Genomic DNA, 56810 nt, shown 5'->3' with positions numbered 1-56810 from the left:
GCGACTTTCAGATCGTGCTCGCGGGTTCGCACGTGGTCTGCGCGATGACCGGCAAGATCATCCCCGTCGACGAACTGCGTTACTGGAGCGTCGCCCGGCAGGAGCCCTATGTCGACGCGGAAGCCTCGCTCGAGGCGGAAAAGCGCGCAGGCGCGCTGCCCAACCAGCGCCGCTAATCAAGCCCGGACACCAACAACGGCACTCCGGCGCCACGACCCACAGGGCGCCGTTACTTAGCCGCGCCTTCGCGCAGCTTGCGGGCACGCGCCGCGGCAAGCGCCGTCTCGATGATCCTTTTCGGCGCCATCGGGTCGTCGAAGCGCACATCGATCTCGATCACCCTGCTCGCTGCGGCGAGTTCGGCGGCGCGGCCGTGGCCGGGCTCCAGGCGCACCAGATCCTTGGCAGTGGTAACGAGCTGGCAGCCGAGCGCTGCAGCCTGGTCGAGCAGATCGGCGATTTCGTCCTCGGAGAAATGGTGGTGGTCGGGAAAACTGCGGGTTTCCTCGATGACGGCGCCCGTCTCCCGAACGGTGCGGTAAAACTTCTCCGGATCGGCAATGCCCGCCCAGGCAAGCACCTTGACGCCATTTAGCGATCCGTCGTCGTGCCTTATGACGTCGGCTTCGTAGATCTGCTTGCCGGCGCGGGCGGCGCGACGGATCAGGGCGTCGGCCTCGGTGCCGTCACCGATCTTGAGCAGGGCCGTGGCGTGGCGGAGCTGGTTCGACAGTGGCGCCCGCACCGGGCCCGCCGGCACCAGATAGCCGTTGCCGATGCCGCGGCGGGAATCGATCACCAACAGCGCGAAGTCGAAGGCCAGCCTCGCGCTCTGGAAACCGTCGTCCATGATGATGATGTCGACGCCTTCCTTCACCAGCCGACGAGCCCCATCGACGCGGCGGCGGCAGACGACGGTCAAGGCCTCCTTCGCCAGAAGCAACGGTTCGTCGCCGACGTCGCGGGCGCGATGATGTTCCAGATCGACGACGGTCGTCACGTCGAGCGAGCCGCCATAACCGCGGCTGAGGAATCCGGGCTTCAGCCCCTTTTCGCGGATGACGCGCGCAAGCGCGATGGAGGTCGGCGTCTTGCCGGCGCCGCCGACGGTGAAATTGCCGATGCAGATGACCGGGACCGGCACCGAGGCGCGCTGCGCGCGATCCATGCGCATGCCGGCAATCCGTCCGTAAACCCATGAGAACGGCCACAACGCGCGCGCACGCCAATCCGCCTTGGTCCACCAGAATGGCGGCGCTTCCGATACCATCTTTGTTCCGTGGCCTCCCGGCCGCTCAGGTCCTTCCGTTTCCGGGAGGGACGGTTTGTTCGCCGGTCGAAACCGGCGGATTGCGACAAAAAACGTCAGAACGGGAAAAAACGCAAGCTATGGAGACCGATACGGCCACGGCAGGGGCGCTGAACCGGGCCGATCACGATGCACAACTGAAGGCAATCGCGGCAAGCCGCTGCCGCAACTCGATCTAGAGGACAGCTTCGAGTTCGGTGATGTCCGAGAGGCAATGGTCGGAAGCCGCCGCAAGCGACTGGCGCGAGCCGGTGCCCGTCAAGACGGCGACCGTCATGCCGACGCCGGCGCTGCGGCCCATGTGCATGTCGTGATTGTTGTCACCGACGACAACGACCTGCTGCGGCTCAAGGCCGGTCGCGGCACAAAAACCGAGCACCATGCCCGGCTCCGGCTTGACGCCGTAGCCGCTGTCATAGCCCGCCACATAGTGCAGGTAATCCTCGAAGCCGAAGCGCTTTGCCGTTTCGCGGATCGAACGCTCGTTGTCGCTCGAGGCGACACCGAGGCGGTAGCCCTTGGCGTGCAGCCCGGCGAAGAAAGCGCCGAGATCGGTCACCGGCACGGCATATTCAGCCGAGCGCGCAAACAGGCCGTCAAGCAGGGTCGTCAGTTCGGCAATCGTGAAGGGCGCGCCCGCGCCGACGAAGCCGGTCGCGATCTCGACCGTGTTGCCTGCGGCAAGCAGGCTGTCGGGCAGCACGTGGCCGGTTTCGGCGTCCATGCCGCCGGCTGCAAGCAGCGTGCGGGCCAGGGCCTCATCACCCTTTGCCGCGATCCGCGCCAGTTCGTAGTTCACCGGCACCCAGCTCTTTGCGTAGTCGAGCAGGGTTCCATCCTTGTCGAACAGGATGCCGGCTATGGCTTTGGCTGCGGTCATGACGAGGCTTCGTCTCCTGCTGGATCAGTTGTCGGTCGGCGGGTTGAGACGCGCCTTGACGACGAGCGGATTGATATAGGGCTCAAGTCCCTTCATCGTCGCCGACAGGGCACCGCGCATCTCTTGCACGGTTTCGAGGCCGGCATCGATCATCGAGCGACGCATGTCGTCGTTGGCGAGCAGATAGTTGACGCCCTTGGCCAGCATCTCGACGTCGCGCACGATCTTGGCGCTGCCGTTCTTGGCCAGCGTCTGATAGGTCTCGCGAAAGTTCTGGACGTTGCCGCCGGAAAGGATGGCGCAGCCGAGCATCGCCGGCTCCAGCGGGTTCTGACCACCCTCGGCAAACAGCGACCGGCCGACGAAAGCGACCTCGGTCAGGCGAAGATAGAGGCCCATTTCGCCGATCGTGTCGCCGAGGAAGATATCGACGTCGGGCGTCAGCGGATCGCGGCGCGTGCGCCGGGCGACCTTCAGCCCTTTGGCCGTCAGCGCCGCCTCGATGGCGTCGCTGCGATCGGGATGACGCGGAACGATGATCGTCAGAAGGCCGGTTCGCTCCTTGAGCGCACGGTGCACGACACCGGCGGCCGCCTCCTCGCCGTCGAAGGTCGAGATCGCCGCCCAGGTCTTGCGGGCGCCGATCTGCTGGCGATACTCCTTCAGCGCCTGCGGATCGTGTGGCGGCGCGTCGGTGTCGACCTTGAGATTGCCCGACACCATGACCGGCAGCGCACCGAGCGTGCGGAAGCGCTCCGCATCGACATCGGACTGGGCAATGACGAGCGCGAGATTCTCGAACAGCGCATCGGCGAGCGCCGGCCGACGCTTCCAGCGCGCGAACGTCCGGTCGGACATGCGCCCATTGACCAGAACCTGCGGGATATGGCGGCGGCCGAGTTCCAGGATGGTCATCGGCCAGATCTCGGATTCGGCGATGATCGCCAGATCCGGCTCCCAGTAGTTGAGAAAACGGCTGACGGCCGGCTTGAAATCGAGCGGGACATACTGGTGGATCACCGTCGACCCCAGGCGCTCGGCCACGACACGCGCAGAGGTCATCGTCCCGGTCGTCAGCACGACGTGGATGCCGCGCCGCCTGATTTCCTTGATCATCGGGATGACGGCGTTGGTTTCGCCGACGCTTGCCGCGTGGAACCAGACGAGAGGGCCTTGCGGCCGCGGCTCGCTGGCATGGCCGTAGCGCTCACGGCGGCGCGTCGGATCCTCCTTGCCCTTCGCCGCGCGAATGGCAAGGTAGGACCAGACGAGGGGATAGATGGCCGAGCCGATCCAGCGGTAGCTGGACAGCGCCAGGCGCGCGCGAAAGCTGCTCATGACAGGCCACCTTCCCCGGCCGTTCCGGCCCGGAGAGACTTAAGGGCGACTGGCATGCGGGTAAACACCGCGCATCCCGACCTCATCGGCATCAGCCGTTTTCCGGGTCGAGCAGACGGTGCATGTGGACGATGAAGTAACGCATGTGAGCGTTGTCGACGGTCATCTGCGCCTTGGATTTCCAAGCAGTCAGGGCGCTTTCGTAGTCCGGGTAGATGCCGACGATATCGAGCTTGTCCAGGTCGCGGAAATGTACGTCAGTCAGCGTGGTGAGTTCGCCGCCGAAGACGAGGTGCAGACGTTGTTTTTTCTCGGTGTCGTGAGCCATCGGACTTCCATTTATTCTTGTTGGGTGTGGGCGTTGATTTGAGGCATTCAGCCTCAAAGGTCAATGGGGCTCCATGGACCGCGATGCGGCGATCAGGCCCGGCAAGAGCGGCTTTGCCGCCGCGCAGAGAACCCCGTGAACGACAGTGGATCGATTGTATGAGAGCGGCTGCGCATCGAGATCGGCCAGCGCGCCGCCGGCGCTCGCTAGAATGAGATCTGCTGCAGCCAGGTCCCAGTCGTGGGAGTTCTTCTTCACCAGCGTTCCGTCGATCCGCCCGTCGGCAACCATGGCCAGCCGATAGGCAAGCGACGGCACATGCGGGATACGGGTAACGGCGCTGCGATAGGGCGCCGGAAGCTTGCCGATCGTGTCCTCGGCAGCCGCCAGATGCAGTGTTTCCCCGGGTTTTGCCTCGCGCACCGAGATTTGGGCGCCGTTTTTCAGCGCACTGCCGCCTGCGACCGCCTCGAAGAGTTCATCGAGCGCCGGGGCATAGAGCACGCCGGCAACGGGCTGGCCGCGATGAACGACGGCGACGCTGACGCACCAGAGTTCCTTGCCGGCGATGAAAGCCCGCGTGCCGTCGATCGGATCGACGACGAAGACCGTTTCGCGCGACAGCCGGCTCAGATCGTCGTCCGTCTCCTCCGACAGCCAGCCGTAATCGGGCCGGGCCGCAAGCAAGCGCGTCTTCAGCACATCGTTTGCGGCAAGATCCGCCTCGCTTACCGGCGAGCGGCCTTCGTTCTTCCAGCGGACGTCGGGCGCCTTGCGGAAATAGCCGAGCGCGGTTTCGCCGGCGACAACCGCCGCGGCACGGATCACGTCGAGATCCGGCTTCCAGTCCGCGCCCGGTGGTGCTGTGTCAGACATTCAAAACCCCGTCAGCCCGCCTCTCCCTTGTCCGGAAGGCGGGATCGGCGCGGGCTTCCCGCGCCTGCTTTTCCAGCGGCCTTGTCAGAGGCCGGCGAGCGTCATGCCCTCGATGGCGAGCGTCGGCGCCGCGACGCCGAACTTGCGGTCGATGTCGTCTGCCGGCGTCAGCGCCATGAACATGTCTTTGAGATTGGACGCGATCGTGACTTCAGAGACGGCAAAGGTCAGCTCGCCGTTCTCGATCCAGAAGCCGGAGGCGCCGCGGCTGTATTCGCCGGTCACCATATTGACGCCCTGGCCGATCAGTTCGGTGACGTAGAAGCCGGTGCCAACCCCGCGGATGAGATCGTCCCGCGAGATCGATCCCGGCTCGAGCGCCAGATTGGTCGAGGACGGATTGACGGTCGGACCGCCGCGCACGCCGCGGCCGTTGGTCTGAAGCCCGAGTTCGAGCGCTGCCGATGTGGACAGGAACCAGTGGTTCAGCACACCATCTTCGACCATCGCCAGTTTCTCGCCGCTGACCCCTTCGCCGTCAAAGGGACGCGAAGAGGAGCCACGCACGATCAGCGGGTCGTCGGTCACGGAAAGACCCGACTTCAGGATCTGCTTGCCCATCATGTCGCGCAGGAAACTCGTCTTGCGGGCGACAGCCGCGCCATTGATTGCGCCGGCCAGATGGCCGACGAAGCCGCGGGCTATGCGTGGATCGAAGACGACGGTGACATTCTTGGCGGTCGGCACCTGGCGCGGATTGATGCGGGCGACCGCGCGCTCGCCGGCCAGGCGGCCGATTTCGTCGGCGTCGCGCAGGTCGGCAAAGAAGAGGCGGCTATCATAATCGTAGTCGCGCTCCATCTTGGTGCCCTCGCCGGCAATCGCGCTGACGGAGCGGCCAAAGCGGGTGGCCATGTAGGAGCCGGAAAAGCCATGCGAGGTGACAAGTACCAGCCCGCCCATGCCGGCCGATGCCCCAGCGCCGCTGGAATTGGTAACGCCCGAGACCGCGAGTGCCGCCTCTTCGGCGGCAAGCGCTGCCTCGGTCAGGGTTTCAGTGGAAACCGCCGTGGCGTCGAAAAGGTCGAGGTCCGGATAGGACTTCGCCAGCCGGTCGGCGTCCGCCAGCGCGGCGAAGGGATCCTCCGGCGAAGCCTTGGCCATGGCAACCGCGCGCTCCGCGAGCAGCTTCAGGTCAAAACCCGGATTGGCCGAAACGCTGGCGACACGCCGTCCGACAAAAACACGGAGCGAAAAGTCGTCGCTTTCGGAGGCTTCCGTCGCTTCAACCTTGCCGAGGCGGACGGAGACGGAGCGGGAGCGCCCGCGCACCACCACCGCGTCCGCCGCATCGGCGCCGGCCTTGCGGGCGAGGTCCACGAGTTCGGATGCGCGTTTTTCGAGGTCGGCAGAATCGATCGTGTCTGACATGGTGTGGCCTTTCATTCCTGCCCCATTTATTGTGCGGCGAAGCAGGCATCAAGGGCATCGACCCGATTCCCGCTCAAACACCGCAAATGAAGCGCTCTCGAAAGCTCCGCTTGGGGGCCGGGTTCAGCAACAGTGAAAGCCTGAGGCATGGCAACGACACCGATCATCTATTCCCAGGCCCTGATGCTGCTCGGTGGCGCAGTGATCGCCGCTCCCATCTTCAAGCGGCTCGGGCTCGGCACGATCCTCGGCTACCTTTCGGCCGGCGTGCTGATCGGACCTGTCGCCCAAAGCATCACCGAAGGCGAGCAGATCCTGCACGTCTCGGAACTCGGCGTCGTCTTTCTGCTCTTCATCATCGGGCTCGAACTCAAGCCTTCGCGCCTCTGGCAGATGCGACGCGACATCTTCGGCCTCGGCACGGCGCAGGTGCTGCTGACAGGCATCCTGCTTTCCTACGCCATCTATGCCCTCGGCCTCCTCGATCATGGCGGCAGCATCATCGCCGGCTTCGGACTGTCCCTCTCGTCGACGGCATTCGCCATGCAGATCCTCGACGAGGGCAACGACCGCAATACGCGCTACGGGCAACGCGCCTTTTCGATCCTGCTGCTGCAGGATCTCGCGATCGTGCCGCTTCTGGCGCTGATCCCGCTGCTGGCGGCACAGGCGCCCGAGGACACCACGCCGCCGCTCGAGGATTTCGCCATCGCCACCACTGCGATCGTCGTGCTCTTCGCTGCCGGGCGCTACCTTGTGAATCCGCTGTTCCAGCTCATCGCTCGCACCGGCGCACGCGATGTCATGATCGCCGCCGCACTGCTTGTGGTAATGGGGGCGGCGACCATGATGCAGCTCGCCGGATTGTCGATGGCCATGGGTGCCTTCCTTGCAGGCGTGTTACTGGCCGAGTCCTCATACCGCCATGAACTCGAGGCGGATATCGAGCCGTTTCGCGGTATCCTGCAGGCTCTGTTCTTCATGGCGGTCGGCCTGTCGCTAGAGCTCGGCGTCATCGTCGAGCGCTACCAGCTGATCATCATCGCCGTGCCGCTGCTGATGGCACTGAAGAGCCTGGTTCTCTATTGGCTCTGCCGCTTCACCGGATCACATCACAATGACGCCGTGCGCATCAGCCTGCTCTTGCCGCAGGGCGGCGAGTTCGGCTTCGTGCTGTTCACGGCGGCGGCAAGCGCCGGCGTCTTCTCGGACGGCAACGCCTCGCTGCTGGTCGCAATCGTGACCCTGTCGATGGCGCTGACGCCCCTTGCCTCAATGCTAGCGCCGAAATTGATGCGCGAGCAGGACGAGATGGACGAAGAGATCGAAGAAGACTTCGATGGCGCCAATGCCGATGTGCTGATGATCGGCTTCTCCCGCTTCGGCCAGATCGCCGCCCAGATCCTGCTTGCCGGCGGTCGCGATGTGACGATCATCGATCATTCCGCCGCGCGCGTGCGCCAGGCCGCGACCTTCGGCTTCCGGATCTATTTCGGCGACGGCAACCGCCTCGACGTGCTGCGCGCCGCCGGCATCGAACGGGCCAAGATCGTCGCCGTCTGCACCCAGAAGAAGGAAACGACCGACCACATCATCGATCTCGTGCAATCCGAATATCCGAATGCACGCATCTACGCCCGCTCCTACGATCGTCTGCACACGCTGGAACTGCGCGCCAAGGGTGTCGACTACGAGCTGCGCGAGACCTTCGAGTCCGGCCTGCTCTTCGGCCGCAAGACGCTGGAGGCACTTGGGGTCGGCGACGACGAGGCGATCGCGATCATGGACGACATCCGCAAGCGCGACGAGGCGCGCCTCGTGCTACAGGAGGCCGAGGGCATCACCGCCGGCCGCGACATGCTGCACTCGCGGCCTGTGCGCCCGGAGCCGCTGGTCAAGCCGAAGCGCGAGGTCGATCATTCGCAAGAGACCGGCGAACGGATCCTCCCGGGCCTTCCCGCGGACGAGCGCGAAAGCGCCTAATCGCTCACGCTGCGACGGCACGCTCCGTCATTGCCAAGGTTCAGGCGCCAAGCTTCAAACACCCAGGTTCAGGTAAGCCTTGGCGCTGTCATCCGCTCTTCGAGTGCGCGCTTCAGTTCGTCCTTGATCGCAGCCGTTGCGTTCAGCACGTCCTGGGCGCGCAGGAAATCCATCACGCGGTAGCGGCCGACATCGGGACGCAACAGGATGTCCGGCGCCCCCTCCTTCAGCTTCATGGCGATGATCGACTGCATCATCAGCTGGCTCGCGCCGAACAGGCTGTCGATCCGGCTCGGGATCGCCTTGCCGTCGCCATCCGGCCCGCCGACGACATCGACCGCAATGACGATATCGGCAAGGCCGCGCAGGTGATCGAAGGGAATGGGATTGTAGATGCCGCCGTCGATCATGACCCGCCCGTCGATCCGGACCGGCGTGAAGATCGCCGGCAGCGCCGCAGACGCAGCCAGGGCCTTGCGGAGGTCGCCCTTCTCGCAGATCTTCTCCGTCTGACCGTAATAGTCGGTGGCGACTACTTTCAGCGGGATTTCGAGGTCGGAGAATTTTTGCGGGATGGCCTCGGGCAGGAAGGCCTTGAGCACCCGCTCGACATTGAACTGGCCGAAACGGAAGCCGCTCGCCATCGCTTCGGAAAGACTCGATGGCCGCAATTGCCACAGGCGGTTAACCACTTCGCGCCGGTGGCCGACGGTCGAGAGTGTATGGGCCCGGATCTCTTCGCCGCGCAAACCCGCCGCCATGCCGGCGCCCATGATCGCACCGATCGACGAGCCCGCGATCGCGACCGGCCGAATGCCGAGTTCATCCAGTGCCTCGATGACATGGATATGCGCAAGACCGCGGGCGCCGCCACCGCCAAGCGCCAGCGCGACGGTGGGCCGCGCCGGGGCCCCTGCCGATCCATGCGTCATCGAAAGATCCTGCTTCATCGGCATGCCTCCGCGCTGGGCGGGTTGAGAAAATGGCGTCGTCCGGCTGAGCCTATCCCGGCAACTCAACCGAAATTACGGCATCAGGCTCCGCGAAACCGATAGAAATGCATGCGCGTGTCGCCGAACACCCTGACGTCGAGGTTTTCGAAGACGGCGACCGGCGCCGGCTGGACATCTGCCCGCTCTTCGAGGATCACCAGGGCGCCGGGCACCAGCCAGTTGCCGATGGCAGCCGACTCCAAGGCCTTTTCGCCCAGCCCCTTGGCGTAGGGCGGATCGGCGAAGACGAGATGAAACGGCTCCATCGTACCGACGCCGCCAAGGCTGGTGGCGTCGCGCCGGAAGACCTTGGCCCGGCCCTGCAGGCCGAGCGTCTCGACGTTGGTCTGGATCAGGCCCCTGCCCTCGACGCCCTGCTCGACAAAGAGCGCATGCCGGCATCCGCGCGACAGCGCCTCGAAGCCGACGGCGCCGGTGCCCGCGAAAAGGTCGAGCACACGCGTGCCGTCGAGCGCGTTCGGATAGGAATGGCTCAGAATGTTGAACAGGCTTTCGCGCGTCCGGTCCGTGGTCGGCCGGATATCGTTGGACTTGGGGGTCGCCAGGCTGCGACCCCGAAACTCTCCGCCGACGATCCGCACGACCGCTTAGTTTCCTCTGCCGCGCGGCTTGCCGCCGCCAGCCGGGCGCCCGCCGCCGGAGCGACCAGGACCGCCGGGGCGTCCACCGCCGGGCTTGCCGCCACCAGGCTTACCGCCGCGCGGACCGCCGGAGCGTTCACCGAAGGATTTTCCGCCCGAGGGCTTGCCGCCGAACGACTTGCCGCGAGGCTTGTCGCCAAACGGACGGTCGCCACCTTCGCGACGCGGCGGACGGTCACCGTCAGCGCGTGGAGCCCGCGGCTTGTCGAACCGGCGATCACCGCCGTCGCTGCGAGCCGGACGGTCACTGAACGAACGCTCACCGCCTTCGCGACGCTGCGGACGATCACCGTCGGCGCGTGGCGCCCTCGGCTTGTCGGAATAGCTGCGCGGTCCGCCTTCAGAACGGGGACGGTCGCCGCCGTCACGGCGCGCAGGACGGTCACCGTGATCGCGCGACCTGCGGTCACCCGCGTCGCCCGACTTGCGTCGGCCAAAGCCGCCATCGCGGCCCTCGTCCTTGCCGCGACGGGCAGGCTCGCTGGCGCTGATCCATTCGCCCTCGTCGTCGCGACGCTTGACCGGCGCGGCAGACGCTGGACGATCGGCGCGGTCGAAGTCTCTGTGCGGGCCACCCTTGCGGTCCGGGTCGAACTTGCCGGTCGTCTTCGTCGCCAGACCATCCTTGTTGCGGCCGTAGCGCTTGGACTTCGGCGCGCTTTCCGGACGCTCGCGACGGGCGGACTTCTCGGTGGCATCGCCATCAACGGACTTCGGCTTCTTTTCGGCGAGCGGGCGGGCGCCCGGCGCCATCCAGACATTGGCCGTGCGGGCGCGCTGAGCCGGCGCGCGCTTCGGCCGATCCTCGAACTTGGCGTCGCGGTCTTCGCGCGGGCCACCCTTGCCGCGGGCACCATCCTTGCCACGACCACCACCGTCGCGGCGGTCGTCACGACGGGTGTCCAGACGAGAAAGGGCACGCTCGCGCTTGTCCTCCGGCTTTTCCCAGCGGTTGTTGCGCTCCGGCCTGCGCGTGTCGGCGGCGTCGTCTTCAGCCTCACCGGCAACGGTCGCCGCCTGATCATTGTAAAGCGGCGCGTCGAAGTTCGCCTTGGCGTCCTCGATCAGGCGCGGTCCCAATTGGTCGCGCAGCGTGCGTCCGCGAATTTCCTGGACGTGTCCCTCCGGCAGTTCGCCGAGCTGGAACGGGCCGTAGGAGATGCGGATCAGGCGGTTGACGTCGAGGCCGAGCGCGCCGAGCACGTTCTTGATTTCGCGGTTCTTGCCTTCGCGAAGCCCCATCGTGATCCAGACGTTCGAGCCCTGGACGCGGTCGAGCGTCGCTTCGATGGCGCCGTACAGCACGCCGTCGACGGCGATGCCGTCCTTCAGCTTGTCGAGCGCTTCCTGATCGATCTCGCCATGGGCGCGCACGCGGTAACGGCGCAGCCAGCCGGTCGACGGCAGTTCGAGCACGCGGGCAAGGCCGCCGTCATTGGTGAGGAGCAGCAGGCCCTCGGTGTTGATGTCGAGGCGGCCGATCGACAGAACCCGCGGCAGCTCGTCCGGCAGGTTCTCGAATACGGTCGGACGGCCCTCCGGGTCGGCATTGGTGGTCACCAGACCGGCCGGCTTGTGATAGAGCCAGAGGCGCGTGCGCTCGATACCGCGGATCGGCTGGCCATCGACCTCGATCGCATCGGCGAGCGTCGCGTTGACCACGGGCGTGTCGAGGATGACACCGTTGAGCCTGATGCGGCCTTCCATGATCATGCGCTCGACGTCGCGACGCGAGGCAACGCCGGCGCGCGCCAGGATCTTCGAGATACGCTGCGGCTCGTCGGCGGCCGCTGCAGCCGCTGCCGGGCGCTCCCGGGCCGGACGCGAAGCGCCGGCCTTGGGATCAGACGTCTTTGCGTCGAAGCTCCTGCCGGGGCCCTTGGCACCGAAAGACTTCGGGCCGGAAGCCTTGGCTCCTGCAGCCTTTTTCGGCGCAGCGCCCTTCTTGTCGGCGAAATGCGGTTTCTTGTCCCGGCCAGCGGACTTGCCGCCAGGCCGCGTGGGCTTGTCTTTGGATGTCATTTGTGTTGCCTGCCTTTTGCGGCTGTCCTATCAGGTCGCGGCCCGTGGGTTAAGAGAAATTATTGTTTGAGCGATGGCTGAGACGACACGCTTCATGGATGCGGCCCTTGAAGAGGCCCGCAAGGCTGCCGAACGCGGCGAAGTGCCGATCGGCGCCGTGGTGGTTTTCGACGGCCGTATCATCTCGCGCGCCGGCAATCGCACCCGCGAGCTCAACGACGTGACCGCCCATGCGGAGATCGTCGCCATCCGCGAGGCTGCCGCCGTCCTCGAGGACGAAAGGCTGACCGGCGCCGATCTCTACGTCACGCTCGAACCCTGCACCATGTGCGCGGCGGCGATTTCATTCGCGCGCATCCGTCGCCTCTATTACGGCGCCGACGACCCGAAGGGCGGCGCGGTCGACAGCGGTGTGCGCTTCTTCGGCTCGCCCACCTGCCACCATGCGCCCGATGTCTATTCGGGCCTCGCCGAGCGGGAAGCCGCCGATATCCTCAGGGATTTCTTTGCCGGCAAGCGGTGAGCCCCCTTAACGTCTTCAGTCGGCGGCGAAGCTTTCGAGCGCGACACCCGAAAGGCGGTAGCGCGTCCACTCGGACATCGCCTCTGCGCCGACCGATTCGTAGACGCGGATCGCCGGTTCGTTCCAGTCGAGCACACTCCATTCGAAGCGGCCGCAGCCCTCCTCGACGGCAATCTTTGCCAGATGCTTCAAGAGCATCTTGCCGGCGCCCGAGCCGCGGCAATCCGGCGTGACGTAAAGATCCTCGAGGTAAAGACCCTTGCGCGCCTGCCAGGTGGAATAGTTGTAGAACCACATGGCAAAACCAGCCGGCTTGCCATCCTTCTCGCAGATCACCGCGCGGGTGATCGCACCGGGACCGAAGAGCGAGGCCTGCAGCATCTCGACCGTCGCCTCGACGGCGTCGGGCTCCTTCTCGTAGATGGCAAGTTCGGTGATGAAGCGCAGAATGGTTTCGGCGTCTTCCGGGCGGGCGTCGCGAATGCTGATGGTCATGGCTCAGGCGCTTCTCAAGCAGTTCCAGCAGCCAAGCAAACGCGCTTTCGACCGGAACTGCATAGATCCAAGGGAGAGAGGCATTTCGCCGTTCAAGGGAACGGCGAAAACGGGTTTAGAAGGGCCAATACCACTTGGAGCCGGTATTCTTGATCTGCGCCTCCTTCTTGCGGCGGCGCTCCTTGTCCTTCTCCGGCTCGCCGAGATCGGTCTCGGTACCCTCGGGCAGGCGGCGGTAATCGAGCGGCGGATCGCTCAGGAAGCGGCGCTTGTCGGAATAGGCGCCCATCTCGATCTTGCGCCCTTCACGATAGGCCTCCTGCTGCTCCTTTGCAGAGAGCCGGCGACCGTTGGCGCTTGCCTTGGCAAGCGGCGAGACATAGTTCGGGTTGTTCTTGTTGGCGTCGGCCTCTTCACGCAGGCGGTTGCGCACCTCTTCCGGAGACTCGACCCATTCCGGGTTCCCCTCGCGGCTGGCGAGCGACTTCTGCGGCTCGACGAGCGAGGCCTGCTGGGCCGACGGCGGCAGGACGAGACCCGGACGCGGCTGGTACTTGACCGGATCCCGCTTCGGCGGGCCGAAGCTTGCGACGCTGCCGAGGTCGTCCATGAGCTGTTCGCCGGCGGTCTTGTCCGTGCCGTAGGTCGGGCCGCCGATGCAGCCCGTAAGCACCAGGCCGCTCGTCAAAATGGCGGCCACGCTGGCAAACACTCGCAACTCTCGCGTCATTTCCATGAGATTCCTTCCAGCCGGCCACCAGTCAGCGCGGCCACTCAAGCGCCCATGGCGGAGAAATCCGCCAAATTTCGGGCAGGTTTTACCGGATGAACGCAAGGAGTGCAATTCATCCGGTAACAATGCGTTAAGCCTTGAAACCAAGCTCGCGCAAGGCAGCGGCATCCCGGGCGGACACGTCCGGGTAGAGTGCGTCAGAACCGACATCGGTCGTGATCCGCCAGGAGCGAGCGCATTTCTGGCCTTCGGCAAGCTTCGGCACGACGCTGACCTTGGCCACGTCAGCCAGCCGGAACGCGTCGGCCGGACCTTCGGTGGTCTCGACAGTGATCCCCGAGGTGATGCAGATCTCGGCGAAGTCCTGGCCTTCCAGCGCCTTCAACAGCTCCGGATCGGCGACGTGGACGACCGGTGCGGCTTCCAGCGACGAGCCGATGCGCTTGTCCTTGCGTTCGATCTCGAGCGCGCCGGTGACGACGGTGCGGACCGCACGGATCTTCTCCCACTTGGCTTCGAGCGCATCGTTCTTCCATTCCGCCGGGATCGCCGGGAACTGTTCGAGGTGCACCGAGACCGCATCGGGCTTGCGCGACAGCCAGGCCTCTTCGGTCGTAAACGGCAGCATCGGCGCCAGCCACAGCACGAGGCAATCGAAGAGCTTGCGGATAACGGCGAGTGCCGCACGGCGGCGCAGGCTCGACGGCGCGTCGCAGTAGAGCGCATCCTTGCGAACGTCGAAATAGAAGGCCGAGAGCTCGACGTTCGAGAAATCGATCAGCGAACGGGCGATCTTCTTGAAGTCGAAGGCGTCGTAGCCTTCGCGCACGACCTGGTCGAGTTCGGCCAGGCGATGCAGCATCAGCTTTTCGAGTTCCGGCATCTCGGCATAGGCAATTTCCTCGCCGTTGTCGTGGGCGAGCGTGCCGAGCATCCAGCGGATCGTGTTGCGCAGCTTGCGATAGGCGTCGATGTTTGTCTGGATGATCGTCTTGCCGAGGCGCTGATCTTCCCAATAATCCGTCGTCATCACCCACAGGCGCAGGATGTCGGCGCCGGCATCCTTCATCACCTCTTGCGGGGTGACGGTGTTGCCCTTCGACTTCGACATCTTCTCGCCCTTCTCATCCATGGTGAAACCATGGGTGACAACGGCGTTGTAGGGTGCGCGGCCGCGCGTGGCGCAGGCCTCGAGCAGCGAGGAATGGAACCAGCCGCGATGCTGGTCCGAACCTTCGAGATAGACGTCGGCCGGCCACTTCAGGTCCGGACGGTCTTCGAGCGTGAAGGTATGGGTCGAACCGCTGTCGAACCACACGTCGAGGATGTCCATGACCTGATGCCACTTGGCATGATCGTGGTCGTTGCCGAGGAAGCGATCCTTGGCGCCTTCGGTGAACCAGGCATCGGCACCTTCCTGTTCGAAAGCGTCGAGGATGCGAGCGTTGACGGCCTCGTCGATCAGGATCTCGCCCTGATCGTCGGCAAAGATCGCGATCGGAACGCCCCAGGCACGCTGGCGCGAGAGCACCCAGTCCGGACGGCCTTCGATCATCGCACGCAGGCGGTTCTGGCCGGCGCCCGGAACGAAGCGGGTGTCGTCGATGGCAGACAGCGCGCGCGATCGCAGGGTCGTGCCATCACCGAAGGCCTTGTCCATGTAGACGAACCATTGCGGCGTGTTGCGGAAGATCACCGGCTTCTTCGAGCGCCAGGAATGCGGATAGGAATGCTTGAGGCGACCGCGAGCGAAGAGCGCGTGACGGGCGATCAGCGCCTTGATGACGCGATCGTTGGCGTCGCCCTTCTTGCCCTTGTCGTCGATGACGCGGCCGGCGCCACCTTCGGCGTCCGGGCCGAAACCATGGGCGTCAGCGGTGAAGTATCCGGCGTCGTCGACCGTGAACGGGATCGCCGAGGAGATGCCGCGGGCTTCGAGCGCGCGGGCATTGTCCATCCAGGCATCAAAGTCCTCGCGGCCGTGGCTCGGGGCCGTGTGCACGAAGCCGGTGCCGGCATCGTCGGTCACGTGGTCGCCGTCGAGCAGCGGCACCTTGAAGGCGTAGCCGCCGCCCAGACCGTGCAGCGGATGGGCGCAGGTCACGGACGACAGTTCATCGGCCTCGAGGTCGCGAACGAAGTTGAAGGTGAGCTTCGCCTTGGCGGCAGACTCATCGGCCAGGCGCTTGGCAAAGATCAGCTTCTCGCCCGGCTGGGGGCCGAAATCGTTCTCGGCGGTCGCCACTTCGTAGAGGCCATAGGCATAACGCGACGAGTAGGCGATGGCGCGGTTGCCGGGGATGGTCCAAGGCGTGGTCGTCCAGATCACGACGAAGGTGCCGGCAAGGCTGTCGGGACCTTCGGTGACCGGGAACTTCACCCAGATCATGTCGCTTTCGACATCGGCGTATTCGACTTCGGCTTCGGCAAGTGCCGTGCGCTCGACGACCGACCACATGACAGGCTTCGAGCCCCGATAGAGCTGGCCGAGCTTGGCGATCTTCATCAGCTCACCGGCGATGCGCGCTTCGGCGTGGAAGTTCATCGTCGTGTAGGGATTGTCGAAGTCGCCCTCGATGCCGAGACGTTTGAACTCCTCGGCCTGGACCTGGATCCAGCCGGCGGCGAAATCGCGGCATTCCCGACGGAATTCGTTGACCGGAACCTCGTCCTTGTTCTGGCCCTTCTCGCGGTACTTCTCCTCGATCTTCCACTCGATCGGCAGACCGTGGCAGTCCCAGCCGGGCACGTAGTTGGCGTCGAAACCGCGCATCTGGAACGAGCGGTTGATGACGTCCTTGAGGATCTTGTTCAGCGCGTGGCCGATGTGGATGTTGCCGTTGGCATAGGGCGGGCCGTCGTGCAGCACGAACTTGTCGCGGCCGGCAGCCGATGCGCGCAGCTTCTTGTAGAGGCCCATCTTCTGCCAGCGGGCCACCGTTTCCGGCTCCTTCTGCGGCAGGCCCGCGCGCATCGGAAATTCCGTCTGCGGCAGATAGAGGGTCGAGGAGTAGTCGATCTTTTCAGCGGTGTCGGTCATGGTTTTTGCAATCGCTTCTTCGCGCGAACGGCCGCGCATACGAAATGGGCTCGGTATCGAGAGATGACTGGGGCGTCGGAAACGCCGAAATCCCGGACCTTCCGGCTGATCACAGCACGCGGAAGGCCGGGCCAATAATTCGCTGATCGATGATCAATCGACGGTGCCGGGTCATGGTGGCCGGTTGTTTAAGGCGTTTTCGGCCTTTTGAAAAGGTCCGCCGCCGCGCGAAGACCGAAATCTTTTATCGGGCGAAGTTGAGCTTGCGGTCGATGTCACCGAGTGGCGTGACGCCGGAAAGCAGCGCGCGGGCCTCGGCCTCGTCCTGCCGGATCTGCGCCACCAGCGGATCGAGGCCATCGAATTTCAATTCGTCGCGCAGGTGACCGAAGAAAGTCACGGCGCAGACTTCGCCATAGAGATCGCCGGAGAAGTCGAAGACGAAGGTCTCGAGCAGCGGTTCGCCGTCGCTGTCGACCGTCGGCCGGCGCCCGAAACTGGCGACCCCGTCGTAAAGCGAGCCGTCGGGACGACGGAAGCGCACGGCGTAGATGCCGGGTCGGAGTTCCACCTCGGGTGCAAGCCGCATGTTGGCGGTGGGGAAACCGAGTTCGCGACCGAGCTTCTTGCCGCCGATCACCTCGGCTTCGACGAGATAACGGTAGCCGAGCATGCCCGCGGCCTGGGCGACATCGCCTTCGCCGAGCAGCGCGCGGACATAGCTCGACGAGATGACGGATGCATTTTCATCACGGAAGGCATCGACCAGCGTCACACCAAACCCGTTGTCGCCGCCTGCCGCCATCAGAAAGGCAGGCCCGCCTTCGCGGCCCTTGCCGAAATGAAAGTCGAAACCGGTCACCACATGCGAGGCATGCAGCCATTCAAGCAGGATGCGGTGGATGAAATCCGAGGCGGAAAGCTGAGAGAAGGTACGGTCGAAGGGATATTCGATGACGGCGCCGAAGCCCATGCCTTCGAGGATGCGGGCCTTCAGCGGCGCCGGCGTCAGCCGGAAGACTGGAGTGTCCGGGCGAAAAACGGTTCGCGGATGCGGCTCGAAGGTGAGCACGAGCGCCGGCACGCCGCGCGACTTGGCCTCCTCCAGCGCCCGGTTAAGGACCGACTGGTGGCCGCGGTGAACGCCATCGAAATTGCCGATGGCGACGACACCGCCGCGCAAGTGCTCCGGAAGCGGATCACGGGTCTCGTTGCGATGAAAAACCGTCATCTCCGTCTTCCCGTCAGGCGAGCCGTGGCATCCAGTATTTCGGCGAGGCGCCCTCCTTCTTGAGGAAGGCGGCAAGCTTCGCCTCGTCGGTCCGGCTTTCGTTCATGTATTCCTGGGCGTGGATACCGGCGCTGATATAGAGCAGATCCAGGCCCGCGTCCTGCGCGCCCTTGACGTCAGTCGGCATGCCGTCGCCGACGGCGATGACACGGGTCAGGTCAATCGCTCCGCGTGCGGCCTTCGCCTCGCCCAGGGCGGCGCGATAGATCGCGATATAGGGTTTGCCGGCGATGCGCGCCTCGCCACCCAGCTCTTCGTAAAGCTTGGCAATCGCACCGGCGCAGGGGATCAGCCGGTGACCACGCTCGACGACGAGGTCCGGGTTGGCGCAGATGAACGGGATCTTGCGCTTGGCAAGGCCCGTCAGGGTCGCGCGGTAATGCTCGGGCGTTTCGGTCTCGTCGTCATAGAAGCCGGCGCAGACGACCGTCTCGGCATCTTCCGAGGAAACGATCTGCGTCCCCAGCCCCTCGAGCAGGGGCAGGTCGCGCTCGGCGCCGATGAAGAAGATCTTCTTGTCGGCGGCAGCGATCAGCGCCCGGGTCACGTCGCCCGAAGTGACGATCCGGTCATAGGCTTCGTCGGGCACGCCGAGACTGCGGATCTGCACCTTCACCATCGGGCTCGGGCGCGGCGAATTGGTGATGAGCACGACGGTCAGTCCGGCGGCGCGCGCCTCGGCCAATGCTTCACAGGCGGAGGCGAAAGCCTGCACGCCGTTGTGAAGCACGCCCCAGACGTCACATAAAACGACATCGTAGCGCTTGGCGATTTCGCGAAAACTGTTGATCCTTGCGGCCATCCTGGCTTCCTGCAAACACGGTTTCCGGCTTGCATGGCAAGGAAGGCAGGAGATTACAAGTCTCGTCTCCCGAAAAAGGCGCACCCTCCCAAGGATTCCGGCGGTCTCGAGAACCAGGAAAAATGCACTGCAGGTGCGGCCCGCCGCGCAGAAGCACATTGTCGTGGTTATCAACCGTCAAAATCCCGCCCATGCCACTCATCGACGCGATCGCCCACATTTCGCCAAGAATGGGGCTAGGCTGCCTGTGCCCGCGCCTGCCGCGCCCGTCCAGGGCACCTGCCGTCAGCAAAAAATCTAGGCGCCGATCCTTGACTCACCCCATACCCAAGCTTATCTCGGCATCGCTAGCACTCGATAAATGAGAGTGCTAACACCCATCCATCGGGTCGATCAGCGATCCGTAATGTCATTTGATCGAGGGATTAGACTAATGGCAAGCACCAACTTCCGCCCGCTGCACGACCGCGTCGTCGTTCGCCGCGTTGAGTCTGAAGAGAAGACCAAGGGCGGCATCATCATTCCGGACACCGCCAAGGAAAAGCCGCAGGAAGGCGAAATCGTCGCCGTCGGTTCGGGCGCCCGTGACGAAAGCGGCAAGGTCGTTGCCCTCGACGTCAAGGCTGGCGACCGCGTTCTGTTCGGCAAGTGGTCGGGCACCGAAGTCAAGATCAACGGCGAAGACCTTCTGATCATGAAGGAAGCCGACATCATGGGCATCATCGGCTGATCAGCCGGCGTCCACCCCTTTTTATGACAACCAATGGGCAATGAGCCCGGGAGTTTTCTCTAATGGCTGCAAAAGAAATCAAGTTCGGCCGCACCGCGCGCGAAAAGATGCTGCGTGGCGTCGACATCCTCGCTGACGCCGTAAAGGTCACGCTCGGCCCGAAGGGTCGTAACGTCATCATCGACAAGTCCTTCGGCGCTCCGCGCATCACCAAGGACGGCGTATCGGTCGCCAAGGAAATCGAACTCGAAGACAAGTTCGAAAACATGGGCGCCCAGATGGTCCGCGAAGTTGCTTCGAAGACCAACGACATCGCCGGCGACGGCACCACGACTGCAACCGTTCTTGCCCAGGCGATCGTTCGCGAAGGCGCAAAGGCTGTTGCTGCCGGCATGAACCCGATGGACCTGAAGCGTGGTATCGACCTCGCTGTCACCGAAGTCGTCAAGGATCTCCAGGCCAAGGCCAAGAAGATCAACACTTCGGAAGAAGTTGCACAGGTCGGCACGATCTCGGCCAACGGCGAGCGTCAGATCGGCCTCGACATCGCTGAAGCGATGCAGAAGGTCGGCAACGAAGGCGTCATCACGGTTGAAGAAGCCAAGACCGCCGAAACGGAACTCGAAGTCGTCGAAGGCATGCAGTTCGACCGCGGCTACCTGTCGCCCTACTTCGTCACCAACCCGGAAAAGATGGTCGCTGACCTCGACGACGTCTTCGTTCTCCTTCACGAGAAGAAGCTCTCGAACCTCCAGGCCATGCTCCCGGTTCTCGAAGCTGTCGTTCAGACCGGCAAGCCGCTCCTCATCATCGCTGAAGACGTCGAAGGCGAAGCTCTTGCAACGCTCGTCGTCAACAAGCTGCGTGGCGGCCTGAAGATCGCTGCCGTCAAGGCTCCGGGCTTCGGCGATCGCCGCAAGGCCATGCTCGAAGACATCGCCATCCTGACGGGCGGCACCGTGATCTCCGAAGACCTCGGCATCAAGCTCGAAAACGTGACGCTCGACATGCTCGGCCGTGCGAAGAAGGTTTCGATCTCCAAGGAAAACACGACGATCGTCGACGGCGCCGGCCAGAAGGCCGACATCGAAGGCCGCGTTGCCCAGATCAAGGCCCAGATCGAAGACACCACCTCCGACTACGACCGCGAAAAGCTGCAGGAACGTCTTGCCAAGCTCGCTGGCGGCGTTGCCGTGATCCGCGTTGGCGGCTCGACGGAAGTCGAAGTGAAGGAAAAGAAGGACCGCATCGACGACGCTCTCAACGCGACGCGCGCTGCTGTTCAGGAAGGCATCGTACCGGGCGGCGGCGTTGCCCTGCTGCGTTCTTCCGTCAAGATCACCGTCAAGGGTGCAAACGACGACCAGGAAGCCGGCATCAACATCGTTCGTCGCGCTCTGCAGGCTCCGGCCCGCCAGATCGCTGAGAACGCTGGTGACGAAGCCTCCATCGTTGTCGGCAAGATCCTCGACAAGGACCAGGACAACTTCGGCTACAACGCCCAGACCGGCGAATACGGCGACATGATCTCGATGGGCATCATCGACCCGGTCAAGGTCGTTCGCACCGCCCTTCAGGACGCTGCTTCGGTTGCCGGCCTCCTCGTCACGACGGAAGCCATGATCGCCGAACTGCCGAAGAAGGACGCCCCGGCTGGCATGCCTGGCGGCATGGGCGGCATGGGCGGCATGGACATGATGTGATAATGGCGACAGCCTTATCGCAGCATCGTCCATAAAGCTTCGCCCATGCACTTAAAGTGGTTCAGCGCGTCAAGCGCGCTGAACGGGCGGCATGGACATGATGTGATAATGGCGAAAGCCTTATTGCAAGGATCCATCCGGATCGGAAAGGCGGCCTTCGGGTCGCCTTTCTTGTTTTTTATCAATGCCACTCATCGCCGGAGAGCATCTGCCGAACAGTCGGCAGGAAAAAACCCATCGGTTGTAGTCAGGCTTCAAAAAACCGTTGAAGTCGAAAAAAAACGAACTATAACAGCGCCCCAAGTGAGCGAAGATTGAGGGGAGACTGGGCGGCACACTTAAGGCAGACAGGCAATCGCCGGGGCTTTTTCGTATTCGCTGCCCATCCGGTAATTCTTCGAGACTATACCTAAAGAATAAAAGCATTTAATCGCAAATTAAGCCGACACTCTCCTTCGAAATAAGTTCGCCGGCGAGATCCACTACTATCTATAGACCTTTCTACTTGAGAAAACACCCACATCACGTGGCGTGCGCTCTCGTATTGGTCATGTCGGACGCAGTTTGCACATTGGGACGCGTTTCCCTGGAGCGCCAAAGGCAGCTCCGGGAACTCTGCTGGGGTAGACCGTGTTTAAGATCACCAGAGCAAATTCCGCTCCCCTCGGCTCTTCGGGACATCTGCATCCGGGCCTACCGCATCATGAATTCATGGAGCAGTTTTGCGTCTCGGAGGGGTGGTCCGGCGACCTGTCGACGGGCCTGTTCCGGCTCGGCGAGAAGGCGGCCGCGATCCATGGCCTGCGTGACGGCGAGTGCGGCCTTCTGAACTTCGTTCGCTGCTACGATCCGGCCGATCGCAATCACGTGCTCGAACTGTTCGAACAGGCGGCAACGAGCTGCTCGTCTTTCTGCTTTTCGACGACGATCGCGCTGGAGGAGTCCGGCCAGAAGCAGCCGCTGTTCTGCATCGGAGAATCCTCCGGCCTCGAACAGCGCTATTCCGGCATGATCACCGGCATCTTTTTCTTTCCACGCTTTCTCGTGGAAGTCGCGGGTCGCGCACTGCTGCGCCAGTAAGCCCGCCCCTGCCCGCGCACGGGCCCGAGTGTAGAGAACCCTCGATCACATATGGCCGCCGCAATCGCCCCATGGGCGATTGCGGTGAAGGTGTGCGGCAGAGACGCGGACGTACGGCTCAGGCTGCCGCCGCGTCGTCCTTGTCCGTGAAGAGCACCGTGATCGGCGCCGGGCGACCAAGCAGATAGCCCTGCGCCTCGTCGCAGCCCTCGGCTTGCAGGATATCGAGCTGCTTCTGCGTTTCGACGCCTTCGGCAAGGACAGGCACGGACAGGCTCTGGCCGAGCGCAAGAATGGCGCGCACGATCGCCTTGGCCTGCGGACTGCCTTCCACTTCCCACATGAAGCTCCGGTCGAGCTTGATCTTGTCGAAGGGGAAGGAGCGCAGCGTCTCGAGCGACGAATAGCCGGTCCCGAAGTCGTCGATCGCGATGGTGACGCCCAGTTCCTTGATCTGGCGCAGCGTCAGCAGCGCCCGCTCCTTGTCGTCGATGATCGTCGATTCCGTGATTTCGAGCTCCAGCCGGTTCGGGTCGAGACCCGTGTCGGCAAGCACGTCCTGAACCAGGCTGACGATGTCGCCGTTGGCAAGCTGGACCGGCGAAAGGTTGACGGCAATCTTATGACTGCTCTCCCAGCCCGCCGCCTCGCGGCAGGCCTCGCGCAGCACCCATTCGCCGATCGGCAGGATCGCGCCGCATTCCTCGGCAAGCGGGATGAATTCGCTCGGAGGCACCATGCCGCGTTCCGGATGGCTCCAGCGCAGGAGCACCTCGTAGCCGATGACGGCGCCGCTCATCACAGACTTCTGCACCTGGTAGTGCAAGGCAAGCTGCTTCTTCTCGACCGCGTCCCAGAGATCGTTGGCAAGCGCGCGCCGCTGGCGGGCAGCTTCATCCATCGACACCTCGTAGAAGCAGACGGTCTGGTTGAGGGCGGCCTTCGCCCGGTACATCGCAAGGTCGGCATTGTTGATCAGCGTGTCGGCCGTCTCGGCATCCTGCGGATAGATCGCGACACCCATGCTGCCGCCGGACTTGAGCTCGAAATCGCCAAAGCGCATTTCCTCATGCAGGCTCTTTTCGATCCGGCGCAGGAAGTCGTTAAGCTCGGAGAGTTCCTCGAAGCGCTTGACCGCCGCGAACTCGTCGCCGCCGAAGCGTGCCACGAACTCGCCTTCCTGCAGGAGGCCCTTCATGCGCTGGGCGATCGTCACCAGCACGAAGTCTCCGGCGGCGTGACCGTGCAGATCGTTGACTTCCTTGAACTTGTTGAGGTCGATGCCGATGACGGCGACCTTGCGGTTGAACCAGGCGGCCGCGTCCAGCTCCTCTTCGAGATAGCTGCTGAACTGCAGCCGGTTCGGCAGCCCCGTGAGGCTGTCGTGGCGGGCAAGGAAGGTAATCTGCTCCTCGGTGTCGAGCCGCTCGGTGATGTCCTCATAGGTGCTAACCCAGCCGCCATCGGGCAGCGTGCGATGCTTGGTCAGGATCGAGCGGCCGTTGACGAGCTTTTCGACGATATCGCCGCCGCCATTGCCGACCATTTCGATCCGGTGCTTCTGGTAGAGCTCCTCGGCCTTGGTCCGGGCCATCTCCGGATCTGTGTAGATGCGGGCAAAGACGATGTCGAGGATTTCGCGGAAGGTCAGCCCCTTGCCGGCGAGTGTCTCGGAGAAACCGAAGATCTCTCGGCAGCGACGGTTGGAGAGCAACAGCCGGTCGCTGCTGTCGAACAGGCAGATGCCCTGCGACATGTTCTCGAGCGCGACATCGAGATTGTTGCTGACTTCGGCGATACGGTCGGCGTCAAGCTTCGCCTTGGTGATGTCCTTGACGATCTTGATGAAGCCGGCGTGCTTGCCGTCGTCGTCCATGAAGGGGTCGAGCACCACGTGAGCCCAGAACCGGGATCCGTCCTTGCGATAGCGCCAGCCTTCGTTCTCGTACTTACCATCGGCCAGTGCGACCTCGAGCGCCCGCTGCGGTACGCCGTCGCGCTGATCCTCCTGCGAGTAGAAGCAGGCGAAATTCTGGCCGACGATTTCCTCGCCCTTATAGCCCTTGTTGGCCTCGGCGCCGGCGTTCCAGCTGGCGACGCGGCCGTCGGTGTCGAGCATATAGATCGCGTAGTCCTTCACGCTGCGCACGAAGCGGGCGAATTCCCGTTCGGCAGCAGCGGCGGAAAGCTCGGCATGATGGGCGAAGCCGGCGGCGATCAGCACCATCGACAGCAGGAAGAAGGCGGTGCCGGCGATGACGAAGGCAAGCAGATGCGGCTGGATCATGCCCGCATGGGTCGGCGTCAGCAGATCGGCCTCGATCGTGACCGCGCCCATGGCGGTGAAATGCAACGCGACGATCCCGAGCGTCATCAGCAGGGTGGCAAGGATCTTCGCCTTCAGCGGCTTGCCGACACTGGCGATCGTGCGCAGAGCGGCGATGTCAAACAGCGAGCCGACGACCACGGAGGCGACGACCAGTGCCGCATTCCAGCGGATGCTGCCCGGCACGTCGAGCGCCGCCATGCCAAGAAAATGCATGCAGGCGACGCCGCCGCCGAGAACGAAGCCGCCAGCAACCCAGCCGAGGCGGTCCTGAACATGGGTCGCGATCAATAGGGCCGTCGTGGTGAGGATGATGGCAACGGCCAGCGACAGGCCGGTGAGATCCATCTGGTAACCGAGGACGACGCCGGGATCATAGGCGAGCATGGCGATGAAGTGGGTCGCCCAGATGCCGAAGCCGCTGGCGATGCCGGCGGCCGTCGCCCAGATCGCTTTCGCCTTGCCCGAGGAGCCGCGGGCGCGCTGCAGCAGCGTTACTGCTCCGTAACTCGCGAGAAAGCACACAAGTGCGGCCAAAACGACCAGTCTGGGATTATGCTCTACCACCAGGCATGTAAGAACCTTGAACATCGCCAATCGCCTAAATCAAATTCTGTCGGGAAACGAGACCTCTCGCCTCCACTTAAGCTGCCTGTGTTGGCGTCAGGTGATTTAAGGAAGTGATAAATCGAGGCTCTGCCGGGCAATTGCCCAGCAAGACAATAGTTTCGTCGTTAACGAATTTTGAAACCACGCCGCCTTCAAGTTGCAGCCTGCCAAAAAGCGCCGCCTGGCGTGGTTCGCCGCCTATGCTTGCGACAGCAGCGCCTTGAGGTCGGATTGGGGATCGGCGATGACGGCCCGGTCAGGATTGATGCCGCTCTCCAGCAGCTTCTTGCCGGTCACATAGGCCTTGGCGTCGTTGATCGCATCGACGGCCACCAGGCGCCCCTGCCGGAAATACCAGACCGACACGCTGCCTTCGCGCTGGCCGAGCCTGACGATGGTTTCGTCGTGGCCGAGCCCGAAGCCGGCGATCTGCAGCTTGACGTCGTACTGGTCCGACCAGAACCAGGGCTTGGGATCGTAAGGGGCATCACTGCCGGCAAGGATAGCCGCGACCGCTTCGGCCTGATCGACGGCATTCTGCACCGACTCCAGCCGGATGCGCAGATCCTCGAAGGGAAGAACGGCGCAATCACCCATCGCGAAGATCGCCGGATCGGAGGTGCGGCCATGCGCGTCGACGACGATGCCGTTTGCGGTTTCGAGCCCGGCGTCGTGGGCCAGGCGATCATTGGCGGTCACGCCGATGCCGACGATGACGACATCGACCGGCAGGGTCGAGCCGTCGGAAAGCTCTGCCGCCGTGACACGGCCGTCGTCTCCGACGAGACGATTGAGGCCAGTGCCTTCGCGGATATCGACGCCGCGGCCACGGTGAATTTCCCGTACAAGGCCCGACGTCGCCGAGGAGGCAACGCGTTGCAGGATGCGGTCGGCCATTTCGATGACCGTGACGTCCAGGCCGCAGGTGCGCGCGACGGCTGCCGCTTCAAGACCGATGTAACCACCGCCGATGACGAGCGCGCGACGGCCGGGCTTCATCTCCTCGGCAAGGCGGTCGGCATCCCTGAAGTCGCGAACGACGAAGACACCCTCGAGATCGCCGCCGACCGAGGCCGGCAGCCGGCGCGGCGTGGCGCCGGTCGCAAAGGCCAGCACTTCATAGTCGAGCGATGTGCCATCGCTGAGCGTCACGTGTTTGCCGGCCCGGTCGAGCCCGATCACGGTCGTTTCGAGGCGCACGTCGACAGCGTGCTCGCCGTACCAGGCTTCCGGCCGGTAGAGCAGGCGGTCGAGGCTCATCTCGCGCAGGAGATACTTTTTGGAGAGCGGCGGGCGCTGATAGGGCAGGCTTGCTTCGGAGGCGACGATGGTGATCGGCCGCTCGTCCTTGAGCGCACGGAGCTTCGCAACCAGAGCAAAGGCGGCCTGACCGCCACCGACAACAACAAGCCTTCCGGACACGCTTCCCACCTGCCTTTATTCATCTGTACAACAAGGCCTAGCCTTCCGCCCGAGCTTCGTCAACTCTGGCACAGGCCACGCCGTTTGCTATTCCTTGCGCGGCACGTCCATGCCCTTTTGAGCCGCCGGGCGCGACAGGCCGCGCTCGACCCAAGCCATCACCTTGGGGAAGCTCTTGTAATCCAGGACCTCGGCACCGCCATAGAATCTGCGCGCGCCTTCGACCCAGGGATAGGTGGCGATGTCGGCGATCGTGTAATCGTCGCCCATCAGCCATTGCCGCCCTTCAAGGCGGGTTTCAAGCACGCCGAGCAGCCGCTTGGCTTCGTCACGGTAGCGCTCGACGGGGTAGGAATTGTTGGCGACCTTGTCGGCGGCGAACTTGAAGAAGTGACCGAACTGGCCGAACATCGGACCGACGCCGCCCATCTGGAACATAACCCAGGCGATCGTTTCGTAGCGGCCGGCCGCGTCGGCAGGCAGCAGCTTGCCGGTCTTTTCAGCGAGATAGATGAGGATCGCGCCGGACTCGAACAGCCCGATTGGCTTTCCATCCGGGCCGTTGGGATCGATGATCGCCGGGATGCGGCCGTTGGGGTTGAGCGAGACGAACTCCGGCGACTTCTGGTCATTGGTATCGAAGGCGATGCGGTGCGGTTCGTAGGGCAGGCCCAGCTCTTCGAGCGCGATCGAAACCTTCACGCCGTTCGGCGTCGGCAGCGAATAGAGCTGGATGATATCAGGGTTTTTCGCCGGCCAGCGCTTGGTGATCGGAAAGGCGGACAGATCGGCCATGAAGGTCTCCTGGAACGGAACAGCGGGAAGCGGCAGAGACGCCGCACGCACACTTACATAGGAGCGGAGGGCGCGCCTTTTGAGGGCCCTACTTTATTTTTGTAACCGGCGGGATCGTCAAGACCGCGCCTGCTCCGTTCGCAGCGTCAAAGGACGCTACGAACGGCCGCGATAATCCGTGCCACGACCGGATCGCCGTCGTGAGCCGCCTTGCGCGCCCGAACCAGGCAAGCTTCGGAACGCAGGATCACGCCATCGGTGAGTATCTTCAGGTGGTTTGCCTTCAACGTCGAACCGGTCGAGGTGATGTCGACGATGATGTCGGCGGAACCAGAGGCCGGCGCGCCTTCGGTCGCCCCGAGGCTTTCGACGATGCGGTAAAGCTGGATGCCGTGGCTGCCCGAGAAATGGTTCTGCGTCAGCCGCCAGTACTTGGTGGCGATCGCCAGACGGCGACCATGGCGGGCACGGAAATCGGCGGCAACGTCGCCAAGGTCGGCCATGGTGTCGACGTCGTACCAGACCTCAGGCACCGCGACGACGACGTCGGCATGACCGAAGCCGAGACGGGCGCAGAACTCGACGCGCGCATCGGCGTTGGCAAGCCCCTCGCGCACCAGGTCTTCGCCGGTTACGCCGAAATCGATTGAGCCGTTGCCGAGCTCGCGCGAGATTTCCGACGCCGAAAGAAACGCAATCTCTACATCATCAGCACCTTCGACGCGGCCGCGATAGGAGCGGTCGTTGCCGACGGCAACGATCTTCAGGCCGGCGCGTTCGAAGATCGCCGAGGCGTCATCCTTCATCCGCCCCTTGGACGGCAAGGCGATAGTGATGGTCATTGGGCGCCTCCTTCAGAGGCAATCGCCTTTTCGATGCGGTCGAGCCAGAGCGAGAAGCCGACGGCCGGGATATGCTCGCGGGCGCCGAGCAGGGTCAGCAGCCGATCGAAGCGGCCGCCGCCGGCAAGAACGGCATGCGTTCCGGCAAGCTCAACCTCGAAAACCAGGCCGGTATAATAGTCGAGAGGACGACCAAAGGCCGCTCGATAACGAATGGCGCCGATGTCGGAACCGGTCTTGCCAAGGGCGGCGACGCGGGCATCGAAACGGGCGAGCGCGTCATCGATCTTGAGGCCGGATTTCTGCGCGAAAGCGAAGAGTGCGGCCGGCGCATCGGCAAGCGGCACGTCGAGCGCCAGAAACGCGGCGACCTGATCCAGCGTCCTGCGGTCGAGCCGCGTGTTCGCCAGTTCCATCTTCTCCTTCAGCCGGCGCGCAATATCCTGCGGCGAACGGCTAGCGTTGGTCGAATAGCCGGTCGCTTCCATCGTTGCGGCGACATGCGCGACGAGACGGTCCTCGTCTTCGAGCAGGCCGTCCATCGACAGCCGCACGACTTCAGGACCGAAGACGCCGACCGTGCGCGGATGGGCGAGCTCGATCAGAAGCTTCTGCAGGTGCTTCTGGTCGCCGAAGGCGTGGATCAGCCGCTTCTGCCAGCCAGCCGGCAGGCCACAGGCGCCGACGACGGCTTCAAACACGGCCTGGTCGCCAAGCGTCACGCTGAGAGACCGGTCCGGCACCCGGTTGGCGACGATGCGCATCGCGTCAGAGACGGCGCGCGCATCGGCTGCCGCCGTATCGGTGTCGCCAAGATCCTCGATGCCGGCCTGGTAGAATTCGTTGCCGCCTTCGCGGCGCTGGCGGAAGACCTCGCCGAGATAGGCATAGCGCTTCGGCGTTCCGGTCACCGCCTCGATATGGCGGAGACAGACGGGAATGGTGAATTCCGGCCGCAGGCACAGGCTCTCGCCGGTCTCGCTCTCGGTCATGAAGATGCGGCGGCGCAGATCCTCGCCGGCCATGGCGAGGAAAGGCTCGGCCGGCTGGATCACCGGAGTGTCGACACGCAGCGCGCCGAGGCTTTCGAAGTCGGCAAGCAGCGCATCGGCAAAGGCTGGCAGATTGATGAGGGCCATAGTCGTCAGCCCCTTGCCCGATCCTCGGCCTGTGCCGCCAGCATCTCGCGCACCTTTTCGACCAGTTCGGCCGTCGGCACGGAAACCTGGGCCACGCGCGCCTCGCGCCAGGCCGCATTGTCCTCGATCTCACCCGACAGGCGCTTGCCCTCGATCAGATCCTTGATCTGCACGACACCGGCGGCGCGCTCGTCGCCACCCTGGATGATGGCGAGCGGCGAACCACGGCGGTCGGCATATTTCAGCTGATCGCCAAAGTTCTTCTTGTTGCCCTGGTACATTTCGGCGCGGATCCCGGCATGGCGGAGCTGCTGGACGAAACGCTGGTAATGGCCCATCGCCTCGATGTCGCGGTCCATGACGCAGACGACAACAGGCGCGAGCACGTCAGATGCACCGAGCTTGCCGAGGTTCTTCAGCGCCGTCATAAGGCGGGAAACGCCGATCGAGAAACCGGTCGCCGGGACCGGCTGACCCATGAAACGCGACACGAGACCGTCGTAGCGACCACCACCGCCGACCGAACCGAAGACGACCTTTTCGCCCTTCTCGTTGGTGACGGCAAACTGCAGCTCGGCCTCGAAGACGGGGCCGGTATAATATTCGAGACCACGCACGACCGAGGGGTCGATCTTGATGCGGTCAGCCTCGTAGCCGGCGCTCAGGACCAGGCTGCGGATGGTGTTGAGTTCCTCGACACCTTCGCCGCCTTTGGCGGTACCTGAAACGAGCGCCGCCAGTTCGTCGGCACTTTCGGCATAATTCTGGATGCCGACGAAGAACAGGACCTTGTCGATCTGCTCGCCATTGAGGCCCGCACCCTTTGTGAAGTCGCCGCTTTCGTCCTTGCGGCCTTCGCCGAGCAGGAGCCTGACGCCTTCGGGGCCGAACTTGTCGAGCTTGTCGATGGCGCGCAGCACCGTCAGGCGGGCATTGACCTTGTCGTCGCCGCCAAGACCGATCGCCTCCATGACGCCGTCGAGCACCTTGCGGTTGTTGACGCGGATCACGTAGTCGCCGCGCGCAATGCCAAGGGCTTCCATGGTGTCGGCCATCATCATGCACATTTCGGCGTCCGCCTGGACGCCGGCGGCACCGACGGTGTCAGCATCGAACTGCATGAACTGGCGGAAGCGGCCCGGGCCAGGCTTCTCGTTGCGGAAGACGTAGCCGGCGCGATAGGTGCGGAACGGCAGCTGGATCTCGTTGAAGTTCTCGGCGACGTGACGGGCGAGCGGCGCCGTCAGGTCGTAGCGCAGAGACATCCACTGATCGTCGTCATCGGTCAGCGAGAAGACGCCTTCGTTCGGCCGGTCGCTGTCGGGCAGGAACTTACCGAGCGCATCGGTGTATTCGAACAGCGGTGTTTCGACCGGGTCGAAACCATAATGCTCGTAGACCGCCCGGATCTTGCCGATCATTTCGTCCGTCGCGCGGATATCGGCAGCGGAGCGATCGACGAAGCCGCGCGGAAGACGCGCCTTGAGCTTCTGCGGTTTCTTCTGTTTCTCGGTCATGGGAGCATTCCGGACTGTCTCTTGTTGGCTGCTTTCCCTATCGGATCAAGTGGGGGGCGGCAAGGGTTTGCACCGCGCAAAGCGTTCGCCCGGGCCATGCGCCGGCGCTTTGCGTCAAAGCCTGGCACGGGTGAGCTTCGCGTCATCGGGATCGACACGCACCATCGCGACGCGTCGGGGAGGACTTGACCTCAACCACAAGGCGCATTAGACGATATGCAATCACTAAAAGTTTATCGCCTGACCGATCGACGACGTTCCGGCTGCACCGATGATCGTCTATCTTCGCGGCCAAGGGCCGAGTACCTACAAACGAGTTTTCGATGCAATGACTGCATCGGGAAAACACTTCAATGGCAAACAACGCATCGAAGCGCCTTGCGGCAGTGGCGGTCTCCGGTAACGAGACATCACGTCCGCGCGGCGAGAAGAAGGGCATCATGTTGAGGTTCATGACACCTGGCTCGGGAGCCATCCAACCCGGGCACCTCGGGGCGCATTCGGCCTGGATGGACCACCTCGATGAAAGCGACTATTTCGTGGAGACATGGCGCTGCGATCTGGCCAGCGGCGTCTTTCATCTGGGCGAGCGAACCGCCGCCCTGCTCGGCGCTTCCAACCGCTCCTGCGGCATCGTCGATCTGGTGCGTGCCTATGACAGCCGGGATCGCGTGACAGTGCTCAACATCCTCGAGCAGGCAACCGCGTCGCCGTCTTCGTTCTGCTTCACGGCGCTCGTGCGCTTGCCAAGTTTGAAGGCGGCACAGCTTTTCTGCGTCGGCCGGTCGTCGCTCGACGCGTCCACCGGCGAAAACATGCTGCAGGGCATTTTCGCCTTTCCGCGCGAGCGTCCGGCGCTTGACGCCTGAACGGACGGGTTGAATCCGCAGCCAGCCCTTCCCTAGATTGATGGAGTGCCAAGAGGCCGGCCACGGCCGGCCTCTTGGCACGAGACATCAGATAAGGAAGGAAACACCATGTCGCTGAAACCGCTGATCGCCGCCCTCGCGCTTTCCGCCTGCCTCGGCTTTCCTGCGTTGGCAGAGGAGTCCGGACACGGCAGCATGCACCATGGAGCGACCGAAACCGCGATGCCGAAGGGCGACAATTCGCCTTCGAGCAAAGCCTTCGCCGAAGCCAATGCCCGCATGCACAAGGACATGGACATCACCTACACCGGCAAGGCGGACATCGACTTCGTGCGCGGCATGATCGCCCACCATCAGGGCGCGATCGACATGGCGAAGGTGGAGCTCGAATACGGTAAGGACGAAACGCTGCGCAAGCTGGCCGAAGAGGTCATCAAGGCGCAGGAAGGCGAGATCAGGACGATGAAGGCGTGGCTCGCCAAGAACGGCGGCTGAACCCGCAGTCCCAACGCCACCGGCAAACACCCGTCGTCAGGCAGACGACGGGCGCACTCATCAGGCGACGCGGGCCTGGGGCCTTGCAAGCTTGCCACGCAACTCCTCGACGACCGTGCGGCAGTGGCAGCCTTCGATGTGATCGTTGACGAGGCCCATGGCCTGCATGAAGGCGTAGATCGTCGTCGGGCCGACGAAGGTCCAGCCGCGCTTCTTCAAATCCTTGGAAATGCGGGTCGAGGTCGGGGTCGTCGGATTGGCGACGATCGCTTCATAGGTCACCACCTGCGGACGCTCGGCTGCCTGCGGCTCATAGGACCAGAAATAGGCCGCCAGCGAACCGAACTCTTGCCTCAGTTCCTGGGCGCGGCGCGCGTTGTTGATCGTCGAGACGATCTTGCCGCGATGACGCACGATGCCTGTATCGGCAAGGCAACGCTCGATTTCCGCGTCGCCGAATTTTGCGACCGCGTCGAAATCGAAACCGGCGAAGGCGGCGCGAAACGCCTCGCGCTTGCGCAGGATCGTTAGCCAGGACAGGCCGGACTGGAAACCTTCCAGGCAGATCTTCTCGAAAAGCCGGCGGTCGTCGGTGACCGGGCGCCCCCATTCCTCGTCATGGTAGCGACGATAATCGTCGAGATTGCCCTGCCAGGCGCAACGCAAAAATCCGTCCTCACCGATCACAATGCCCTTGGCCGTCATCGCCCTCTTTGCTCCATCCTGCTCATTTTCCTGCCTTTACCATTTGCAAACCAGATTCCTAAAGCAGCGGATAACCCTACCCAAAGCTTTATCGGCGCCATCGGCTTTTAACGAGGCACCGTTTACCATTCGGTCGCCCTCCAAATGACACGATTGCCCCCATTGCCAAGGCGCAACCCGTCCGTTCGAGCATTCCGCTCACCGGCAGACTGCGCCCCCTTCAGTGATTTTCGGCGAAAGGTAGCGAGTCCGTCCGATGTTGAAAAAGTCTCTTCTTATAGCCGCCTCTCTTCTGACCCTCGTGGCTGGCCCGGCCGGAGCACAGGACCGGTATCAGAACAGGCCGCCCGTCGTCGTCAGTCCCGACCTCACCGCCCCCTGGGTGATGCAGCTCGGCGGACAGCAGGCGCGCACGCGGCAGGTGATCTACCGGCAGCAGATTCCGCAGGCCACCCGAAAACAGTTCTATCAGCAGGGACAGGTCGCGAAACCTCAGGTCAAGCGCCGCGCCGTCAATCCGCTGATCCAGCCGGCCAATGCCATGCGCGCCCAGCGGCCGGTGAAATCGAAATTCGACCCGCAGTACCTGCCGCAGACGGTCGCCTATGAGAGCAAGGAAAAGCCGGGCACGATCGTCATCGATACCAACAACCGCTTCCTCTATCTGGTGACCGGCAACGGTGAGGCACGGCGCTATGGCGTCGGTGTCGGCAAGCCGGGCTTCGAATGGGCCGGCGCCCACAAGGTCACCCGCAAGGCGGAATGGCCGAGCTGGACGCCGCCGCAGGAGATGATCGCCCGCGAGGCGGCCAAGGGCCATTACCTGCCGGCGCGCATGGACGGCGGCCCGGAAAATCCGCTCGGCGCACGCGCCATGTATCTCGGCTCGACGCTCTACCGCATCCACGGCACCAACGCGCCCTGGACGATCGGCTATGCCGTTTCCTCCGGCTGCATCCGCATGCGCAACGAAGACGTTGTCGATCTTTACGAGCGCGTGAAAGTGGGGACGAAGGTTATCGTCATCTAATTGCAGCACTGCATAGAATATTCCCCTCTCCTCACCCGTGTTGCTGTTGCCTATGCGTGATTTTCAGGCAACAGCAGCGTAAGGACAGGCAAGTTTTGTGATCACGTTTGATCTACGGGATGTATCGCGGGCTTGAACTTCGATGCGTTTTGAATAGCCTGCCTGCAACGAGGGTTTAGAGGGAATCGTAAATGAAGCGTCATGCCAGCAAAGTGGTCGCAATCGCGATTGCGACCAGCACTATTCTTGTGGCCGCCAGCGCCTCGGCTTTCACGCCGGCGCCCGTAGCAGGCCCCAAGATCCAGTCGTCAGACATTGTACTCGTGGCCACTCCGAAGAAGCCGGCAAAACAATACTGGCGCACCAAGGTTCGCTTCCGCACCGACGAAGCCCCCGGCACGATCATCGTCGATACCAACAACAAGTTTCTCTACTACATCGACGGCCCGAACCGCGCGACGCGCTACGGCATCGGCGTCGGCCGGGACGGCTTCGGCTGGTCGGGTGTCGTGAAGGTTGGCCGCAAGGCCGAATGGCCGACCTGGACGCCGCCGGCCGAAATGCGCCGCCGCGAGGCCGCCAAGGGTCGCATCCTGCCGATCACCCAGGAAGGCGGCATCGACAACCCGCTCGGCGCCCGCGCCATGTATCTCTACAAGGGCGGCCGCGACACGATCTTCCGTATCCACGGCACCAACCAGCCCTGGACCATCGGCCAAAACATGTCTTCCGGCTGCATCCGCATGATGAACGAGGACGTGGAGCATCTCTACGACCGCGCCGACGTCGGCACGAAGGTCATCGTCATCGGCCCCGGCAGCAAGGCCGGCGACACCTATTTCGACGATCGCGGCGTCGACATCTTCCGCCAGATCTTTGGCGGCTGAGGACGCCGAAACTTCCACCCACCAGAAAGGCCGGCTCCCGAAAGGTGGCCGGCCTTTTGCTTTGCCTCAGAGCCCCTCAGGCTTTGCCCCGCCATAGGCCCAGTCGAGCAATTCGACCGTATGCAGGATGGGGATTTTGGTGCCGCTGGCGATCTGGGTGATGCAGCCGATGTTGCCGGTCGCGATCGCATCCGGCTTCGTCGCCTCGATGTTCTTCACCTTGCGCGCCTTCAGCTTGGCCGAGATTTCCGGCTGCAGGATGTTGTAGGTACCGGCCGAACCGCAGCAGAGATGGCCCTCGGCCGGATCGCGCACGACGAAGCCGGCGCGCTTCAGAAGCTGCTTCGGCGCAAGCGTGATCTTCTGGCCGTGCTGCATCGAACAGGCGGAATGGTAGGCGAGCGTCATGCCGCGCGCCTCCTGTTCCGGCAGGTCGAGGGTCGCCAGATACTCGGTGATGTCCTTGGCCAGCGCCGAGACCCGTGCGGCCTTTTCCGCATAGGCGGGATCGAGCCTGAGCATGTGGCCGTAGTCCTTGATCGTCGTTCCGCAGCCCGAAGCGGTGATGACGATGGCGTCGAGTCCACCTTCGTCGGCGACCTTGAGCCAGGCATCGACGTTGCGGCGCGCGGCTTCGAGCGCCTGGTTCTCGCGGCCCATGTGATGCACCAGCGCGCCGCAGCAGCCCTCGCCAGCCGAAACGACCACCTCCACACCAAATCGTGTCAGAAGCCGGATCGTCGCCTCGTTGATTTCCGGCTTCAGCACGGGCTGGGCGCAGCCGCTGAGCAGCGCAACGCGGCCGACACGCTTGTCCTTGGGCGCATGAACGCCGGGTGTGGCCGAAGCCGAGGGCTCCGCCACGACGGCGGGCGCCAGATCGAGCATCACGCCAAAGGTTTTCAGGAAGGCGACGCGCTTCATCAGTCCGGCGAGCGGTCGGGCAAGGCCGGCTGCCTTCAGCGACAGGCGGAAGCGCTGCGGATAGGGCAGCACGGCTGCGAGCACGGAACGCGCCAGCCGGTCCTTGAACGGGCGGCGATAGGTGTTTTCGATATGCACGCGGGCATGGTCGACGAGATGCATGTAGTCGACGCCGGAGGGACAGGTGGTGGTGCAGGCGAGGCACGACAGACAGCGGTCGATATGGGTGACCGTTTCCTTGTCAGCCGCCCGGCCGTTCTCCAGCATGTCCTTGATGAGATAGATACGCCCACGCGGGCTATCGAGCTCGTCGCCGAGCGTAATATAGGTCGGACAGGTCGCGGTGCAGAAGCCGCAATGCACGCACTTGCGCAGAATGGCCTCGGATTCGGCCACGTGCGGATCGGCGAGCTGCTCGGCGGTAAAATTGGTCTGCAAGTGCGAACTCCACTCTTCGTCCTGCGGAACCGGGCGCTTCGCGCCGCGGTCGATTGCAACATTCTGTTTTCAGCTTCCTTCGACCTTGCCGGTCTCCGGTTGCATACCGGCCTAAACCATCCAGCCCTCGGGATTGGTAATCGGCTCTTCGCGCGCGGCCCTTTGCAGGCCGACGACGCAGCGCACGACGATCCAGACGGCGGTGGCGATGAAGCCGAGGATGCCGACAAGCACCACCGTCAGCAACAGCGAGATCAACAGGAACAGCAGCGATATCCAGAAGGTCCGGATCGCCCAGACATAGTGCGTCTGGACCCACGGCGCGCCCTTGCCACGATTGAGATAGGCCATGACGACGCCGATGATCGGCGTGATGCCCACCGCAAACCCGACGAGATAAAGGACATAGATCACCTGCACATTGATCTTGCCCGGCTCCAGCCAGCGATCGGTCTCCCGGGAGAACGGTGTCTGCGGACCCTTATCGCTCATGCTTGTCTCTCCTGTTCCCTTGCGAATGCGCTCAGGAAATCGCGGCCATGCGGCCGGGATTGAAGATCCGGTGCGGGTCGAACTTCGCGCGCACGCGCTCGCTCAACTGTGCCACGGGCAAGGGTTGCGGTTCAAACGATGAAACGGCCTGACGGTAGCTGTCATCGGCCCTGACGAGGGTCGCGTGGCCGCCACCGAGAACCTTGATGTAACGGCGCACCAGTTCCGCCTCCGGATCGGCCTCCATGCGCAACCATACGAGACCGCCCTGCCAGTCGTAGAAAGCGTCGACGCCGGTCTGCAGCCGCAGTGCTGCTACCAGTTGATGGCCAAGCGACGGGGCGACGGACGCGCGCCAGAGCGGCTTCCTGGTACCGTCGGCATAGGGTTTGACGTCGCGGATCTCCGTCCAAAGCCTTGCTGTTTGCGATGCATCAAGCCGCGTCACCGCGCCGAAGCGGCCGACTGCCTTTGTCAGCTTTTCAGCCCTGATCGCAACGGATGCCTCCAGCCCTTCGAGCCTGAGCACGGTGGCTGCACCATCCGGAAGGTTGCCATCCAGGAACCGTCCGCGCACGCTCTCCGGCAGATGCGCCGCGCCGGAAACCTCAGTTGTCTGCGCCATTGCCTCGGCCATGACCGCCGCCGCCTCGGCATCATTGAGCCCGGAGACGACGATGGTCTCCGACGCCGGCGGCAGCGGCAGGACGCGGAAGGTGACTTCGGTGAGGATGCCGAGCGTGCCATGCGAGCCAGCCAAAAGCTTGACCAGATCGAGACCGGTGACGTTCTTCATCACACGCCCGCCGGCCTTGATTGCCTCGCCCTCGCCGTTGACGAAACGCACACCGAGCAGGCTGTCGCGGGCGGCACCGGCGACATAGCGCCTGGGGCCGGATACATTGGCGGCAAAGACCCCGCCGATCGTCGGCTCACCCGAGGAGGCGAAGATCGGCCGGTGATCCATCGGCTCGAAGGCGAGCATTTGCCGGTTTTCGGCCAATGCCTCGCCGATCTCGCGCAGTGGCGTTCCCGCAAGCGCGGTAATCGTCATTTCGGCCGGATTGTAGCTGACGATGCCGGAAAGGCGGCGGGTCGACAGCACCCGATCGGCGCGCACAGGATTGCCGAGGCCGGAGCGCGTGTTGCCGCCGATCACTACGAGCGACGCCTTGTCCGCCGCCATGGCGCGAACGACGGTCGCAATCCCCTCTTCGCTGGCCGGTTCGAAATGCACGATCATGCGGCGGGACGCCCTTTAAGAGGGAAGACCTTGGACGGGTTCAGGATCCATTGCGGATCGAAGGCGGCGCGCGCCGCCATCTGCTGGTCGAGGTCGATCTGGTTGTACTGATGCAGCATGAGATCCCGTTTTTCGATGCCGACACCATGCTCGCCGGTGAGGCAGCCACCCGCGTCGACGCAAAGCTTCAGGATATCGTTCCCGGCAGCCTCGGCGCGCGCCGCATCCTCCGGGTCGTTGATGTTGTACAGGATCAGCGGATGCATGTTGCCGTCGCCAGCGTGGAAGACATTGGCGACGCGCAGGCCGTAGCTCGCGACGATCTCACCGGTGCGGGCAAGCACATGGGAGAGTTGGCTGAGCGGCACGGTGCCGTCCATGCAGATATAGTCGGCGATGCGGCCGGTGGCGCCGAAGGCGGATTTCCGGCCTTTCCAGATCGCCGCCGCTTCCATGGCCGACTGGCATTCCTTGATAGTCGCGACCCCGTGACGGCGCGCGACCGCGACGATGCTCGCGAGCATCGCATCCATCTCCGGCTCGGAGCCTTCGACCTCGACGATCAGTAGCGCTTCGACATCGAGCGGGTAGCCGGCGTGGGCGAAGGCTTCGCAGATCTCGATCGCCGGCTTGTCCATGAACTCGATCGCGACGGGAATGATGCCGGAACCGATGACATCAGCGACGCAGGCGCCGGCCGCCTCCGACGAGGCAAAGCCGAAGAGCACCGGGCGGGCTCCCTCCGGTTTGGCGATCAACCGCACCGTCGCCTCGGTGACGATACCGAGCTGGCCTTCCGAGCCGCAGACGAGGCCAAGCAGATCATAGCCCGCCGCATCCAGCGCCTTGCCGCCGAGATCGACGACGGTGCCATCGAACAGCACCATCTTCACGCCGAGCAGATTGTTGGTGGTGACACCGTATTTCAGGCAATGAGCACCGCCGGAATTCATGCCGATGTTGCCGCCGATCGTGCAGGCGAGCTGCGAGCTCGGGTCGGGTGCATAAAAGAAGCCATCGGCGGAAACCGCCTCGGAGATGTTGAGGTTGGTAACGCCCGCCTGAACGGTGGCGGTGCGATTGAAAAGGTCGACATCGAGGATGCGCGACATCTTCGAGAGGCCGATGACGACCGCATCCTCTTGTGGGATGGCACCGCCCGAAAGCGAGGTACCGGCCCCGCGCGGCACGACCGGAACGCCGTAGCGGCTGCAGTATTTCAGGAGCGCGGCCACCTGTTCGGTGGTTTCCGGCAAGGCGACCGCCAGGGGCATGCGGCGATAGGCGATGAAGGCATCGGTCTCGAACGGTTTCAGTCCGCGCTCGTCGCTGATCAGACAGCCCTCGGGCAGGAGGTCCGAGAGGTCGGCGATAATCTCGCGGCGCCGGGCGATAACCTCTGGTTTCGGCTGCAGAAAACCGATTGTCTCCGCCATCAGCTCCTCCCGCCGCATATCGATTGGTTCATTTTCTTTACCACTAGGACAGAGGCCTCGCAAATGCTATTGAGCTTTTCCGTTTTGGAAATAATGGCAACGATTGATGACGAATTTAGGCGATCTTGAGATTTTTGCACGGGTCGTTTCCACCGGCAGTATGTCGGCAGCGGGGCGGGCGCTGGGGTTTTCCCCAGCTGTGATCTCCAAGCGCATCAAGAGACTCGAAGACCGGCTCGGCACGCGCCTCCTTCAACGCACGACGCGCCAGATTTCGCTGACGGAAGCCGGCCAGGGCTTCTACGACCGGGTGCTCGGCATTCTGACCGGCATCGAGGAGGCGGAAGCCTATGCGTCGGGCCGCTCGTCGCATGCGCTCGGGGTGCTGCGGATATCGGCGCCCACCTCCTTCGGCCGCATGCACATCGCGCCGCATCTGACCAAGTTCATGAAGGACCATCCGGATCTGAAATTGCACATCGTGCTGACGGACGAATTCACCGACATCGTCGCGGAAGGCTTCGACATGGCGGTCCGGATCGGCGAACTGGTGGATTCGTCGCTCGTCGCCCGTAAGCTTGCCCCCGTCCGCCGGCTGCTCTGCGCCTCGCCGGACTACATCGCCCGCAACGGCGCACCGAAAGAGATCGGCGACCTCGCCAACCACCTCTGCCTGCCGGCGCATAACAACGACAATTGGAAGCTCGAAGGGCCGGAGGGCGCGCTGGTCTGGCACCCGGAAGGGCCGCTCGTCACCAATTCCTCGGAGATTGTGCGCGCCGCCGTCATCGCCGGCGCCGGCGTTGCACTGCGCTCCACCTGGGATATCGGCCCGGAATTGCGCAGCGGCCAGCTGGTGCAGGTGCTACCGCAATGGGAAGGTTCGAAGCAGCTGACGCTTTCGGCCGTCTACCCAAGCCGCCAGTTCCTCCCGGCCAAGGTGCGCCTCTTCATCGACTATCTCGCCGAACTCTACGGACCGATCCCCTATTGGGAGCAGTAGGCGAACCGGCCTGGCATCTTTGTTTTCCGCAATTCCGGACGCAAAACCGCTGCACACTTTTGCTGGAATTGCTTACTTATGCTCGCTGTCCTCGTGGTGGCGGCGAATGCGGCGCACGATCAGCCAGACCCCGGCAACGGCGAAGGGCACGGCAAGCCCGGTCAGGAGACCGGGATCGATCGGCAGCTCGTGGCTGACCGCCTTGGCGAGATAGCCGAACAGCCCGACCACGTAATAGGAGATGGCGGCGACCGACAGGCCTTCGACGGTCTGCTGCAGGCGCAACTGCAACCTGGCGCGCCGATCCATCGAGTTCAGAAGCGCGCTGTTCTGCCGTTCAAGCTCGACATCGACCCAGCTTCGAAGCAGCGCCGTGGCGCGGGCGAGCTTGCGCGACAGGTTCGCCTGGCGCTCCTCGACCGACTGGCAGGTGCGCATGGCCGGCGCCAAACGTCGTTCGAGGAAGGTGCCGATGGTCTCGTAGCCCGGCACCGGCGTTTCGGCGAGCGTGCGGATGCGCTCCTGGACGATGCCGTAATAGGCGCGGCTGGCGCCGAAGCGATAGAGGCTGAGCGCGGCACCGGCCTCGAGATCGGCCGCGAGCCGAGTGATTTCGGCCAACATGTCGTCGGCCTCCTCGCGCACGTTTTCCTTCATGCGCTGGGTCACCGCCGTCAACCCGTCCTCCGTCCGGCGGATTTCCGGCGACAGCGACTGCGCAAGCGGCAGGCCCATCATCGCCAGCGTCCGGTAGGTTTCGATATCGAGCAAGCGCTGGACGAGAGCGCCGGTACCGGCTTCCGTCATGCCGCGATCGATCACCAGGATCTGCGTCAGGCCGTCACCGTTCTGGCGGAAGTCGGTGACGATCACCGCCTGGCCGTTCTTGGTCTCGCTGTAACAGAGGCTCGTCGGATCGAAGAGGCCGATGGCCTCGCGTGTCTCGGGCGTATCCGGCCGGATCTCCAGGCGGATGCCCGAGATCAGAGACCCGGGCGGCGAAAAGCCGTCGCCGAACGGATGGATCGGTACATCGCCGCCGAATTTCTCCGGCGGCGGCGCGTCCCAGAAATAGGTGGAGAATTCGGTATGACGCTCCCAGCGCAGCGTGCCCTGCCCCCAAGGCATCGCGTGATGGTTGGCGTCACGGCCGGGCGGCGCGATGCCGCGGGCCCGCGAAAGCTCCGACAGCACGGCGTGATCGACGATCGAGCCACCATCTGTCAGGAAGGCGAGCTGAAAGATCACCCGCGGCGTGGTCACCAGCGCATAGGGGCGCGAATGAACCTCGCCCAAGGCCAAAGCGCGCATCGGCGCCACCGGAAATGCAAAACTACCCTTTGCCATGAAGCGCCTTGTCCCCCTCACGCGTTCATCACAACTTTCTTATCAACGGAAAGAGCAAAAGAACAAAGGACGCATTGCCGCAGTTTGACTTTTGTCAGTCGCAACCAATCGGACGCACCCAAGTGGACAATCAAATTGACCACTTTGCGCGACCTGCCTAGATTGCGGCGCTGACAGGAGGAGGCGCTGAGCATCGACGCTCCTTCCGCCCTCGCCGCATGCAAACCGACCACATTCGCGATTTCGGACGAACCCGGGCCGAAATCCTCGTGATCTGGAGACCAGACGTGACCAAAGACCAGATCGACCTTTTCGCCCGTATCAGCCATAGCCGCACGGCGGACGAGGTCGTGCAGCAGATCGAGCTTTTGATCCTCGAAGGCGTATTGCGGGACGGCGACCGTCTGCCTGGCGAGCGGGAACTCTCCAAGCGCTTCGACGTGTCACGGCCGATCCTGCGCGAGGCGCTGAAGGAACTCGAAGGGCGCGGCCTGGTCGAAAGCCGCCACGGCGGTGGCACCTTCGTCGCCGACGTCGTCGGGCAGATCTTCTCCAGGCCGCTGATCGATCTCATTGCGCGCCATCACAAGGCGACCCAGGACTACCTCGAATACCGGCGCGAGCTCGAAGGCTTGACCGCGGAACTCGCCGCCACCCGCGCCACGGATTACGACCGGGACATCCTGACACGGATCATCGAGCGCATGCGCAGAGCGCACGCCGCCGGCGATTTTGACGCCGAACTCGAAGCCGATATCGAGCTGCACCAGGCGATCGGCGAAAGCGCCCACAACATCATTCTCCTGCACACGCTGCGCGCCTGCTACCGGCTGCTCCAGCAGGGCATATTCTTCCATCGCAATTCGGTCTTCGATGCGCCGGGGGCGCGCGACCGGCTTCTTGTGCAGCACGAAGCGATCTACGAGGCGATCATGGCAAGGGATCCGGCGAAGGCGAAAGCCGCCTCGCAGAGCCATATCGACTTCGTCGCCGCCGCCACCCGCGAGGCGGAACGCACCGGAGAATGGAACCGCATCGCCCGACTGCGCATGCAGCAGCGCGACCGCGCGAACTGACAGATCGGGCCCGCGCCCGACCCCCGGCTCTACCCTGCAGCCGCCTCTCCGGTCGGAATCAATCGCCCTTGCGATCTCGAACCGTTCCACCCCGAAATCAATCGTGATCCGACGACAACGTATGGCTGTCGGTCGGTTTGCAAATATGCCGCGAAAACACCATATCCTGTCGTATCCGGACCACAGTTCTGCGCAAAGCAAACCGCATATCCGGCTGCCGAATGCCCGCGACATTTACACGCTGCAGGACGCTGCCATACTGGTCGGCAAAGCAATTAAAGCCACTGATTCGCCGAGAGGAGCACAGACGACCTTGAACTTCTTGAACAGGCTCGCATCGGATGTCCAATTGATGCTGCGTCGACCGGCGCGCATGCAGTATGCCGCGCTCTGCTATCGGATCCGCAAGAAGACCAAGGCCCTCGAAATCCTCCTGATCACCAGCCGCGATACCGGCCGCTGGGTCATTCCCAAGGGATGGCCGATGCAGGGCAAGCGCGCCCATGAAGTGGCCGAGCGCGAAGCCTACGAGGAAGCCGGCGTCAAGGGGCATGTGCAGAAGGCGACCGCCGGCTACTATCTCTACCAGAAGCGCATGGATCACGGGCTGAAGATTTCGGTCAAGGTGCAGGTGCACGCGTTGGAAGTCGACGATCTCTGCAAGCACTTCCCCGAGGAAGGGCGCCGACAGCTCGAATGGGTCGACTACAAGGAAGCGGCCTCGCGGGTTGCCGAACCGTCTCTGAAAGATCTCATCCTTGCCTTCGGTGAACGCATGGGGAGCGCGTCGAGCCCGATGCCGAAGGCTGTGAACGGCTAGCCTTTTCAAGCATTCCAAGAGCATTCGACGCCGCCAGACGCGGGTTCCCGGCCTGCGCCATACGGATGTCCATCAAATCCACTTGAATGCGTGTCGCTGTGGCCTTAGTGGCCGTCGTGACAATGGAGTTCCAGGTAGTGGCACAGCCGCGCATACGCCTCGCAAAACAAACGATAGACAAAGACCTCGACAAGCTCAGCCTTGCCGAAGAGGCGTCGCAACATGTCAAGCGCAGCCTTGCGGCACCTGCGCTCGCCGGGCTGTTCCTGCTCTTGAGCATGGCCTTCGCCGCGAGCTTCGTGACGAGCTCCGCCAGCGCGCCGATCATCATCGCGGCGGCTGCCATTGCCGGCTACATGGCCATGAACATCGGCGCGAACGACGTGACCAACAACGTTGGCGCCGCAGTCGGCGCCAAGGCGATGTCGATGGCGACGGCGCTCACCATCGCCGCGATATTCGAGATCGCCGGGGCGCTGCTTGCCGGCCGGCAGGTCGCGCTGACGATCGAGGCGGGCATCGTCTATGGCGAAGACGTGCTCGGACCACAGGCAATCGTCTGGATCATGATGTCGGCACTCGCTTCCGCGGCGGCCTGGATCAACATCGCCACCTATTCCGGGGCACCGGTCTCGACCACGCACTCGATCATCGGCGGCATCGTCGGGGCAGGCATCGCGGCGGCCGGCTTTTCGAGCGTGCAATGGTGGTCGCTCGCCGGCATCACGCTCAGCTGGTCGGTCTCGCCGCTACTCGGCGGCGCCATCGCCGCAGCCCTCCTCGCTTTCCTCAAAGAATTCATCATCTACCGCGAGGACAAGATCGCCGCGGCCAGGCGATGGATGCCGGTCATCCTTGGCGTCACCGCCGGCTGCTTCATGGCCTATCTCGCGGTGATCGCACTGGTTCAGGTGGCCGCGATCACCATGCCCGTGGGTCTTGCTGCCGGCGGCGTCGCCGGTTTTGCGGTCTATCTGCAGGCAAAGCCCTGGATCGCCAGCCAATCGGAAGGGCTCGAAAACCGCAACCAGTCGCTGCGCCGACTCTTCCGCCTGCCTTTGATCGTAGCGGCGGCACTGCTTTCCTTCGCTCACGGCGCCAACGACGTCTCCAACGCCATCGGTCCCTTGGCTGCGATCGTCTCGGCGCTCGACGGCGTCATCACGACGGACAAATCACCGGCGCCCCTGTGGGAACTTGCGATCGGCGCGCTCGGCATCTCGATCGGTCTGCTGCTCTACGGCCCGAAGCTCATCCGAGTCGTTGGCCAGGAGATCACCAAGCTCAATCCGATGCGCGCTTTCTGTGTGGCACTGGCCACCGCGGTCACCGTGCTGCTGGCATCGGCGCTCGGCCTGCCCATCAGCTCGACGCACACGGCCGTCGGCGCCGTCTTCGGCGTCGGCTTCTTCCGCGAATGGTACATCCGCAATTCCAAGCGGCGGCTCGAATATGTCCGGCAAAAAACGGGACAGGCGGATTTCATGGAATCGGCGGAAACCAACTTTGCCGAGGTGCGGCGCCGGCATCTCGTCCGTCGCTCGCATTTCCTCACCATTATCGGCGCCTGGGTTATCACCGTCCCGGCCTCTGCCGCCCTGTCGGCCGTACTTTATTTCATCCTCTCCGGCATTTTCACCTGAAGGCCTCCTCAATGCGCGCCAATTTTCGCATGCAGCGACTGTTCGTCGAACACCCCTTGAGTGCCGGCTCGGCGCACGAGGCGTCCAAGGAACAGTTCAACTACCTGGTGAACGTGCTGCGTTACGAAGAAGGCGCCTCGATCCTCGTCTTCAACGGGCGCGACGGCGAGTGGCGGGCCGAGCTTTCCTTCGCCAGCAAGAAGCGCTTGGTGCTGACGCCCGTCGAGCAGACGCGCCCCCAGCCGGCGCCTTGCGATCTCGTGTATCTCTTTGCCCCGCTCAAGGTCGGACGGCTCGACTATCTCGTGCAGAAGGCCGTCGAAATGGGCGCCGGCACTTTGCAGCCGGTCATGACGCAACATGTGCAGGGCAAGCTTGGCAACATCGAGCGGGTTCGCGCCAACGTCATCGAGGCGGCCGAACAATGCGGCGTACTCGGCATTCCCCATGTCGAGGAACCACGCCGGCTCGAAGACCTGTTTGCCACCTGGCAGAGCGACCGGCGCATCATTTTCTGCGACGAAGGCAGCGACAGCCAGAATCCGTTGCCGATCCTCGCCGGCATCAAGGAAAAGAAGCTCGCGCTGTTGATCGGCCCGGAAGGCGGCTTCTCGGAAGCCGAGCGCACGCTGCTGCACAGCCTCGATTTCGTCACCGCCATTCCGCTCGGGCCCCGCATCCTCAGGGCCGACACGGCAGCCGTCGCCGCCATGGCGGTCATCCAGGCAACTGTCGGCGACTGGCGATAGCCGGTCGTTCCCGGGCAAATCGGACACCGCTCGCTCCCCTAGAAGGGGACGATCTCTCCGGCAAGGCAGGATTGGGTCACCAGTACCCATTTCCGCGGTGCTTGCTCCAGAGCAAGCAAATGTCCTACTTTTTTTGATGAGATCTTGAAAGAAATTGACTTGCACCGCACCTGATTACGGTTCAAGCAGCCTCCATCAACTCCCGCTAACCTGCGGGAGCCGCCCAAACAAAAGAAGACGCTCATGGCCCGAGATACCACCGACCAGACGCCGGTAACCTCTGTCGCTGACCTGACCGCCTACCTGGCAGAAGGTTCGAAACCGGAGGAGCGGTTCCGGATCGGCACGGAGCACGAAAAGTTCGCCTTCTTTAAGGCGGACAACAGCCCCGTCCCCTATTTCGGCGAGGCCAGCATCCAGGCGCTTCTGAACGGCATGGCGGCGAAAAGCGGCTGGGAACCGATCATCGACGAAGGCAACATCATCGGCCTTGCCGAACAGTCGGGCAATGGCGCGATCTCGCTGGAACCGGGTGGACAGTTCGAACTTTCCGGCGCGCCGCTCGAAAACCTGCACCAGACCTGCAAGGAATCGAACCAGCATCTGGCGGTGCTGCGCGAAGTCGCCGAGCCGCTCGGCATCCGCTTCCTCGGCATCGGCGGCAGCCCCAAGTGGACCTTTGATGAGACCCCGCGCATGCCGAAATCGCGCTACGGCATCATGAGCCGCTACATGCCGAAGGTCGGCACCCAGGGCCTCGACATGATGTATCGCACCTGCACGATCCAGGTGAACCTGGACTTCTCCTCGGAAGAGGACATGCGCCGCAAGATGCAGGTGTCCTTGAAGCTGCAGCCACTCTCGACCGCGCTGTTTGCAAGCTCGCCCTTTACCGACGGCAAGCCGAACGGGCTTCTCTCCTGGCGCGGCGACATCTGGCGCGACACCGACAACCAGCGCGCCGGCCTGCTGCCGTCCGCCTTCCGTCCCGATTTCGGTTTTGCCGACTACGTGGAGTGGGCGCTCGACGTGCCGATGTACTTCGTCGTGCGCGACGGCCACTACCACGATTGCACCCACATCACCTTCCGCCAGTTCATGGGCGGCGCACTCAAGGGCGAGGTCGCCGACTGGCAGCCGAACATGGGCGACTGGACCAACCATCTCTCGACGCTGTTCCCCGACGTGCGCCTGAAGCGCTTCCTCGAAATGCGCGGCGCCGATGGCGGCCCGTGGCGGCGGATCTGCGCGCTGCCGGCCTTCTGGGTCGGCCTGCTCTACGACCGCGAGGCGCTCGACGCCGCCGAAGCACTGACGCGCGACTGGACCTTCGAAGAGGTGAGCGCCATGCGCAACGCCGTGCCGGCTCAGGCGCTTGCCGCCAAGTTCCGCACCGGCACGCTTTACGACGTTGCCCGCGAGGTCATCTCCATTTCGCGCGGCGGTCTGAAGCGCCGCAACAGGCTGAACGGCGATGGTATCGACGAAAGCCAGTTCCTGGCGCCGCTCGACGAGGTGCTGGCCAAGAAGGCAACGCTCGCGGAAGACCTTTTGGCGCTCTACAATGGCCGCTGGAACGGCTCCGTAGACCCGGTCTTTGCCGAGTACCAGTATTAAGGCCCGAACAGGGGCGCGGCGCTCGTCGCGGCCCTCTCAAAAAGCGGTTCCCAGTCCCTGATTTCCCGTTATAGTGCAAGGATATGCGTCGCTTAGAGCGCCGCGCGTCCATAAAGGGGAACTGGGATGGCACCGCTTTTCGACATGTTCGCGCAGGCGCAGAACGGCAAGGCCATCGAGCTGATGGCGCAACAGTTCGGCATCGCCCAGGAGCAGATGACGAAGGCGACGGCGGCGCTGCTGCCGGCCTTCTCAGCGGCCTTCAAGCGCAACACCGCCAACCCCTACGACTTCGGCGCCTTGCTGACGGCGCTCGGCAGCGGCAACTACGCCAAATACTTCGAAGACATGAGCCAGGCCTTCACGCCGCAGGGCATGGCCGACGGCAACGGCGTTCTCGGGCAACTGTTCGGCTCGAAGGAAATGTCGCGCGCGATCGCCGCACAGGCGGCCCAGGTCACCGGCGTCAGCCAGGAGATCTACAAGCAGATGCTGCCTGTGATGGCCGATACGCTGATGGGCGGGCTGTTCAAGCAGACAACCGGGCAATTTGCCGCCGCAAGCGATGCCTTTGCCAACAACCCGATGGCGACCGCGATGCGGCAATGGATGGAAGCGGCCGGTTTCGCCAAGAAGCCGGAACCGCAGCCGAACCCGTTCGACAACCCCTTCACCCAGGCGATGCAGGGCTTCTTCGGCATGGCCCCGAAGAAGGAAGAGAAGCCGAAGACAGCCGACGTCTTTGCCGACAACCCCTTCGTCAAGGCGTTTCAGGACATGATGCAGGCGGGTGCCGCCGGCGCGCAGAAGCCGGCACCCGACAATCCGGCGCTGGCCCAATTCTCCCAGGTCATGAACAGCATGTTCGACACCGGGCTGGAGATGCAGAAAGAATACCAGAAGAACGTCGAGGCGCTGTTCGACCTTTACAAGACCGGGCCCGGCACGAAGAGCTGAGGCCAAGCCTCCCCGTCAGCACATCCCGCGCCTCCATCGGACGCAGCGATCGCCCGCGCGTGTGGGCGTCAGCGCGTTGTTTCGAACAGCTTCGGAAAGAAAAAGGCCCGGTGCATGTCTTGGTCATGCACCGGGCCAAGCGGCAGGGTCTATTGGCTCTACCCTGCGGGGAACGTTTGGGCGCGCGACCGTTGAGGTCAGCGGCACCGAATTTCGCAGCATGACCCGCGGCGGCGGCAGGCTTTCGCGGATCATGCTCGACTGGCACATCTCAAGCGGCGGGATGCGCCATTGGGGACGATCAGTCGTGGCGGGCCCCTTTGTAGAAGAGGCTCGCCCGGTTTCGCGACGCGCGTGTCAGGTAACTCGCCGGATTGTCGAAGAAGGGCGAGGTAATCGCCTCGCGCACATCTTCGCGTTTCAGCCCCATGTCGAGGAGCTGGCGGTCATCCAGGTCGTTCAGACGGCCGATCGCATAGCGATTTCGGAGGAGCTGCCATACGGACGTTAGCATGCCTGTCACGCCGACGGCGCGGGAGGCATAGGACTGCGTTCCGGCAACGAGGTCGAGATCGAGGGCGTGCTGTGTCGTGCGCATGACAATTTCTCCTTTCAGGCACGAAGAGGCCCATCCCCTGCGGGGAGATCAAACGCAGGGGCGGGCCAAAGAGTTTGGGATTCGCCGGCGAAATTGCCGGCCGGGGATCGATGAATTTGCTTCCGATAGATCGCAAATCCTTATTGATCAGTCCAACGAATGTTTTTAATGATATTCATCAAACAATCTTATGGATGCATTACGGCCATGTCCGCACCCCTTGATATCGATCAGCTCCAGACCTTTGTCGCGATCGCCGACACGGGCAGCTTCACCAAGGCGGCCGACCGGGTCTTCAAGACCCAATCCGCCGTTTCCATGCAGATGCGCCGCCTGGAAGAGCGCATCGGCAAGGCGCTGTTCATGAAGGACGGCCGCGGCAACCGGCTGACAGTCGAAGGCGACCGGCTGCTCAATTTCGCGCGCCGGATGATCCGCCTCAACAACGAGGCGATCGCTTCCTTCGACGACAATCGCCTCGAAGGCACGCTCCGGATCGGCACGCCCGACGACTATGCCGACCGCTACATGCCCGAGATCATCATGCGTTTTGCCAAGACGCATCCGAATGTCGAGCTTTACATCATCTGCGAGCCCTCCGTGGACCTCGCCGAGAAGATGGCCAAGGGCGACCTCGACATCGCGCTCGTCACGCACAATCCGCGTGCCCGCGCGTCGGACGTGGTGCGGACCGAACCGCTCTGCTGGGTGAGCTCGATCAACCACCCGCTGCCCGAGAACGCACCGATCCCGCTTGCTGTCGGCCGGCGCGACTGTCTGTGGCGCCAGGCGGCCTGCGCCGCGCTCGATGCGACGGGTCGGGAGTACCAGATCCTGTTCACCAGCTGGTCGTCGACGGTCGTCGCCGCCGCGGTGCTGGCCGGCATGGCCGTCTCTGTCCTGCCGGAATCGGCGCTTCGTCCCGGCATGAAGGTGCTGACGCTTGCGGACGGCTTCCCGGCCTTGGCGCCGGTGCAGATCGGCATCATGAAGCGTCCGGGCCTTTCGCCCTCGCTTTCGAACGCGATCAGCAACCACATCACCGCCTGCCTCGACAACATCACGCCGATCAGCGCCAACGACGACCTCGAGGCCGACATCAAGGGCTTCCCGCGTTATCCGCGCCTCCGGCAGAGCCATATGCTGCCGGGCTGGTAAGAGCTGCAGAAAGCGGAAAAGGCCACGCACCAAGCCGGTGCGTGGCCTTTTTTTGTCCAGAGATCAGCACGCGGCCGACTCGATACCGAGTCTATTCGGCTGCCGCGCCGACAGCGTCGGCTTCGTAGCCGTGGGCCGCGTGAAGGGCGGCGCGCACACCGGCCTCATAGTCCGGGTGGACGCGCTTGAAGTGCGCAAGCTGGCGCTCGACGATCGGCCCCGGCACGCCGCCCATCGCCGCGGCGATGTTGGAGAACAGGCGCGCCTTCTGGCCGGCATCGAAGAGGTTGAAGAGCGCACGCGGCTGGACGTAGTCGTCGTTGCCTTCGCGGTGGTCGTAGCGGGCCATGTCGCCGCTGATGCGTAGCGGCGGTTCCATCGCGGAGGGCTGCTCGACCGGGCCGTTGAACGAATTCGGCTCGTAATAGGCACTCGGATTGCCGGTCTGAATGCCGCCGAACGTGTTCATCTGGCCATCGCGGTGATAGTGATGCACCGGGCATTTCGGCCGGTTGACCGGAATGTGCTCGTAATGCGTTCCGAGCCGGTAGCGGTGGGCGTCGGCATAGGAGAACAACCGGGCCTGCAGCATCTTGTCCGGCGAAAAGCCGATGCCGGGCACGATGTTGGACGGCGAGAAGGCGGCGTTCTCGACCTCGGCGAAATAGTTCTCCGGGTTACGATTGAGCTCCAGCACGCCGACCTCGATCGGCGGATAGTCTGCATGCGGCCAGACCTTGGTGACGTCGTAGGGATCATAGGCCGTCTTCTCGGCTTCGAGCTCGGGCATGATCTGCACCTGCAGCGTCCAACGCGGATAGTTACCCTCTTCGATCGCGCCATAGAGCGCTTCCTGGTAGCTTTCGCGCGTCCGGCCGATCACGTCTGCCGCCTCGGCGTTGGTGTAGTGCTTGTGGCCGTGCTGGGTCTTGAAGTGGAACTTGACCCAATAGCGCTCGCCGGCGTCGTTCCAGAACGAGAAGGTGTGCGAGCCGTAGCCGTTCATGTGCAGCGGCGACACCGGACATCCGCGATCTGACATCAGGATCGTGACCTGATGCAGGCTTTCCGGCGACAGCGACCAGAAATCCCACATCGCGGTCGCCGAACGCAGGTTGGTCTTCGGGTGGCGCTTCTGGGTGTGGATGAAGTCCGGGAACTTGTAAGCGTCGCGAACGAAGAAGATCGGCGTGTTGTTGCCGACGAGGTCCCAATTGCCCTCGGGCGTATAGAATTTCAGCGCGAAGCCGCGCACGTCGCGCTCGGCGTCGGCAGCACCCAGTTCACCGGCAACAGTCGAGAACCGCGCCAGCATCGGCGTCTCGGCGCCGGGCTGCAAAACCTTGGCCTTGGTGTATTTCGAGATGTCGCCGGTGATCTTCAGCGTGCCATAGGCGCCCCAACCCTTGGCGTGTACGGCGCGCTCGGGAATGCGCTCGCGGTTTTGATGCGACAGCTTCTCGATAAGCTGATAGTCCTGCATCATGACGCCGCCGCGCGGGCCGGCCGTCAGCGAATTCTGGTTGTCCGGCACCGGGGCTCCGGCACTCGTCGTCAATATGGGTCGATCAGACATCGCGTCCTCCTGTCAAAGGTTTCGCGTCCGGGTGGTCGCACAGGACCGACGGCAGCCGTGGCGACTGCCGGCCGCAAACTGCGCGGCGATCAAAGCCCGAACGCTCTGGCAAGAGGTTTTTCCCACGGCGCTTCGATAATCTCCAATTGCATAAAAATTAAAAATCGATAAGATTTTCCTATCATGCTTACACTCAGACAGATGCGCTATTTCGATGCGCTCGCCTCCGCTCGCCACTTCGGCAAGGCGGCCGAACTCGTCCATGTCAGCCAGCCGGCGCTCTCCGCCCAGATCATGGAAATGGAGAACCACTTGGGCGTGAAGCTGGTGGAGCGCAGCCGCAGCGGCGTTCTCTTGACCCGCAAGGGCGAAGAGGTTTTGGCCCGTACCCGCGCCATCCTCTCTGAGGTGGATCAGCTGGAGTTGAGCGCGCGCGCCAGTTCCGGCACGCTCGAAGGGCGGATCCGCATCGGCGTCATCCCGACGCTTGCCCCCTACCTCGTGCCGCGGCTGGTGCCGCACCTGCGCCAGGTCTACCCGGCAATCGAGATCGAACTGAAGGAATCGGTGACATCAAGACTGGTCGCCGATCTCGGCGAGGGCCTGCTCGACGCCGTCGTCGCCGCCTTGCCGATCGAGGCCGACGGACTTTCGACGAAGCCGCTCTTTTCCGACCGCTTCTACATGGCAATGGCGGACGACGAGCGAAACATCCTGATGTCGCCGCTGACTGAAGACCAGGTGGATGTCGAACAGTTGCTCCTGCTCGAAGAGGGCCATTGCCTGCGCGATCAGGCGCTCGCCGTCTGCAGCACGGCCGGCAAGCGCCGTCTCGTCTCGTTCGGCGCGACCTCGATGACGACGCTCCTGCAGATGGTCGCCAACGGCATGGGCATGACGCTCATCCCCGAGATCGCGATCGCGACCGAGGCGGCGCGCAACTCCATCCGCATCGTACCCTTCGCCGCGCCTGAACCGGCGCGCGAGATCGGGCTTATCTGGCGGCGCAGCAGCCCGCGCGAGCGCGACATGGAAGCGCTCGCAGCGGCGATCAGCGGCTGCGCCGACGATATTCTCCAGGCGGCAGCGGCCTGAGCGTAGCAGCGCTCAGGCGAGCTTGGCCTTCAGGAACTCGACCGTCCGGCTCCAGGCGAGATCGGCCGCGGCCTTGTCATACCGCGCTGCCGAGGTGTCGTTGTTGAAGGCGTGGTTGACGCCGTCATAGACATAGATCGTCGCGTCCTTGCCGTTGTCTTTCAGCGCCTTCTGATAGGCGTCGATGCCGGCATTGATGCGTTCGTCGAGGCCTGCATAGTGCAGCAGCAGCGCCGCCTTGATCTTCGGCACGTCCTCGGCCTTGGGCTGCGCACCATAATAGGCGACGCCAGCCTTCAGATCCGGGGATCCGACCGCGAGCCGGTTGACGAGACCGCCGCCCCAGCAGAAGCCGATGGCGCCGACCTTGCCGGTCGATTGCGCGTGTCCTTCCAGAAACGCCACGGTCGCCGCCGCATTCGCGGTCGTTGCCGCCGCATCGAGCGCACCGATCATTTCGCGCGCCTTGTCCTCGTCCGTCGGCGTGCCGCCCGCAGGCGACAGGAAATCCGGCGCCAGCGCCAGGAAGCCTTCGAGCGCCATGCGCCGCGCGACGTCGCGGATATGCGGGTTCAGCCCGCGGTTCTCATGGATGACGATGACCGCCGGCAGCTTGCCGCTCACCTCTGCCGGACGAACGAGATAGCCTTTCATATCGCCGGCAGCGCCGGGATAGGTGATGTCCTCGCCGGTCACCCGGGTGTCGTTTGCAGCCACGATCTCCGCCTTGGCACCATTGGCCGCCAGCAGCGGCGCGATCGCCGCGGCCGCAGCCGCGGAACCGGCGAGACCGGTGAGCTTTTCCATGAAGCGACGGCGATCGAGGGTCAGATGCGTGTACTCGTCATAGGCGTCGATCATCGCCTGCGTGATTTTCGGTTCCTGCATGCCAGCCTCCTTCGGTTCTTATCTCCCGCGGCGGCAGACAGAACCGCCCGCGACAGAATAGGTCGGCGGGCGGTCTGGAACATACAAACTTGCGTTACTGCCGCGTGTTTCCTTTCGCCCTCACAGGTCGAGGGTCCCACGCACACCGATCAGCCGTTGAGGTCGAGCACGATGCGACCGTCGATCTTGCCTTCCTCCATGCGCTTGAAGATGGCGTTGATGTTCTCGATCTTGTCCCAGGTGAAGTGCGAGGCGACCTTGCCTTCACCGGCGAACTCGAGCGATTCCTCCAGATCCTGCCGCGTCCCGACGATCGAGCCGCGGATGGTGATGCGCTTCAGAACCGTATCGAAGATTGGCAGGCACATCTGGCCGGGCGGCAGGCCGACCAGCGCCATGGTTCCCTTGGAGCGGAGCATGTTGAAGGCCTGCTCCATCGCCTTGGGCGCGACGGCCGTCACCAGGGCACCATGCACGCCCCCGGTCGCATCTCGCACCTGCTCGACCGCATCCTTGTCGCGCGCATCGACGACGAGGTCGGCACCGAGTTTTCGGGCAAGCTCCAGCTTGTCCGGGAAGATATCGACGGCGGCGACATGCATGCCCATGGCCTTGGCATATTGCACCGCCATGTGCCCGAGTCCGCCGATGCCCGAGATCAGCGCCCATTCGCCCGGACGCACTTCGGTTTCCTTCAAGCCCTTGTAGACGGTGACGCCGGCGCAAAGGATGGGGGCCGCGGGCCCGAATTCGAGCTTTGCCGGCAGGCGGCCGACGAAGTCAGGATCGGCGAGGCCGTATTGCGCAAACGTGCCGTTGACGGAATAACCGGTGTTCTGCTGGCTGCCGCAGAGCGTTTCCCATCCGGTGCGGCAAGGCGTGCAGCCGCCGCAGGCGGTGTGCAGCCACGGAACGCCGACGCGGTCGCCTTCCTTCAGCCGCGCAACGCCGCTGCCGAGCTTGGCGACATAGCCGACGCCTTCATGTCCGGGGATGAAGGGCGGCTTCGGCTTGACTGGCCAGTCGCCGTTGGCGGCGTGCAGGTCCGTGTGGCAGACGCCCGTCGCCTCGTATTTGATCAGCACCTGGCCGGGACCCGGCTCCGGTATCGGCACATCCTCGATTACCAGCGGCTTGCCGAATTCGCGCACCACGGCGGCTTTCATCGTTGCGGTCATCTCGTCCTCCGATGCGTTGTTGCCCAACGCCGGAGAGACTACGCGCAAAAGCGGCATCGGGTAATTGATACGCATCAAGACGGGAAGATGAAGGCGCAGACTGTCTCAGATCTGCGTCAGAATGGCGGTGCGCCTATCCGGATCAGCTCATCGCCATCCAGACGGCAAGCCACACCCACATCGCAAACAGCGTTGCAACACCGCCCATGAACAGCGGGCGCCGGTAGCGGAGGCGATTGCTGGTGACATGCACGAAGGCGTGCACATAGCGCAGGGCAACGAAGAGCCAGGCAAGAGCGAGGGAGACGATGTTGTCGGCCTCGGTGATGTAGAGCAGCACGCAGCAGAGGTAGAAGAGAACCGGCAGCTCGAACTGGTTGGCGATGCTGTTCTTCACCACCAGGCTTTCGCCCGGCTCGTCACGGTTTTCGCGAAACTGGCCGGCATTCGCCTTACCGGCGCGCACCAGGCCCATCCGGCGGAAGGAGAGAAGAGCATAGAGGCAGAAGACGAGGAAGACATGAGCCACGATCGGCCAGAAAATCTCGAAACCCGTCATTACGCTACTCCCTCAAACACGCTTACTCTGAAATAGCGAAGGGCGCCGCGCGATGGCGCGGCGCCCTTCGAATGCAATCGCAATCAGTGCGCGCCCGGGTAGTTCGGGCTTTCGCGAGTGATCGTCACGTCATGGGCGTGGCTTTCGCGCAGGCCCGCGCCGGAGATGCGCACGAACTGGGCGCGCTCCTGGTATTCCTTGATCGTCGGGCCGCCGACATAACCCATGGAGGCCTTGAGGCCGCCCGCGAGCTGGTGCAGGACGCCTGCGACCGGACCCTTGTAGGGGACCTGGCCTTCGATGCCCTCGGGAACCAGCTTCAGCGTGTCGCGCACTTCCGCCTGGAAGTAGCGGTCCGCCGAGCCGCGCGCCATGGCGCCAACGGAGCCCATGCCGCGATAGGCCTTGAAGGAGCGGCCCTGGTAGAGGAACACTTCGCCCGGGCTTTCATCGGTGCCGGCAAGCAGCGAGCCGATCATGACGGCCGAAGCACCGGCGGCGATCGCCTTGGCAAGGTCGCCAGAGAACTTGATGCCGCCATCGGCGATGACAGGAATGCCGGCCGCCTGGGCGGCTTCGACGGCGCCCATGATCGCAGCGAGCTGCGGCACGCCGACACCGGCGACGATGCGCGTGGTGCAGATCGAGCCCGGGCCGATACCGACCTTGACCGCATCCGCACCGGCATCGATCAACGCCTTGGTGCCGGAGGCAGTCGCGACGTTGCCGGCCATGATGCGAACCGAGTTCGAGAGTTTCTTGACGCGGGCGACCGCGTCGAGAACGCGCTGCGAGTGACCATGGGCGGTGTCGACGACGATCAGGTCGACGCCGGCATCGATCAGTCGCTCGGCGCGCTCAAAGCCGTCATCGCCGACCGAGATGGCGGCGGCGGCACGAAGGCGGCCCTGCGCATCCTTGGAGGCGTTCGGGTTCAGCTGTGCCTTCTCGATATCCTTTACGGTGATGAGACCGACGCAACGGCCGTCGCCGTCGACCACGAGCAGCTTTTCGATGCGATGGGCGTGCAGCAGGCGCTTCGCTTCCTGCTGGTCGACGCTTTCCTTGACCGTGACCAGGTTCTCATGGGTCATGAGTTCGTGGATCTTCTGGTTCGGATCAGAGGCGAAACGAACGTCGCGGTTGGTGAGGATACCGA

Annotated in this window: 51 protein-coding genes (2 of these 51 running past the window's edge); 19 read left to right on the top strand and 32 right to left on the bottom strand. The window is 63.7% G+C overall.

Translation table 11 applies throughout. The features are described from left to right. Positions 1-176: the 3' portion of a DUF2093 domain-containing protein gene (locus IB262_RS15055; protein ID WP_034801006.1), read on the top strand. 58 nt of this gene lie to the left of the window's left edge; 176 of the gene's 234 nt are visible here — the last part of the coding sequence; its start codon lies beyond the left edge, outside the window; the stop codon is at positions 174-176. 53 nt (positions 177-229) lie between these two features. On the opposite strand, the gene lpxK is transcribed toward IB262_RS15055, so the two are convergent. From lpxK to IB262_RS15025, 6 genes are all read right to left on the bottom strand, one after another. Further along, entirely contained in the window at positions 230-1270 is a 1041-nt protein-coding gene (gene lpxK / locus IB262_RS15050; RefSeq protein WP_110818507.1) for a tetraacyldisaccharide 4'-kinase, read from the bottom strand. Positions 1271-1484: 214 nt separating this feature from the next. Then, a complete protein-coding gene (locus IB262_RS15045) occupies positions 1485-2189 on the bottom strand; it encodes an HAD family hydrolase (protein ID WP_110818508.1) in 705 nt (234 codons plus the stop codon). 24 nt (positions 2190-2213) lie between these two features. Continuing rightward, complete coding sequence (gene waaA, locus IB262_RS15040) at positions 2214-3527, bottom strand: lipid IV(A) 3-deoxy-D-manno-octulosonic acid transferase (protein ID WP_110818509.1); 1314 nt, start codon at positions 3525-3527, stop codon at positions 2214-2216. Between the two features lie 91 nt (positions 3528-3618). Then, positions 3619-3855 carry a DUF4170 domain-containing protein gene (locus IB262_RS15035; protein ID WP_034800996.1) on the bottom strand — a complete coding sequence of 79 codons (237 nt, stop codon included), beginning with the start codon at positions 3853-3855 and terminating at the stop codon, positions 3619-3621. A gap of 60 nt (positions 3856-3915) precedes the next feature. Then, positions 3916-4731 (bottom strand): 3'(2'),5'-bisphosphate nucleotidase CysQ, encoded by an 816-nt coding sequence (locus tag IB262_RS15030; protein WP_034800994.1) that lies wholly within the window; start codon positions 4729-4731, stop codon positions 3916-3918. An 84-nt stretch (positions 4732-4815) separates the two neighbouring features. Beyond that, complete coding sequence (locus IB262_RS15025) at positions 4816-6162, bottom strand: TldD/PmbA family protein (RefSeq protein WP_034800992.1); 1347 nt, start codon at positions 6160-6162, stop codon at positions 4816-4818. Positions 6163-6309: 147 nt separating this feature from the next. Here IB262_RS15025 and IB262_RS15020 point away from each other — a divergent pair, with 147 nt between their 5' ends. Beyond that, on the top strand, positions 6310-8145 hold the full coding sequence (locus tag IB262_RS15020) for a monovalent cation:proton antiporter-2 (CPA2) family protein (protein ID WP_034800989.1): 1836 nt from the start codon (positions 6310-6312) through the stop codon (positions 8143-8145). Between the two features lie 68 nt (positions 8146-8213). Here the strand turns inward: IB262_RS15020 and IB262_RS15015 are convergent, their stop codons facing one another. The 3 genes from IB262_RS15015 to IB262_RS15005 all read right to left on the bottom strand — a co-directional run bounded on the left by IB262_RS15015 (position 8214) and on the right by IB262_RS15005 (position 11821). Continuing rightward, positions 8214-9095 carry a patatin-like phospholipase family protein gene (locus tag IB262_RS15015; protein WP_060529841.1) on the bottom strand — a complete coding sequence of 294 codons (882 nt, stop codon included), beginning with the start codon at positions 9093-9095 and terminating at the stop codon, positions 8214-8216. An 83-nt stretch (positions 9096-9178) separates the two neighbouring features. Then, positions 9179-9739: a 16S rRNA (guanine(966)-N(2))-methyltransferase RsmD gene (rsmD, locus tag IB262_RS15010; RefSeq protein ID WP_060516422.1), complete on the bottom strand. Its 561-nt coding sequence runs from the start codon at positions 9737-9739 to the stop codon at positions 9179-9181. A 6-nt stretch (positions 9740-9745) separates the two neighbouring features. Then, positions 9746-11821 carry a pseudouridine synthase gene (locus IB262_RS15005; protein ID WP_034800981.1) on the bottom strand — a complete coding sequence of 692 codons (2076 nt, stop codon included), beginning with the start codon at positions 11819-11821 and terminating at the stop codon, positions 9746-9748. A gap of 73 nt (positions 11822-11894) precedes the next feature. On the opposite strand from IB262_RS15005, the gene IB262_RS15000 reads away from it, so the two are divergent. After that, complete coding sequence (locus IB262_RS15000; RefSeq protein WP_089044722.1) at positions 11895-12344, top strand: nucleoside deaminase; 450 nt, start codon at positions 11895-11897, stop codon at positions 12342-12344. A 15-nt stretch (positions 12345-12359) separates the two neighbouring features. On the opposite strand, the gene IB262_RS14995 is transcribed toward IB262_RS15000, so the two are convergent. The 5 genes from IB262_RS14995 to IB262_RS14975 form a co-directional block, all read right to left on the bottom strand. Next, positions 12360-12839, bottom strand: coding sequence for a GNAT family N-acetyltransferase (locus IB262_RS14995; RefSeq protein WP_090294884.1), 480 nt, complete (start codon positions 12837-12839; stop codon positions 12360-12362). Positions 12840-12954: 115 nt separating this feature from the next. Continuing rightward, positions 12955-13575, bottom strand: a complete 621-nt coding sequence (locus tag IB262_RS14990) for a hypothetical protein (protein WP_060516427.1) — start codon at positions 13573-13575, stop codon at positions 12955-12957. A 127-nt stretch (positions 13576-13702) separates the two neighbouring features. Further along, positions 13703-16612, bottom strand: coding sequence for an isoleucine--tRNA ligase (ileS, locus tag IB262_RS14985; protein ID WP_090295116.1), 2910 nt, complete (start codon positions 16610-16612; stop codon positions 13703-13705). A 244-nt stretch (positions 16613-16856) separates the two neighbouring features. Next, positions 16857-17843 (bottom strand): bifunctional riboflavin kinase/FAD synthetase, encoded by a 987-nt coding sequence (locus IB262_RS14980; RefSeq protein ID WP_034800973.1) that lies wholly within the window; start codon positions 17841-17843, stop codon positions 16857-16859. Between the two features lie 13 nt (positions 17844-17856). Continuing rightward, a complete protein-coding gene (locus IB262_RS14975) occupies positions 17857-18705 on the bottom strand; it encodes a TIGR01459 family HAD-type hydrolase (RefSeq protein ID WP_034800971.1) in 849 nt (282 codons plus the stop codon). Between the two features lie 433 nt (positions 18706-19138). Between IB262_RS14975 and groES the strand changes: the two genes are divergently transcribed. From groES to IB262_RS14960, 3 genes are all read left to right on the top strand, one after another. Further along, positions 19139-19435, top strand: coding sequence for a co-chaperone GroES (gene groES, locus IB262_RS14970; protein ID WP_004675403.1), 297 nt, complete (start codon positions 19139-19141; stop codon positions 19433-19435). Between the two features lie 62 nt (positions 19436-19497). Then, positions 19498-21138, top strand: coding sequence for a chaperonin GroEL (gene groL, locus IB262_RS14965; RefSeq protein ID WP_034800965.1), 1641 nt, complete (start codon positions 19498-19500; stop codon positions 21136-21138). Between the two features lie 630 nt (positions 21139-21768). Next, a complete protein-coding gene (locus tag IB262_RS14960) occupies positions 21769-22218 on the top strand; it encodes a hypothetical protein (protein WP_034800963.1) in 450 nt (149 codons plus the stop codon). Between the two features lie 118 nt (positions 22219-22336). On the opposite strand, the gene IB262_RS14955 is transcribed toward IB262_RS14960, so the two are convergent. The 6 genes from IB262_RS14955 to hisS all read right to left on the bottom strand — a co-directional run bounded on the left by IB262_RS14955 (position 22337) and on the right by hisS (position 30868). After that, positions 22337-25135: an EAL domain-containing protein gene (locus IB262_RS14955; protein WP_192370687.1), complete on the bottom strand. Its 2799-nt coding sequence runs from the start codon at positions 25133-25135 to the stop codon at positions 22337-22339. 216 nt (positions 25136-25351) lie between these two features. Beyond that, the gene (locus IB262_RS14950; protein WP_192370685.1) at positions 25352-26575 is read right to left on the bottom strand and encodes an FAD-dependent oxidoreductase; all 1224 of its coding nucleotides are present in this window, start codon (positions 26573-26575) and stop codon (positions 25352-25354) included. Positions 26576-26662: 87 nt separating this feature from the next. Continuing rightward, positions 26663-27370 carry a glutathione binding-like protein gene (locus tag IB262_RS14945; RefSeq protein WP_060584061.1) on the bottom strand — a complete coding sequence of 236 codons (708 nt, stop codon included), beginning with the start codon at positions 27368-27370 and terminating at the stop codon, positions 26663-26665. A 146-nt stretch (positions 27371-27516) separates the two neighbouring features. Continuing rightward, on the bottom strand, positions 27517-28212 hold the full coding sequence (hisG, locus tag IB262_RS14940) for an ATP phosphoribosyltransferase (protein ID WP_043618363.1): 696 nt from the start codon (positions 28210-28212) through the stop codon (positions 27517-27519). Next, positions 28209-29351 (bottom strand): ATP phosphoribosyltransferase regulatory subunit, encoded by a 1143-nt coding sequence (locus tag IB262_RS14935; RefSeq protein ID WP_110818510.1) that lies wholly within the window; start codon positions 29349-29351, stop codon positions 28209-28211. Before IB262_RS14935 ends, hisG begins: the two co-directional genes overlap by 4 nt. A gap of 5 nt (positions 29352-29356) precedes the next feature. Continuing rightward, on the bottom strand, positions 29357-30868 hold the full coding sequence (hisS, locus tag IB262_RS14930; RefSeq protein ID WP_060584058.1) for a histidine--tRNA ligase: 1512 nt from the start codon (positions 30866-30868) through the stop codon (positions 29357-29359). Between the two features lie 440 nt (positions 30869-31308). On the opposite strand from hisS, the gene IB262_RS14925 reads away from it, so the two are divergent. Next, complete coding sequence (locus IB262_RS14925) at positions 31309-31737, top strand: hypothetical protein (RefSeq protein WP_034801425.1); 429 nt, start codon at positions 31309-31311, stop codon at positions 31735-31737. A gap of 108 nt (positions 31738-31845) precedes the next feature. After that, the gene (locus tag IB262_RS14920) at positions 31846-32232 is read left to right on the top strand and encodes a DUF305 domain-containing protein (protein WP_034800951.1); all 387 of its coding nucleotides are present in this window, start codon (positions 31846-31848) and stop codon (positions 32230-32232) included. A 60-nt stretch (positions 32233-32292) separates the two neighbouring features. Here the strand turns inward: IB262_RS14920 and IB262_RS14915 are convergent, their stop codons facing one another. Beyond that, positions 32293-32937, bottom strand: coding sequence for a DNA-3-methyladenine glycosylase I (locus tag IB262_RS14915; protein ID WP_060602071.1), 645 nt, complete (start codon positions 32935-32937; stop codon positions 32293-32295). 256 nt (positions 32938-33193) lie between these two features. Between IB262_RS14915 and IB262_RS14910 the strand changes: the two genes are divergently transcribed. Both IB262_RS14910 and IB262_RS14905 read left to right on the top strand, forming a co-directional pair. After that, positions 33194-33967, top strand: coding sequence for a L,D-transpeptidase (locus IB262_RS14910; protein WP_110818511.1), 774 nt, complete (start codon positions 33194-33196; stop codon positions 33965-33967). Positions 33968-34158: 191 nt separating this feature from the next. Continuing rightward, complete coding sequence (locus tag IB262_RS14905) at positions 34159-34854, top strand: L,D-transpeptidase (RefSeq protein WP_034800943.1); 696 nt, start codon at positions 34159-34161, stop codon at positions 34852-34854. 66 nt (positions 34855-34920) lie between these two features. On the opposite strand, the gene glcF is transcribed toward IB262_RS14905, so the two are convergent. The 4 genes from glcF to IB262_RS14885 all read right to left on the bottom strand — a co-directional run bounded on the left by glcF (position 34921) and on the right by IB262_RS14885 (position 39387). After that, entirely contained in the window at positions 34921-36216 is a 1296-nt protein-coding gene (glcF, locus tag IB262_RS14900) for a glycolate oxidase subunit GlcF (protein WP_192493681.1), read from the bottom strand. A gap of 111 nt (positions 36217-36327) precedes the next feature. After that, the gene (locus IB262_RS14895; RefSeq protein WP_034800937.1) at positions 36328-36708 is read right to left on the bottom strand and encodes a membrane protein; all 381 of its coding nucleotides are present in this window, start codon (positions 36706-36708) and stop codon (positions 36328-36330) included. A 31-nt stretch (positions 36709-36739) separates the two neighbouring features. Beyond that, on the bottom strand, positions 36740-37951 hold the full coding sequence (glcE, locus tag IB262_RS14890; RefSeq protein ID WP_089044717.1) for a glycolate oxidase subunit GlcE: 1212 nt from the start codon (positions 37949-37951) through the stop codon (positions 36740-36742). Beyond that, positions 37948-39387 (bottom strand): FAD-linked oxidase C-terminal domain-containing protein, encoded by a 1440-nt coding sequence (locus IB262_RS14885; protein ID WP_060584051.1) that lies wholly within the window; start codon positions 39385-39387, stop codon positions 37948-37950. Before IB262_RS14885 ends, glcE begins: the two co-directional genes overlap by 4 nt. Positions 39388-39493: 106 nt before the next feature. Here IB262_RS14885 and IB262_RS14880 point away from each other — a divergent pair, with 106 nt between their 5' ends. Further along, positions 39494-40390 (top strand): LysR family transcriptional regulator, encoded by an 897-nt coding sequence (locus IB262_RS14880; protein WP_034800931.1) that lies wholly within the window; start codon positions 39494-39496, stop codon positions 40388-40390. A 72-nt stretch (positions 40391-40462) separates the two neighbouring features. On the opposite strand, the gene IB262_RS14875 is transcribed toward IB262_RS14880, so the two are convergent. Then, complete coding sequence (locus IB262_RS14875) at positions 40463-41737, bottom strand: DUF3422 family protein (RefSeq protein WP_034800929.1); 1275 nt, start codon at positions 41735-41737, stop codon at positions 40463-40465. 287 nt (positions 41738-42024) lie between these two features. Here IB262_RS14875 and IB262_RS14870 point away from each other — a divergent pair, with 287 nt between their 5' ends. The 6 genes from IB262_RS14870 to IB262_RS14845 all read left to right on the top strand — a co-directional run bounded on the left by IB262_RS14870 (position 42025) and on the right by IB262_RS14845 (position 48599). Continuing rightward, positions 42025-42813 (top strand): FadR/GntR family transcriptional regulator, encoded by a 789-nt coding sequence (locus tag IB262_RS14870; protein WP_244546716.1) that lies wholly within the window; start codon positions 42025-42027, stop codon positions 42811-42813. A 313-nt stretch (positions 42814-43126) separates the two neighbouring features. Next, positions 43127-43633 (top strand): NUDIX hydrolase, encoded by a 507-nt coding sequence (locus IB262_RS14865; protein WP_060516578.1) that lies wholly within the window; start codon positions 43127-43129, stop codon positions 43631-43633. A 137-nt stretch (positions 43634-43770) separates the two neighbouring features. Further along, positions 43771-45276 (top strand): inorganic phosphate transporter, encoded by a 1506-nt coding sequence (locus IB262_RS14860; protein ID WP_060584345.1) that lies wholly within the window; start codon positions 43771-43773, stop codon positions 45274-45276. Positions 45277-45287: 11 nt separating this feature from the next. Continuing rightward, complete coding sequence (locus IB262_RS14855) at positions 45288-46025, top strand: 16S rRNA (uracil(1498)-N(3))-methyltransferase (protein ID WP_090294897.1); 738 nt, start codon at positions 45288-45290, stop codon at positions 46023-46025. A 243-nt stretch (positions 46026-46268) separates the two neighbouring features. Beyond that, entirely contained in the window at positions 46269-47642 is a 1374-nt protein-coding gene (locus tag IB262_RS14850) for a glutamate--cysteine ligase (protein WP_034800925.1), read from the top strand. Between the two features lie 126 nt (positions 47643-47768). Then, on the top strand, positions 47769-48599 hold the full coding sequence (locus IB262_RS14845; RefSeq protein ID WP_090294898.1) for a DUF937 domain-containing protein: 831 nt from the start codon (positions 47769-47771) through the stop codon (positions 48597-48599). 301 nt (positions 48600-48900) lie between these two features. On the opposite strand, the gene IB262_RS14840 is transcribed toward IB262_RS14845, so the two are convergent. Continuing rightward, positions 48901-49197 (bottom strand): DUF1127 domain-containing protein, encoded by a 297-nt coding sequence (locus tag IB262_RS14840; protein WP_034800920.1) that lies wholly within the window; start codon positions 49195-49197, stop codon positions 48901-48903. Between the two features lie 207 nt (positions 49198-49404). On the opposite strand from IB262_RS14840, the gene IB262_RS14835 reads away from it, so the two are divergent. Continuing rightward, a complete protein-coding gene (locus IB262_RS14835; RefSeq protein WP_034800917.1) occupies positions 49405-50355 on the top strand; it encodes a LysR substrate-binding domain-containing protein in 951 nt (316 codons plus the stop codon). A gap of 91 nt (positions 50356-50446) precedes the next feature. On the opposite strand, the gene katA is transcribed toward IB262_RS14835, so the two are convergent. Then, positions 50447-51931, bottom strand: a complete 1485-nt coding sequence (gene katA / locus IB262_RS14830) for a catalase KatA (protein WP_090294900.1) — start codon at positions 51929-51931, stop codon at positions 50447-50449. A 183-nt stretch (positions 51932-52114) separates the two neighbouring features. Here katA and IB262_RS14825 point away from each other — a divergent pair, with 183 nt between their 5' ends. Further along, positions 52115-53026, top strand: a complete 912-nt coding sequence (locus IB262_RS14825) for a hydrogen peroxide-inducible genes activator (protein ID WP_060602049.1) — start codon at positions 52115-52117, stop codon at positions 53024-53026. Positions 53027-53038: 12 nt separating this feature from the next. On the opposite strand, the gene IB262_RS14820 is transcribed toward IB262_RS14825, so the two are convergent. The 4 genes from IB262_RS14820 to guaB all read right to left on the bottom strand — a co-directional run. Next, on the bottom strand, positions 53039-53914 hold the full coding sequence (locus IB262_RS14820) for a dienelactone hydrolase family protein (protein WP_034800909.1): 876 nt from the start codon (positions 53912-53914) through the stop codon (positions 53039-53041). Between the two features lie 149 nt (positions 53915-54063). Continuing rightward, positions 54064-55092: an alcohol dehydrogenase AdhP gene (gene adhP, locus IB262_RS14815; RefSeq protein ID WP_060602043.1), complete on the bottom strand. Its 1029-nt coding sequence runs from the start codon at positions 55090-55092 to the stop codon at positions 54064-54066. A gap of 142 nt (positions 55093-55234) precedes the next feature. Then, on the bottom strand, positions 55235-55651 hold the full coding sequence (locus IB262_RS14810) for an MAPEG family protein (RefSeq protein ID WP_090294904.1): 417 nt from the start codon (positions 55649-55651) through the stop codon (positions 55235-55237). A gap of 83 nt (positions 55652-55734) precedes the next feature. Continuing rightward, positions 55735-56810 carry the 3' portion of an IMP dehydrogenase gene (gene guaB / locus IB262_RS14805; protein ID WP_034800902.1) on the bottom strand. Its footprint extends 427 nt past the window's final position, so the window shows 1076 of its 1503 coding nt (coding positions 428-1503); the start codon falls outside the window, past its right edge — the gene reads right to left on this strand; it ends in the stop codon at positions 55735-55737.

The organism is Ensifer sp. ENS02 (assembly GCF_014851885.1).
GTDB classification, from domain to species: Bacteria; Pseudomonadota; Alphaproteobacteria; order Rhizobiales; family Rhizobiaceae; genus Ensifer; species Ensifer adhaerens.
Note: the sequence above shows the minus strand (reverse complement) of the source record. Positions and strands in the feature narration are given on the sequence as shown.

Coding starts and splice junctions, on each gene's coding strand:
- lpxK (WP_110818507.1), bottom strand. CDS start 1,270: ATGGTATCGGAAGCGCCGCCATTCTGGTGGACCAAGGCGGATTGGCGT.
- IB262_RS15045 (WP_110818508.1), bottom strand. CDS start 2,189: ATGACCGCAGCCAAAGCCATAGCCGGCATCCTGTTCGACAAGGATGGA.
- waaA (WP_110818509.1), bottom strand. CDS start 3,527: ATGAGCAGCTTTCGCGCGCGCCTGGCGCTGTCCAGCTACCGCTGGATC.
- IB262_RS15035 (WP_034800996.1), bottom strand. CDS start 3,855: ATGGCTCACGACACCGAGAAAAAACAACGTCTGCACCTCGTCTTCGGC.
- IB262_RS15030 (WP_034800994.1), bottom strand. CDS start 4,731: ATGTCTGACACAGCACCACCGGGCGCGGACTGGAAGCCGGATCTCGAC.
- IB262_RS15025 (WP_034800992.1), bottom strand. CDS start 6,162: ATGTCAGACACGATCGATTCTGCCGACCTCGAAAAACGCGCATCCGAA.
- IB262_RS15020 (WP_034800989.1), top strand. CDS start 6,310: ATGGCAACGACACCGATCATCTATTCCCAGGCCCTGATGCTGCTCGGT.
- IB262_RS15015 (WP_060529841.1), bottom strand. CDS start 9,095: ATGAAGCAGGATCTTTCGATGACGCATGGATCGGCAGGGGCCCCGGCG.
- IB262_RS15005 (WP_034800981.1), bottom strand. CDS start 11,821: ATGACATCCAAAGACAAGCCCACGCGGCCTGGCGGCAAGTCCGCTGGC.
- IB262_RS15000 (WP_089044722.1), top strand. CDS start 11,895: ATGGCTGAGACGACACGCTTCATGGATGCGGCCCTTGAAGAGGCCCGC.
- IB262_RS14995 (WP_090294884.1), bottom strand. CDS start 12,839: ATGACCATCAGCATTCGCGACGCCCGCCCGGAAGACGCCGAAACCATT.
- IB262_RS14990 (WP_060516427.1), bottom strand. CDS start 13,575: ATGGAAATGACGCGAGAGTTGCGAGTGTTTGCCAGCGTGGCCGCCATT.
- ileS (WP_090295116.1), bottom strand. CDS start 16,612: ATGACCGACACCGCTGAAAAGATCGACTACTCCTCGACCCTCTATCTG.
- IB262_RS14980 (WP_034800973.1), bottom strand. CDS start 17,843: ATGACGGTTTTTCATCGCAACGAGACCCGTGATCCGCTTCCGGAGCAC.
- IB262_RS14975 (WP_034800971.1), bottom strand. CDS start 18,705: ATGGCCGCAAGGATCAACAGTTTTCGCGAAATCGCCAAGCGCTACGAT.
- groES (WP_004675403.1), top strand. CDS start 19,139: ATGGCAAGCACCAACTTCCGCCCGCTGCACGACCGCGTCGTCGTTCGC.
- groL (WP_034800965.1), top strand. CDS start 19,498: ATGGCTGCAAAAGAAATCAAGTTCGGCCGCACCGCGCGCGAAAAGATG.
- IB262_RS14955 (WP_192370687.1), bottom strand. CDS start 25,135: ATGTTCAAGGTTCTTACATGCCTGGTGGTAGAGCATAATCCCAGACTG.
- IB262_RS14945 (WP_060584061.1), bottom strand. CDS start 27,370: ATGGCCGATCTGTCCGCCTTTCCGATCACCAAGCGCTGGCCGGCGAAA.
- hisG (WP_043618363.1), bottom strand. CDS start 28,212: ATGACCATCACTATCGCCTTGCCGTCCAAGGGGCGGATGAAGGATGAC.
- IB262_RS14935 (WP_110818510.1), bottom strand. CDS start 29,351: ATGGCCCTCATCAATCTGCCAGCCTTTGCCGATGCGCTGCTTGCCGAC.
- hisS (WP_060584058.1), bottom strand. CDS start 30,868: ATGACCGAGAAACAGAAGAAACCGCAGAAGCTCAAGGCGCGTCTTCCG.
- IB262_RS14925 (WP_034801425.1), top strand. CDS start 31,309: ATGTTGAGGTTCATGACACCTGGCTCGGGAGCCATCCAACCCGGGCAC.
- IB262_RS14920 (WP_034800951.1), top strand. CDS start 31,846: ATGTCGCTGAAACCGCTGATCGCCGCCCTCGCGCTTTCCGCCTGCCTC.
- IB262_RS14915 (WP_060602071.1), bottom strand. CDS start 32,937: ATGACGGCCAAGGGCATTGTGATCGGTGAGGACGGATTTTTGCGTTGC.
- IB262_RS14910 (WP_110818511.1), top strand. CDS start 33,194: ATGTTGAAAAAGTCTCTTCTTATAGCCGCCTCTCTTCTGACCCTCGTG.
- IB262_RS14905 (WP_034800943.1), top strand. CDS start 34,159: ATGAAGCGTCATGCCAGCAAAGTGGTCGCAATCGCGATTGCGACCAGC.
- IB262_RS14895 (WP_034800937.1), bottom strand. CDS start 36,708: ATGAGCGATAAGGGTCCGCAGACACCGTTCTCCCGGGAGACCGATCGC.
- glcE (WP_089044717.1), bottom strand. CDS start 37,951: ATGATCGTGCATTTCGAACCGGCCAGCGAAGAGGGGATTGCGACCGTC.
- IB262_RS14885 (WP_060584051.1), bottom strand. CDS start 39,387: ATGGCGGAGACAATCGGTTTTCTGCAGCCGAAACCAGAGGTTATCGCC.
- IB262_RS14880 (WP_034800931.1), top strand. CDS start 39,494: ATGACGAATTTAGGCGATCTTGAGATTTTTGCACGGGTCGTTTCCACC.
- IB262_RS14875 (WP_034800929.1), bottom strand. CDS start 41,737: ATGGCAAAGGGTAGTTTTGCATTTCCGGTGGCGCCGATGCGCGCTTTG.
- IB262_RS14855 (WP_090294897.1), top strand. CDS start 45,288: ATGCGCGCCAATTTTCGCATGCAGCGACTGTTCGTCGAACACCCCTTG.
- IB262_RS14850 (WP_034800925.1), top strand. CDS start 46,269: ATGGCCCGAGATACCACCGACCAGACGCCGGTAACCTCTGTCGCTGAC.
- IB262_RS14845 (WP_090294898.1), top strand. CDS start 47,769: ATGGCACCGCTTTTCGACATGTTCGCGCAGGCGCAGAACGGCAAGGCC.
- IB262_RS14840 (WP_034800920.1), bottom strand. CDS start 49,197: ATGCGCACGACACAGCACGCCCTCGATCTCGACCTCGTTGCCGGAACG.
- IB262_RS14835 (WP_034800917.1), top strand. CDS start 49,405: ATGTCCGCACCCCTTGATATCGATCAGCTCCAGACCTTTGTCGCGATC.
- katA (WP_090294900.1), bottom strand. CDS start 51,931: ATGTCTGATCGACCCATATTGACGACGAGTGCCGGAGCCCCGGTGCCG.
- IB262_RS14825 (WP_060602049.1), top strand. CDS start 52,115: ATGCTTACACTCAGACAGATGCGCTATTTCGATGCGCTCGCCTCCGCT.
- IB262_RS14820 (WP_034800909.1), bottom strand. CDS start 53,914: ATGCAGGAACCGAAAATCACGCAGGCGATGATCGACGCCTATGACGAG.
- adhP (WP_060602043.1), bottom strand. CDS start 55,092: ATGACCGCAACGATGAAAGCCGCCGTGGTGCGCGAATTCGGCAAGCCG.
- IB262_RS14810 (WP_090294904.1), bottom strand. CDS start 55,651: ATGACGGGTTTCGAGATTTTCTGGCCGATCGTGGCTCATGTCTTCCTC.